At 65.6% G+C, this 56,818-nt stretch carries 51 protein-coding genes and 1 tRNA gene (1 of these 52 cut by a window edge); 35 read left to right on the top strand and 17 right to left on the bottom strand.

Annotated elements, in window-relative coordinates; genetic code table 11:
- Both phnY and AC1RP5_RS22130 read left to right on the top strand, forming a co-directional pair.
- On the top strand, positions 1-1,316 hold the 3' portion of the coding sequence (gene phnY, locus AC1RP5_RS22135) for a phosphonoacetaldehyde dehydrogenase (protein ID WP_493114314.1). 139 nt of this gene lie to the left of the window's left edge; the window shows 1,316 of its 1,455 coding nt (coding positions 140-1,455); the start codon falls outside the window, past its left edge; it ends in the stop codon at positions 1,314-1,316.
- Between the two features lie 222 nt (positions 1,317-1,538).
- Entirely contained in the window at positions 1,539-1,898 is a 360-nt protein-coding gene (locus tag AC1RP5_RS22130) for a GFA family protein (RefSeq protein ID WP_493114313.1), read from the top strand.
- Between the two features lie 9 nt (positions 1,899-1,907).
- On the opposite strand, the gene AC1RP5_RS22125 is transcribed toward AC1RP5_RS22130, so the two are convergent.
- Both AC1RP5_RS22125 and AC1RP5_RS22120 read right to left on the bottom strand, forming a co-directional pair.
- Positions 1,908-2,831: a DUF2950 domain-containing protein gene (locus AC1RP5_RS22125; protein WP_493114311.1), complete on the bottom strand. Its 924-nt coding sequence runs from the start codon at positions 2,829-2,831 to the stop codon at positions 1,908-1,910.
- Complete coding sequence (locus tag AC1RP5_RS22120) at positions 2,828-4,111, bottom strand: DUF3300 domain-containing protein (RefSeq protein ID WP_493114309.1); 1,284 nt, start codon at positions 4,109-4,111, stop codon at positions 2,828-2,830. Before AC1RP5_RS22120 ends, AC1RP5_RS22125 begins: the two co-directional genes overlap by 4 nt.
- A gap of 182 nt (positions 4,112-4,293) precedes the next feature.
- On the opposite strand from AC1RP5_RS22120, the gene AC1RP5_RS22115 reads away from it, so the two are divergent.
- The 7 genes from AC1RP5_RS22115 to AC1RP5_RS22085 all read left to right on the top strand — a co-directional run bounded on the left by AC1RP5_RS22115 (position 4,294) and on the right by AC1RP5_RS22085 (position 10,931).
- Positions 4,294-5,319 carry an amino acid ABC transporter substrate-binding protein gene (locus AC1RP5_RS22115; RefSeq protein ID WP_493114307.1) on the top strand — a complete coding sequence of 342 codons (1,026 nt, stop codon included), beginning with the start codon at positions 4,294-4,296 and terminating at the stop codon, positions 5,317-5,319.
- Positions 5,320-5,341: 22 nt separating this feature from the next.
- Entirely contained in the window at positions 5,342-6,184 is an 843-nt protein-coding gene (locus AC1RP5_RS22110; protein ID WP_493114306.1) for a bile acid:sodium symporter family protein, read from the top strand.
- A 67-nt stretch (positions 6,185-6,251) separates the two neighbouring features.
- Positions 6,252-7,076: an isocitrate lyase/PEP mutase family protein gene (locus AC1RP5_RS22105; RefSeq protein ID WP_493114304.1), complete on the top strand. Its 825-nt coding sequence runs from the start codon at positions 6,252-6,254 to the stop codon at positions 7,074-7,076.
- 9 nt (positions 7,077-7,085) lie between these two features.
- A complete protein-coding gene (locus AC1RP5_RS22100) occupies positions 7,086-7,718 on the top strand; it encodes a hypothetical protein (RefSeq protein WP_493114302.1) in 633 nt (210 codons plus the stop codon).
- A 60-nt stretch (positions 7,719-7,778) separates the two neighbouring features.
- Positions 7,779-9,014, top strand: a complete 1,236-nt coding sequence (locus AC1RP5_RS22095; protein ID WP_493114301.1) for an MFS transporter — start codon at positions 7,779-7,781, stop codon at positions 9,012-9,014.
- Complete coding sequence (locus AC1RP5_RS22090; protein ID WP_428681214.1) at positions 9,011-9,382, top strand: RidA family protein; 372 nt, start codon at positions 9,011-9,013, stop codon at positions 9,380-9,382. Before AC1RP5_RS22095 ends, AC1RP5_RS22090 begins: the two co-directional genes overlap by 4 nt.
- 64 nt (positions 9,383-9,446) lie before the next feature.
- Complete coding sequence (locus tag AC1RP5_RS22085) at positions 9,447-10,931, top strand: flavin-containing monooxygenase (protein WP_493114299.1); 1,485 nt, start codon at positions 9,447-9,449, stop codon at positions 10,929-10,931.
- 3 nt (positions 10,932-10,934) lie between these two features.
- Here the strand turns inward: AC1RP5_RS22085 and AC1RP5_RS22080 are convergent, their stop codons facing one another.
- The 3 genes from AC1RP5_RS22080 to AC1RP5_RS22070 form a co-directional block, all read right to left on the bottom strand.
- Positions 10,935-11,411, bottom strand: a complete 477-nt coding sequence (locus AC1RP5_RS22080) for an SRPBCC family protein (RefSeq protein WP_493114297.1) — start codon at positions 11,409-11,411, stop codon at positions 10,935-10,937.
- A complete protein-coding gene (locus AC1RP5_RS22075) occupies positions 11,408-11,797 on the bottom strand; it encodes an ArsR/SmtB family transcription factor (protein ID WP_493114295.1) in 390 nt (129 codons plus the stop codon). The genes AC1RP5_RS22080 and AC1RP5_RS22075 overlap by 4 nt, the downstream gene beginning before the upstream one ends.
- A gap of 68 nt (positions 11,798-11,865) precedes the next feature.
- Positions 11,866-12,645, bottom strand: a complete 780-nt coding sequence (locus AC1RP5_RS22070) for a 2-keto-4-pentenoate hydratase (RefSeq protein ID WP_493114293.1) — start codon at positions 12,643-12,645, stop codon at positions 11,866-11,868.
- Positions 12,646-12,678: 33 nt separating this feature from the next.
- Here AC1RP5_RS22070 and AC1RP5_RS22065 point away from each other — a divergent pair, with 33 nt between their 5' ends.
- From AC1RP5_RS22065 to prpF, 6 genes are all read left to right on the top strand, one after another.
- Positions 12,679-13,494, top strand: coding sequence for an isocitrate lyase/PEP mutase family protein (locus AC1RP5_RS22065; RefSeq protein WP_493114291.1), 816 nt, complete (start codon positions 12,679-12,681; stop codon positions 13,492-13,494).
- Positions 13,495-13,500: 6 nt separating this feature from the next.
- Positions 13,501-13,971 carry a MarR family winged helix-turn-helix transcriptional regulator gene (locus AC1RP5_RS22060; protein WP_493114290.1) on the top strand — a complete coding sequence of 157 codons (471 nt, stop codon included), beginning with the start codon at positions 13,501-13,503 and terminating at the stop codon, positions 13,969-13,971.
- Positions 13,972-14,072: 101 nt separating this feature from the next.
- A complete protein-coding gene (locus AC1RP5_RS22055; protein ID WP_493114288.1) occupies positions 14,073-15,119 on the top strand; it encodes a putative 2-aminoethylphosphonate ABC transporter substrate-binding protein in 1,047 nt (348 codons plus the stop codon).
- Positions 15,120-15,127: 8 nt separating this feature from the next.
- Complete coding sequence (locus AC1RP5_RS22050) at positions 15,128-16,195, top strand: putative 2-aminoethylphosphonate ABC transporter ATP-binding protein (protein WP_493114286.1); 1,068 nt, start codon at positions 15,128-15,130, stop codon at positions 16,193-16,195.
- Positions 16,192-17,880: a putative 2-aminoethylphosphonate ABC transporter permease subunit gene (locus tag AC1RP5_RS22045; RefSeq protein WP_493114285.1), complete on the top strand. Its 1,689-nt coding sequence runs from the start codon at positions 16,192-16,194 to the stop codon at positions 17,878-17,880. The genes AC1RP5_RS22050 and AC1RP5_RS22045 overlap by 4 nt, the downstream gene beginning before the upstream one ends.
- A 20-nt stretch (positions 17,881-17,900) precedes the next feature.
- Positions 17,901-19,070 (top strand): 2-methylaconitate cis-trans isomerase PrpF, encoded by a 1,170-nt coding sequence (prpF, locus tag AC1RP5_RS22040; protein WP_493114283.1) that lies wholly within the window; start codon positions 17,901-17,903, stop codon positions 19,068-19,070.
- Between the two features lie 3 nt (positions 19,071-19,073).
- On the opposite strand, the gene AC1RP5_RS22035 is transcribed toward prpF, so the two are convergent.
- Positions 19,074-19,262, bottom strand: a complete 189-nt coding sequence (locus AC1RP5_RS22035) for a hypothetical protein (RefSeq protein ID WP_493114281.1) — start codon at positions 19,260-19,262, stop codon at positions 19,074-19,076.
- Positions 19,263-19,288: 26 nt separating this feature from the next.
- On the opposite strand from AC1RP5_RS22035, the gene AC1RP5_RS22030 reads away from it, so the two are divergent.
- Positions 19,289-20,431: an NAD(P)/FAD-dependent oxidoreductase gene (locus tag AC1RP5_RS22030; RefSeq protein WP_493114280.1), complete on the top strand. Its 1,143-nt coding sequence runs from the start codon at positions 19,289-19,291 to the stop codon at positions 20,429-20,431.
- Between the two features lie 3 nt (positions 20,432-20,434).
- Here the strand turns inward: AC1RP5_RS22030 and AC1RP5_RS22025 are convergent, their stop codons facing one another.
- On the bottom strand, positions 20,435-21,295 hold the full coding sequence (locus tag AC1RP5_RS22025) for a hypothetical protein (RefSeq protein ID WP_493114278.1): 861 nt from the start codon (positions 21,293-21,295) through the stop codon (positions 20,435-20,437).
- A gap of 242 nt (positions 21,296-21,537) precedes the next feature.
- Between AC1RP5_RS22025 and AC1RP5_RS22020 the strand changes: the two genes are divergently transcribed.
- Both AC1RP5_RS22020 and speB read left to right on the top strand, forming a co-directional pair.
- Positions 21,538-22,875 (top strand): aspartate aminotransferase family protein, encoded by a 1,338-nt coding sequence (locus AC1RP5_RS22020; RefSeq protein WP_493114276.1) that lies wholly within the window; start codon positions 21,538-21,540, stop codon positions 22,873-22,875.
- Between the two features lie 17 nt (positions 22,876-22,892).
- Entirely contained in the window at positions 22,893-23,873 is a 981-nt protein-coding gene (speB, locus tag AC1RP5_RS22015) for an agmatinase (protein ID WP_493114274.1), read from the top strand.
- On the opposite strand, the gene AC1RP5_RS22010 is transcribed toward speB, so the two are convergent.
- Both AC1RP5_RS22010 and AC1RP5_RS22005 read right to left on the bottom strand, forming a co-directional pair.
- A complete protein-coding gene (locus AC1RP5_RS22010) occupies positions 23,870-28,579 on the bottom strand; it encodes a beta strand repeat-containing protein (protein WP_493114273.1) in 4,710 nt (1,569 codons plus the stop codon). The genes speB and AC1RP5_RS22010 overlap by 4 nt on opposite strands.
- Positions 28,580-28,740: 161 nt before the next feature.
- On the bottom strand, positions 28,741-29,886 hold the full coding sequence (locus AC1RP5_RS22005; protein WP_493114272.1) for an iron-containing alcohol dehydrogenase: 1,146 nt from the start codon (positions 29,884-29,886) through the stop codon (positions 28,741-28,743).
- A 54-nt stretch (positions 29,887-29,940) separates the two neighbouring features.
- Between AC1RP5_RS22005 and AC1RP5_RS22000 the strand changes: the two genes are divergently transcribed.
- The 6 genes from AC1RP5_RS22000 (at position 29,941) to AC1RP5_RS21975 (ending at position 35,895) form a co-directional block, all read left to right on the top strand.
- Positions 29,941-31,338, top strand: coding sequence for a M20 family metallopeptidase (locus tag AC1RP5_RS22000; protein ID WP_493114270.1), 1,398 nt, complete (start codon positions 29,941-29,943; stop codon positions 31,336-31,338).
- Between the two features lie 10 nt (positions 31,339-31,348).
- Positions 31,349-31,906: a sigma-70 family RNA polymerase sigma factor gene (locus AC1RP5_RS21995; RefSeq protein ID WP_493114268.1), complete on the top strand. Its 558-nt coding sequence runs from the start codon at positions 31,349-31,351 to the stop codon at positions 31,904-31,906.
- Positions 31,903-32,571: a ChrR family anti-sigma-E factor gene (locus tag AC1RP5_RS21990; protein WP_493114266.1), complete on the top strand. Its 669-nt coding sequence runs from the start codon at positions 31,903-31,905 to the stop codon at positions 32,569-32,571. Before AC1RP5_RS21995 ends, AC1RP5_RS21990 begins: the two co-directional genes overlap by 4 nt.
- A gap of 57 nt (positions 32,572-32,628) precedes the next feature.
- Positions 32,629-33,177 carry a carboxymuconolactone decarboxylase family protein gene (locus tag AC1RP5_RS21985; RefSeq protein WP_493114264.1) on the top strand — a complete coding sequence of 183 codons (549 nt, stop codon included), beginning with the start codon at positions 32,629-32,631 and terminating at the stop codon, positions 33,175-33,177.
- Between the two features lie 155 nt (positions 33,178-33,332).
- Positions 33,333-34,844 (top strand): M81 family metallopeptidase, encoded by a 1,512-nt coding sequence (locus tag AC1RP5_RS21980; protein ID WP_493114262.1) that lies wholly within the window; start codon positions 33,333-33,335, stop codon positions 34,842-34,844.
- 43 nt (positions 34,845-34,887) lie between these two features.
- Positions 34,888-35,895 carry a TauD/TfdA dioxygenase family protein gene (locus tag AC1RP5_RS21975; RefSeq protein ID WP_493114261.1) on the top strand — a complete coding sequence of 336 codons (1,008 nt, stop codon included), beginning with the start codon at positions 34,888-34,890 and terminating at the stop codon, positions 35,893-35,895.
- Here the strand turns inward: AC1RP5_RS21975 and AC1RP5_RS21970 are convergent.
- From AC1RP5_RS21970 to AC1RP5_RS21945, 6 genes are all read right to left on the bottom strand, one after another.
- A complete protein-coding gene (locus tag AC1RP5_RS21970; RefSeq protein ID WP_493114260.1) occupies positions 35,892-36,944 on the bottom strand; it encodes a prolyl hydroxylase family protein in 1,053 nt (350 codons plus the stop codon). The two genes, AC1RP5_RS21975 and AC1RP5_RS21970, sit on opposite strands and share 4 nt — an antisense overlap.
- Positions 36,945-36,977: 33 nt before the next feature.
- The gene (locus AC1RP5_RS21965; RefSeq protein ID WP_493114258.1) at positions 36,978-38,177 is read right to left on the bottom strand and encodes a multidrug effflux MFS transporter; all 1,200 of its coding nucleotides are present in this window, start codon (positions 38,175-38,177) and stop codon (positions 36,978-36,980) included.
- A 96-nt stretch (positions 38,178-38,273) separates the two neighbouring features.
- Positions 38,274-38,939 carry an ATP-dependent Clp protease proteolytic subunit gene (locus AC1RP5_RS21960; protein WP_493114257.1) on the bottom strand — a complete coding sequence of 222 codons (666 nt, stop codon included), beginning with the start codon at positions 38,937-38,939 and terminating at the stop codon, positions 38,274-38,276.
- Positions 38,939-39,742, bottom strand: coding sequence for a response regulator (locus AC1RP5_RS21955; protein WP_493114255.1), 804 nt, complete (start codon positions 39,740-39,742; stop codon positions 38,939-38,941). Before AC1RP5_RS21955 ends, AC1RP5_RS21960 begins: the two co-directional genes overlap by 1 nt.
- A gap of 534 nt (positions 39,743-40,276) precedes the next feature.
- Positions 40,277-40,351 (bottom strand) — tRNA-Val (locus tag AC1RP5_RS21950).
- Positions 40,352-40,386: 35 nt separating this feature from the next.
- Positions 40,387-41,091, bottom strand: coding sequence for an HAD-IA family hydrolase (locus tag AC1RP5_RS21945; RefSeq protein ID WP_493114254.1), 705 nt, complete (start codon positions 41,089-41,091; stop codon positions 40,387-40,389).
- Positions 41,092-41,150: 59 nt separating this feature from the next.
- Here AC1RP5_RS21945 and glmU point away from each other — a divergent pair, with 59 nt between their 5' ends.
- Both glmU and glmS read left to right on the top strand, forming a co-directional pair.
- Positions 41,151-42,527, top strand: coding sequence for a bifunctional UDP-N-acetylglucosamine diphosphorylase/glucosamine-1-phosphate N-acetyltransferase GlmU (gene glmU / locus AC1RP5_RS21940; protein ID WP_493114252.1), 1,377 nt, complete (start codon positions 41,151-41,153; stop codon positions 42,525-42,527).
- Between the two features lie 40 nt (positions 42,528-42,567).
- Positions 42,568-44,391 carry a glutamine--fructose-6-phosphate transaminase (isomerizing) gene (gene glmS / locus AC1RP5_RS21935; protein ID WP_493114251.1) on the top strand — a complete coding sequence of 608 codons (1,824 nt, stop codon included), beginning with the start codon at positions 42,568-42,570 and terminating at the stop codon, positions 44,389-44,391.
- Positions 44,392-44,487: 96 nt separating this feature from the next.
- On the opposite strand, the gene AC1RP5_RS21930 is transcribed toward glmS, so the two are convergent.
- Positions 44,488-45,579, bottom strand: a complete 1,092-nt coding sequence (locus AC1RP5_RS21930) for an EF-hand domain-containing protein (protein WP_493114249.1) — start codon at positions 45,577-45,579, stop codon at positions 44,488-44,490.
- A gap of 270 nt (positions 45,580-45,849) precedes the next feature.
- Between AC1RP5_RS21930 and AC1RP5_RS21925 the strand changes: the two genes are divergently transcribed.
- The 6 genes from AC1RP5_RS21925 to AC1RP5_RS21900 all read left to right on the top strand — a co-directional run bounded on the left by AC1RP5_RS21925 (position 45,850) and on the right by AC1RP5_RS21900 (position 51,978).
- Entirely contained in the window at positions 45,850-46,638 is a 789-nt protein-coding gene (locus AC1RP5_RS21925; RefSeq protein WP_493114247.1) for an ABC transporter ATP-binding protein, read from the top strand.
- Entirely contained in the window at positions 46,638-47,351 is a 714-nt protein-coding gene (locus AC1RP5_RS21920; protein ID WP_493114246.1) for an ABC transporter ATP-binding protein, read from the top strand. The genes AC1RP5_RS21925 and AC1RP5_RS21920 overlap by 1 nt, the downstream gene beginning before the upstream one ends.
- A gap of 7 nt (positions 47,352-47,358) precedes the next feature.
- Complete coding sequence (locus tag AC1RP5_RS21915; RefSeq protein ID WP_493114244.1) at positions 47,359-48,264, top strand: branched-chain amino acid ABC transporter permease; 906 nt, start codon at positions 47,359-47,361, stop codon at positions 48,262-48,264.
- A 2-nt stretch (positions 48,265-48,266) separates the two neighbouring features.
- Positions 48,267-49,274, top strand: coding sequence for a branched-chain amino acid ABC transporter permease (locus tag AC1RP5_RS21910; RefSeq protein WP_493114242.1), 1,008 nt, complete (start codon positions 48,267-48,269; stop codon positions 49,272-49,274).
- Between the two features lie 180 nt (positions 49,275-49,454).
- Positions 49,455-50,624, top strand: a complete 1,170-nt coding sequence (locus tag AC1RP5_RS21905; protein ID WP_493115243.1) for an ABC transporter substrate-binding protein — start codon at positions 49,455-49,457, stop codon at positions 50,622-50,624.
- Between the two features lie 133 nt (positions 50,625-50,757).
- Positions 50,758-51,978: an ABC transporter substrate-binding protein gene (locus tag AC1RP5_RS21900; protein WP_493114241.1), complete on the top strand. Its 1,221-nt coding sequence runs from the start codon at positions 50,758-50,760 to the stop codon at positions 51,976-51,978.
- A 54-nt stretch (positions 51,979-52,032) separates the two neighbouring features.
- Here the strand turns inward: AC1RP5_RS21900 and AC1RP5_RS21895 are convergent, their stop codons facing one another.
- Positions 52,033-52,548: an EF-hand domain-containing protein gene (locus AC1RP5_RS21895; protein ID WP_493114239.1), complete on the bottom strand. Its 516-nt coding sequence runs from the start codon at positions 52,546-52,548 to the stop codon at positions 52,033-52,035.
- A 138-nt stretch (positions 52,549-52,686) separates the two neighbouring features.
- Between AC1RP5_RS21895 and gor the strand changes: the two genes are divergently transcribed.
- The 3 genes from gor (at position 52,687) to AC1RP5_RS21880 (ending at position 56,816) form a co-directional block, all read left to right on the top strand.
- A complete protein-coding gene (gor, locus tag AC1RP5_RS21890) occupies positions 52,687-54,081 on the top strand; it encodes a glutathione-disulfide reductase (protein WP_493114237.1) in 1,395 nt (464 codons plus the stop codon).
- A gap of 95 nt (positions 54,082-54,176) precedes the next feature.
- A complete protein-coding gene (locus AC1RP5_RS21885; protein ID WP_493114235.1) occupies positions 54,177-55,625 on the top strand; it encodes a class II 3-deoxy-7-phosphoheptulonate synthase in 1,449 nt (482 codons plus the stop codon).
- A 42-nt stretch (positions 55,626-55,667) separates the two neighbouring features.
- Entirely contained in the window at positions 55,668-56,816 is a 1,149-nt protein-coding gene (locus AC1RP5_RS21880; protein WP_493114233.1) for a nicotinate phosphoribosyltransferase, read from the top strand.
- Positions 56,817-56,818 lie beyond the last annotated feature (2 nt).

Genomic DNA, 56,818 nt, shown 5'->3' with positions numbered 1-56,818 from the left:
CGCCCGAGCTGGTGGCCGAGGCCTTCCAGATCGCGCACGACTACAAGCCGAAGCTGACGCGCTATCAGCGCCAGCAGATCCTGCTCAAGACCGCCGATCTTCTGGTCTCGCGCAAGGAAGAGCTGTCGCGCCTGATCACGCTTGAGTCGGGCCTCTGCCTGAAAGACTCGCTCTACGAGGTCGGTCGCGCCTACGACGTGTTCACCTTCGCGGGCCAGCTCTGCATGCTGGACGACGGGCAGACCTTCTCCTGCGATCTCACCCCGCACGGCAAGTCGCGCAAGATCTTCACCCTGCGCCAGCCATTGAACGCCATCTCGGCGATCACGCCGTTCAACCATCCGCTCAACATGGTGGCGCACAAGCTGGCGCCGGCCTTCGCGACCAACAACTGCGTCGTGCTGAAGCCGACCGAGCTGACGCCGCTCACCGCGCTGTTCCTCGCCGACACGCTCTACGAGGCAGGCCTGCCGCCGGAGATGCTGTCGGTGATCACCGGCAATCCGTCCGACATCGGCGACGCGATGATCGTCGATCCGCGCGCCGATCTCGTGACTTTCACGGGCTCGGTCAGGGTCGGCAAGTACATCGCCGAGAAGGCGGGTTATAAGCGCATCGTGCTGGAGCTGGGCGGCAACGACCCGCTGATCGTCATGGAAGATGCCGACCTCGACAAGGCGGCCGAACTGGCCGTCGCCGGCGCCACCAAGAATTCGGGCCAGCGCTGCACCGCCGTGAAGCGCATCCTGATCGTCGACAAGGTGGCCGATGCCTTCGTCGAGCGCGTGCTCGCCAAGGCGAAGAAGCTTAAGGCCGGCGACCCGCTCGATCCCGAGACCGATGTCGGCACCGTGATCCACGAGCGCGCCGCCACGCTCTTCCAGAACAGGGTCAGCGAAGCCGTCGCCAATCACGGCGCGAAGCTGTTGCACGGCAACGACCGCCAGGGCGCGCTCTTCCCGCCGACGGTGGTCGACCACGTCGACCCGCGGGCCGAGCTGGTGCGCGAGGAGACGTTTGGCCCGGCGATCCCGATCATCCGCGTGAAAGACATCAACCACGCGATCCAGGTCTCGAACGGCACGGCCTACGGCCTGTCATCGGGCGTCTGCACCGATCGCCTGGACTACATCACCAAGTTCGTCGACGAGCTGCAGGTCGGCACGGTGAACATCTGGGAAGTGCCGGGTTACCGCATCGAGATGTCGCCGTTCGGCGGCATCAAGGACTCCGGCCTTGGCTACAAGGAAGGCGTGCTGGAAGCGATGAAGAGCTTCACCAACGTGAAGACCTGGTCGCTGCCCTGGCCGGGCTAGCAGAGAGTCCCGTCGTCCTGAGCGCAGCCGCCCGCAGGGCGGCGTAGTCGAAGGACCTCTTTTACTGGCGCACGGTGTGTCGAGACGAAAATAGGTCCTTCGACTGCGCGCCTGCGGCGCTCCGCTCAGGACGACGGCGTCTTTTGATTTTGACGTGCCGTGCGCCGGTCGGCATCCGTTGACCCGCTGGAGCGTTAGCTCCGGTCAGCCAGGGAGATGCGCATGTCCGAGACCAAGCACTATTTCGGAAGCTGCCACTGCGGCGCCGTTGCCTTCGATGTCGATCTCGACGTTTCAGGCGCGCTGAAGTGCAATTGCTCGATCTGCAGCCGGCTGGGGGCCGTCTGGGCCTTTGCGCCCAAGGCGAGCTTCACCCTGAAGTCGGGCGCCGACACGCAGGGCGACTACCAGTTCGGCAAGAAGTCGCTGCATCACCGCTTCTGCACCAAGTGCGGCATCGAGAGCTATGCCGAGGGATCGATGCCCGACGGCACGCCGACCGTCGGCATCAATCTCCGCTGCGTCGAGGGTCTCGACGTCGACAAGCTGAAGCCGCAGCCGTGGGACGGCCGCAGCAAATAGCCGTCACCCTCACGGCGGGGTCGTGTCGGCTTTCTCCCAGGTCTTGTCCGGATTGTAGGCGGTGATCGCCGCCTGCTTGGTCGCGGTGTCCGGGCCGAGATCCTGCTCGTAGACGACGCCGTCCTGGTTGACCATGAAGGTCATCACGCCGGTGTCGCCGTAGCGGACCGGCCAGGCGAGGATGGCAAACCCGCCGATCATGCGGTCCTTCACCAGATAGTCGTAGGCGCCGCCGGGCGCGTCGGGACCCTGCGAATAGAGCAGGCGGAAGCGGTAGCCGTAATAGCCGTCCTCGGTGCCGCCCTGGCCATGGGCCTGCGCGGTCGCAAGGGCGGGGCCGATCGGGCTCTCCGGTTCGCCGGGCGCGACATCCCAGTAGAGACCGTCCTTCTTGCCCGGCGAGCTGAGCAGCCGCCGTGCATAGACCGGCGAGCCGATCTTCATCGGATCGAGAGCGGCGTATTCATGCTCGGCATCGACCAGCGCCAGCAGGCTCTGGATGACCGACAGTTCGTTGCGGCCGATGCGGCGCGCCGTGATTTCCTTGCGGCCGGCCTCGGTGTCGAAGCGCCACTGGTCGCCGTCCTTCACGATGGGGATCGGGCCGGTCCAGCCGGTGGTGCCGGCCTCGATGGTCGCCTTGTTGCCGTCGACCACGACCTTGTGGCTTGCGTCCCAGGCCTGCAGGAACTTCGCGCGCAGCTCTTCCTCGTCCGCGGGGCGGCCCAGCACGAAGTCGCGCCAGCCGGCGCCCAGTATGGCGGTCACGGCATTGGTGTCGTCGCGCCGGATCGCGTCGGTGAGTGCATCCGCCGCTGCCTCGGCTGTCGCGAAGCCTTGTTGCTTTGCGGGCTGCTGGGCAGACGCTCCCGCGGCAAGGCCGGCGACAAGGGCGAGGGCGAGGAACGCCTTCCGGAACATTGAAGCGCTCATCGCCGACCTCCCACGTGCCCGCCACCGCCACCGACATGCCCGCCGCCACCGCCCGCGCGTGCACCGCCGCCGCCGCCACGTGCGCCGCCCCCGCCGCTTGGATGTGTGGCGGCGCGGGATTGCTGGGCGCGGCCGCGCGCGGCCTCGCGATTGGCGCGTTGACCGTTATCGACACCGCGAATGGCGCCACCGCCGCGCGGGGCGCCGGCATGGTTCTGGAAGTTGGGATGCTGGCCGCCAGCGGCGCGGTTGGTGATGTTGGGCCGCTGGGCCGCACCGCCGCCCGCGCGGTTGGGCAGGTTCGGATGCTGACCGCCGGCGTTCGGCAGGTTGGGTCGCGCATTGGCCTGTCCGCCGGCCGGGCGGTTCTCGAGCCGGCCGCGGAATTCCTGGCGCTGGTCGACGCCCGGCCGTGCCTGATTGAACTTCTGGCGGGTCGCCGGATCGCGATAGGCGACACCCTTGCGGTGGATCGGCTCGTGCTGCCAGCGGCCGTTGTTGATGTTGTTGACGTTGAAGTTGCGGTCGATGTTGACGGCGCGATTGACGTTCACGTTCACATAACTGTTGCCGCGACCCCAGTTCCAGCCGCCGAAGATAGCGCCCGCCGCGGCGATGCCGACGCCGAACATCAGGCCGCGCAGCAACGCCGAGCCGTAACCGTAGTTCGGCGGCGGCGGATAGTAGGTCGGCGGATAGGCGGGGTAGGGCCAGGTGCCGTAAACTGTGTTGGGATTGTAGGCCGGCACGTAGATCACTTCGGGATTGGTCGGCGCGATCACGATCGTGCGATCCGTGCCCGATCCCTGCGAGGTGACGGTCTGCTCCTTGCCGCTCTGCAGGTTACCTGCGGCGTCGGCCTTGGCGCGCAGTCGCTGGATCGAATCGGCGACGTCCTGCTCCTGGCCGATCATCGCGTCGCCGACTTTCTGCATCCAGTCGAGATTGTCGCTGAGCTGCGTCAGTATCTGCGGGAAGGCGACCAGCGACTTCACGCTGACGTCCCAGCTCTTGTCCGCCACCGCCTTGACGGCGGCATCGCCCTTGATCGTCGGATTGGCCTTGGACCAGCGCGCCGCCTCGACCACCTCCAGTGGATAGCTGGCCGCCATCAGCGTCTGCGCCAGCACGGCATCGGGATAGAGCGCGATCGGCGCCAGCATCTGGTCGAGCTGTTCGGGCGTGAAGGCCGGCTTGGTGGTGTCCTGCGCCCAGGCTCCCCGCGCGGCGCTTGCCGCCAGCACGGCAGCGAGGGCGGTCATCAGGCTGCGACGCTGCATGGAATTCTCCTCGTGGTCGCCCACTCTACCTGTTCGGCAGACCATTACGAGATCATGATGGTTTTGAGTGGGCGGGCAATGCCGAGCGCCATCCAAATTTGCACTCCTGTCACTGCAAACTGTGCTTGAAGCCACGCCGCCGTTTGTATGTTAGCCCAAGGCACGTAACTCGGGGGAGTTCCATGAAGGTTGGACACATCATTCGCGCACTCGGCCTCGCCGGCCTGGCGCTGACGCTCTGCGGACTGCCCGCCGCCGCCCAGTCGACGCTCGAACTGGTCAAGAAGCGTGGCCAGCTCAACTGCGGCATCAATGGCGAGCTGCCGGGCTTCTCGGCCAAGGCGCCGCAGGGCTGGGCGGGCCTCGACGTCGACATGTGCCGGGCGGTCGCCGCCGCCGTGCTGGGTGACGCGGCGAAGGTCAACTTCGTGCCGCTGACGGCCCAGCAGCGTTTTGCCGAGCTGCAGGCCGGCAAGGTCGACATGCTCGCGCGCAATTCTACGATCACGTTGCAGCGTGACGTCGGGACCGAGGTCGATTTCGCGGCGATCAATTTCTACGACGGCCAGTCCTTCGCCGTGTCGAAGAAGATCGGCGTGACCGCGCCGTCGGGCCTCGGCTCGTCCAAGATCTGTGTCGTGAAGGGCACCACGCACGAAGCCAACATGACCAACTGGTTCAAGGCCCGCCGCTACGTGATCCAGCCCGTGCAGTTCGACACCGCCGACGCCATGTACGAGGCCTTCTTCGCCAGCCGGTGCACGGCCATGACCCAGGACGCGACGGCGCTCGCGGCCGTGCTGGCGGCCCGCAACAAGCAGGCCGACTACATGGTCCTGCCGCAGTTGATCTCGCGTGAGCCGCTCGGCCCCTATGTGCGCCGCAACGACGATGCGTGGGTCGACATCGTGCGCTGGTCGTTCCAGGCGATGATCCTGGCCGAGGACCTGAACCTCACCCGGGATTCGGTCGCCGGCGAGCGCCAGTCGACCGACGCCGACGTCCGTCAGTTGCTCGGCACCATCCCGGGCAACGGCAAGGCGCTCGGCCTCGAGGAGGAGTGGGCCTACGACATCATCCGCCAGGTCGGGAATTACGGCGAGAGCTTCGACCGCAATCTCGGCGCCCGTTCAGCCCTCAAGCTTGAGCGCGGGGCAAACGCGCTGTGGAACAAGGGCGGACTGATGTATCCGCTGCCGATGCGATGAACGACGGACCTCGCGTCGATCCGTGACCGTCGCGCTTCTTCTCCTTCTCAAGATCACCGTCACGCTCATCATCTTCGGCATCGGGCTCGACTCGACGCCGCACGATGCGATCCGGTTGTTCCGGCATCCCGCGTTGCTGCTGCGCTCGCTGCTGGCGATGTACGTGCTGGTGCCGCTGGCGGCGGTCATCCTGGTCTGGGTGCTGCCGTTACCGGCCGGCGTCGAGGCCGGCCTGCTGGTGCTGGCGGTCTCGGCCGGGGCGCCGCTGTTGCCGCGCAAGCTGCTGGGCATCGGTGACGGCGCATACATCTTCAGTCTGGTCGTCGTTTCGTCGGTGCTGGCCGTGATCTTCGTGCCGGTCTGGCTCAATTTGCTGGTCCCGCTTTTTCCCCGGCTGCCGCACCTCGAACCGGAGCGGGCGGCGCTGATCCTGGGCGAGTCCTTCTTCCTGCCGCTGCTGGCGGGGATGGCCGTACGCTGGGTATTCCCGACGTTCGCGGCAAAAATCGGCTCCCGCGTGGTCGGCCTGGCCGGCCTCGTCCTGACGCTTTCCGCCGTCGCCCTGCTGGCCGTGAACTGGCATGTCGCGGTCGAGGTCAAATGGCAGGGCGTCGTGGCGCTCGCGGTCTTGATCCTGATGGCGCTGGTCATCGGCCATCTGGTCGGCGGACCTGACGAGGAGAACCGCACGGCGCTCGCCATCGCCTGCGCAACGCGGCACATTGGAGTTGCGGTGTTCGTCGCCTCGGCATCGCCCGGCGGCCGCGTTGCCGTGGTGATGTCGGTCTATATCGCGATCTCGGTGGCGGTCACGCTGCCCTATCTGCGCTGGCGTCGGAATGTGAAAGCGGCGCGGTTGAAATAATCTCGATTGCCCTGCAGAGAGCGGCCGGGACAAACTGCGCCGCGCATTTTCGAGTAGGGGAATATTCATGAGCGTCAGCCAGGCCGAGAAGGCCCGTAAATTCCGTGCGTTACATGACGCGAAGGGCGCTTTCATCATCGCCAATCCGTGGGACGCTGGCTCGGCGCGGGTGCTGGCGGGGCTCGGCTTCGAGGCACTGGCGAGTTCGAGCGGCGCCAAGGCCGGCGTGCTAGGCAAGCGCGACGGTCGCGTGACACGCGAGGAGGCTCTGGCCAACGCGCGGCTGATCGTGAACGCCACCGACCTGCCGGTGGCGGCTGACCTCGAGAAGGGCTTCGGCGATTCGCCGAACGACGCGGCCGAGACGATCCGCATGGCCGCTGGCGTCGGCCTGGTCGGTGGCTCGATCGAGGATGCGACCGGCAATCCCGACCAGCCGCTGTTCGACATCGACACGGCGACGACGCGCATCAAGGCGGCGGTCGAGGCCGCGCGCTCGCTGCCGGTGCCGTTCATCCTGGCCGCGCGCGCCGAGGGCTTCCTGCGCGGCAAGCCCGACCTCGGCGACGTGATCAAGCGCCTGCAAGCCTTCGAGGCTGCCGGCGCCGACGTGCTGTTCGCGCCGGGCCTGCCCGATCTCGCTTCGGTGAAGAAGGTCTGTAGCTCGCTGCGCAAGCCGTTCAACTTCATGGTCGGCATCAAGGGAAAGTCGTTCACCAAGGCCGAGCTGGAAGCCGCCGGCGTGAAGCGCATCAGCCTCGCCACTTCGCTCTATCGCGCGGCCATGACCGGGCTGGTGGATGCGGCCAAGGAAGTGCAGGAGAAGGGCACCTTCACCTATCTCGACCGGTCGATTCCGACACCCGACCTCAACGCGTTCATGAAGGAGTAGAGACCGGAGATGCTGACCGAAGACGAGATGAAGCGCATCGCCGCCGAAGAGCGCTATCGCCATTCGATCCGCAAGTCACTGGAAGAGGAAGCCGCGGCGCCCGCGCCCGAGCCGGCACCGCCGGCGCCTCCCGAGAAGAAGAGCTTCGGCTCGAAACTCTACGAGTTCCTGAACAGCTCCGTCGGCATGTGGCTCCTGTCCTCGGTCGTGCTGACCGGAGGGGCCGCCTTCCTGCAGCAGGTCCAGCACGATCACGAGATCTCGCAGAAGAACCGGACCGACCTGGTCACGCACCGGTTCGAGATCGAGCACCGGCTGGACGGAATGGGCTTCCTGCTGAAGCGCGCCAAGACGGTGGGCGATGCCAAGGCAGCCCTGAACGGCATCTACAAGAGCGCGATCCCTCTGACGCCGGAGCTGCAGAACCGCAGCCTCGCTTCGCTCTATCTCACGGTCTATCCGATGCTGGCCGGCACCGAGAAGGAGCGGACCAACAAGGCCTACAATCTCGTGAAGCAGTTGGAGGAGGTCGAGTTGCTGCTGGCGCCGCAGCCCGACAACACGCCGCTCAGCGACGCGCAGCGCAATCACATCAACAAGCTGATGGCTGCGATCCAGCAGCTCAAGTTCGAACAGTCATAGGACGTCGACCCCGTTTCTTCGTGTAAGCTGTCTCCAAAGAGAAAGTAGCGGGGAAACGGGATGTTCTACGGCTGGCGCGTCGTCGCCGCCTGCTTCGTCATTGCAGCCGTAGCCTGGTCGCTCGGCCTGTTCGGATCGAGCGTCTACCTGCAGGCCGTGACCTCAGCGCACGGCTGGCCGATCGCCGAAGTGGCGTCGGCCATCACGGTGTTCTTCCTCGTGAGCGCCGCCATCCAGCGCGTCGTCGGGCGCAGCATCGACCGCTGGGGACCGCGCCCGGTCCTGCTGCTGGGGCTCGCCTGCATGGCGACGGGCGTGTCGCTGATCGGCCAGGTCGCCGCGCCGTGGCAGCTCTATCCCTGTTTCGTCCTGCTGGGCTTCGGCTGGTCGACGCTCTCGATGACCGGCATCACCACGACGGTGGCGCCCTGGTTCGAGCGTCATCAGGGCCGCTCGATGACGCTCGCGATCATGGGCGCGAGTGTCGGCGCCATCGCGGGCGTGCCGTTGCTGCTGCTGGCCATCGGAGAACTCGGCCTCGGGCGCGGCCTGGTCGTCGCCGGGATCGTCGCGCTGCTCCTGCTCGGACCGCTGATCGTGATCGTGCTGCGCTATCGCGGCCCGGCCGATCTCGGCCTGCATCGCGACGGTGAAGCCTTGGACAGGGGCGCAAAGCCCGTGGTGCATTTTCCCGTGATCGCGACGCCCGCCAACCGCGGCTGGTTGCTCTGGAGCGCGACCGTCGCCTTTGCCCTGGGTCTCACCATCCAGATCGGCTTCATCACTCACCATGTCGCCCTGGCCGAGCCGCTGTTTGGACGGGCAGGGGCGGGCATGCTGGTCAGCGCCGCGGGCCTGTCGGCGTTCATTGGCCGCCTGATCCTGGCGCGTATCGTCGACCGCGTGAATGCGCGACGGCTGGGCTGTCTTGTCATGATCGCGCAGGCCGCATCGCTTCTCGCCATCGCGCTCTGGCCGACCGTGCCTGTGCTGATCGTGGCGAGCCTCGTCTATGGCTACGGCATCGGCCATGTGACGACCCTGGGCCCAGTCGTGGTACGGCGCGAGTTCGGTGCCGCCGCGTTCGGCACGACCTACGGCACGGCTGCGACCGCGATCCAGCTGACCTCGGCCTTTGGACCGGCACTGTTCGGCTTCCTGCGCGACGGATTCGGCGGCTATGGGCCGGGGTTCGTCATCGCCGCCGCCATCACCCTGATCGGCTGCGCATCCCTGTTCATCGGCGGCCGCGTTGGAGGCATAGTGCCGACCGATTCGTCAGGAGTGAAAACATGAGTACCAGCGACATCACCCGCGTTCCCAATCCCCGCGTGCCGGCCAAGTCCTCGGTCGCCGTCTACCGCCTGCCGGGTGGCGGCGGCTTCCTGTGGGGCGTGGCGACGTCGCCCGATCGCACGCAGGACATCCGCGTCCAGACGCTGGGCGCGCTGGGCGTGATCGACGGCTACCTGAAGGACGCCGGCCTCGACCGCACGCGTATCGTAAAGGCCGAGATCGTCGTCACCGACCACGACAACAAGCCGGCCTTCGACGAAGCCTGGGCCACATGGATGCCGGCCAACCACGGCCCGGTCCGTTCCTTCGTGCAGTCGGTCATGCCGGAGGGCGACCTGATCGAGATCATCATCACGGCGGCGTTGTAACGGCGCGCGGAGCCTTGCGGAAAGGCGAGTTGCCAGTCGGAATACTTTCCGCAATGAAGTCGGGATGGACACGATCATCTCCCCGGCGCCGCAGAACCGCACGACCTCTGAACATTTCGACGTGCTGATCGTCGGCGCCGGCCTCTCGGGCATCGGCGCCGCCTGGCATCTGCAGAAGAATTGCCCGGGCAAGAGCTACGCGATCCTCGAGGGGCGGGCGGCGAGCGGCGGTACCTGGGATCTGTTCCGCTATCCCGGCGTGCGCTCCGATTCCGACATGTACACGCTCGGCTACCGCTTCCGGCCATGGAAGGATCCCAAGGCGATCGCCGACGGTCCGTCGATCCTGAGCTACATCCGCGAGGTCGCGAGCGACAACGACATCGACCGTCATATCCGCTACGGCCATCGCGTCGTCGGCGCCTCGTGGTCGACACCGGACGGGAAGTGGACGGTCGAGATCGAGCGGGGCGCGGAGCGCGTATCGATCTCCTGCAACTTCCTCTGGATGTGCAGCGGCTACTATCGCTACGAGGCGGGCTACCTGCCGGAGTTCCCGGGCATCGATGGCTTCAAGGGCCGGGTCGTGCATCCGCAGCACTGGCCGCAGGATCTCGACTATGCCGGCAAGAAGGTCGTGGTGATCGGCAGCGGCGCGACCGCGGTGACGGTGGTGCCGGCGATGGCCGAGACCGCGAGCCACGTCACCATGCTGCAGCGCTCGCCCACATACGTGGTCGCGCGTCCGGCGCAGGATCCGATCGCCAACAAGCTGCGTCGCCGCCTGCCGCTGAAGATGGCCTACATGCTGACGCGCTGGAAGAACGTCCTGCTCGGCATGTATTTCTACCAGATGTGCAAGCGCAAGCCGGAGAAGGTGAAGAGCCTCATCCTGGGTGGCGTGCGCCAGATGCTGGGGCCGGACTACGATGTCGGCACGCACTTCACGCCGAAATACAATCCCTGGGATCAGCGTCTCTGCCTGGTGCCCGACGCCGATCTGTTCCGGGCGTTGCGCAAGAAGAAGGCCTCCGTCGTCACCGATACGATCGAGACCTTCACGGAAACCGGAATCAAGCTGAAGTCGGGCGCCGAGCTGGAAGCCGACGTGGTGGTGACCGCGACCGGTCTGGTCGTGCAGCCGCTGGGTGGCGCGAAGCTCGTGGTCGACGGCAAGCCGGTGAAGCCGTCGGATACGATGATCTACAAGGGCATGATGTATTCCGACGTGCCGAACCTTGCGGCGGTCTTCGGCTACACCAACGCCTCGTGGACGCTGAAGGCCGACCTCGTCTGCGAATATGTCTGCCGCCTGCTGAACTACATGGACCGCAAGGGCTTCAGGCAGGCCACGCCGCACAACAGCGACCCGACCCTCACCGAGGAGCCGTGGGTCAACTTCTCCTCGGGCTACATCCAGCGCGCCCTGCCGCACCAGCCCAAGCAGGGCAGCAAGCGGCCATGGAAGCTCTACCAGAACTACGTGCTCGACCTGCTGACCCTTCGCCACGGCTCGGTGAAGGACAAGGCGATGGTGTTCTCGAAGTAGTCGCTACTTCGACAGCAGCTCGTCGAGGCGTTCGTAGCCGCGCGCCATGCCCTGTTCCATGCCCGACTTCAGGACCATGTCGCGGGTCTCGGGCGAGGCATAGACGATCGTCATAGTGATCGTCGTCTTGCCGGCCTTTTCGGTGAAGACGGTGGTGATGGTGGTCTCGCCCTGGGTCCAGTCCTCGTCGAACTTCTCGGTGTGGACGATGCGCTCGGGCGGCGAGATTTCCTTGAAGGTGGCGGTGAGGCCCATGCCGGCGTCGCGCTGGCTGTTCTTCCATTCGTAGCGGCTCTTGCCGCCGGGGCGCAGGTCGATGGTGCAGACCGGCATCGACCAGCCGTCGGGACCGAGCATCCAGCGCTTGACCAGTTCGGGCTTCGTGAAGGCCTCGAAGACGAGGTCGCGCGGCGCGTCGAAGGTGCGGACGACCACGATCTCGCGATCGCCCTGTGGTTCGAGCTTCATGACGTTCTTCATTTGCGGGCTCCCTTGGTCCTGGCGGTGCGTGGTGCGGGTTTGCGCTTGGCGATGCCGCGCTCGGCCTTCATCTCCTCGAGCAGGTCGTCGAGGCGGGCGAAGCGGGCTTCGAAGAGTTCGCGGTGATATTCGAGCCACGTCGTGGCGGCCGCGAGCGGCTTGGTCTCCAGCCGGCAGGGGCGGCGCTGCGCGTCCTGTCCGCGCGAGACGAGGCCTGCCTGTTCCAGCACCTTGATGTGCTTGGAGATGGCGGGCTGGCTCATGTCGAACGGCCGGGCCAGTTCCATGACCGAGGCCTCGCCCTGGGCGAGGCGGGCGACGATGGCTCGCCGCGTCGGATCGGCGAGGGCTGCGAAGGTGGCGTCGAGATACGAGGCGGTCTGCATGACATAACCAATTAGTTATACAACAAGATGGTTATGGTCTGCCGGCCGCCCGCCGTCAAGCGTCGTTTTCAGGTGAAGGAAACGCTTACCGAGCCGAACGGGCCGAAGTCGGCCACATGGGTTTCGCCGGGCTTGGGCGCGAGCATGCCGGTGAGGGTGCCGGTGCTCACCATCTGGCCTTGCTTCATGCCGACGCCGGTGCGCGACAGCTCGTTGGCGAGCCAGGTGAGCGGCACCATCGGATGGTCGAGCGCCGCCGCCGCCGTCCCCTTGCGGCGCAGGCGGCCATTGGACGACAGCGTCGCTTCCCGGCTGGCGATATCGACCGTCTTCCAGTCGTTGATGGCGGGACCATAGACGATCGTGCCGGAGCCCGCGCCGTCGGCAAGGATCGCGGGGAGGGGCGGGAACGAGGCGTCGTGAATGAAGCGGCACTCCGCCAGTTCGAGGCCGGGATGCAGGGAGGCCACGGCGTCGGTCACTTCCTCGATCGTGTACGGCTTCTCACGCGGCGGCAGATCGCGGCCGAGCTTCGCCTGGTACTCGACCTCGGGGATGGGGCTTGCAAGCGTTGCATGCACGGCGCTGTGGGGCGTCTCCGCCATGAAGTAGACGCGACCATAGATCGGCGAATCGGTGCGCAGCGCCTGCTGCATCTCCTCCTTCATTGCCGCGATTTTCCAGCCCAGCACCGGCCAGCCCAGCTCCTCGGCGACCATGCCGGCGATCCGGTAGGCCGTTGCTTTATCCGGCGGCACGAGATGCGGGGCGAGCCCGCTCTGGCCGCGATGCTCGCGGCGCAGGGTGGCGAGGAGACGGGCGAGTTCCCGTTGCGCTGTCAGGTCCATGGGTGTTCCTTAGCAGAAACCGGAGGAGACGAGATGCGGACGCAGGCGGAAAAGGGACGGGTGTTTCGCGAGTTGCACGAGCGGCCTGGCCTGCTGCTGTTGCCCAATCCCTGGGACGCCGGCACGGCCAAGCTGCTGCAGTCGCTGGGCTTCGAGGCGCTCGCCACGACCAGCCTCGGCATGTCGAACGCACTGGGCCGCGTCGACGGCGACAATGCCGTGAGCCGCGACGAGCTTCTGGAGAACTGCCGCGTGATCGCCGGCGCGACCGACCTGCCGGTGAATGCCGATCTCGAGAACGGCTATGCCGACGATCCGAAGGAAGCCGCCACCATCCTGCGCGACGCGGCGGCGGTCGGCATCGTCGGCGGCTCGATCGAGGATTGGAGCGGCGAGAAGATCTACGACTTTAACCATGCCGTCGAACGCGTGGCGGCGGGCGCGGAGATGGCGCGCTCGCTCGACGTGCCTTTCACCTTCACCGCGCGGGCCGAGAACCTGATCCGCGGCGTAAAGGATCTCGACGACACGATCCGCCGGCTGCAGGCCTTCGAGAAGGCCGGCGCCGACGTGCTCTACGCGCCGGGCCTCCACGATCTCTCGACCATGCGCACCGTGGCCTCGGAAGTGACGAAGCCGCTGAACGTCGTGATGAGCGCGGGCGATCCCGATCTCACGGCCGAGCAGATCGCGGCGACGGGCGTGAAGCGCATCAGCGTCGGCGGCGCGCTCTCCCGGCTGGCCCTCGCGGCCTTCATGAAGGGCGCGAACGACATGAAGGCCGGCAGCTTCCTGTGGATGCGCGACACGATGGCGACCAGCGACCTCAAGAAGGTGTTCGGTGGCTGACGCGGCATGAAGCGCAAGATGGAGGTCCCCGCGGCGGGCGAGGGCAAGCGCGGGCCGGAGGGGCATCTCGGCTATCTGGTGCGGCAGGCCCATGCGGCGGTGCGCGGGGCGATGGAGAAGGCGCTGGCCGACCTCGACGTCACGCCGCCCCAGTTCGCCGTGCTGACCATGGTGGTGAACTATCCCGGCATCTCTGGCGCGGAGCTTGCTAGGCTTACGTTTCTGACACCGCAGACGATCAACGTGATCGTCCGCAACCTGGTCAGGGCGGGGCTGGTCGAGAAGTCGGCCGATGCCGCGCACGGCCGCATCCTGCGGCTCCACGCGACGGCCCGGGGCGAGGCGCTGCTGAAGCGCTGCCGGGTCCGGGTCATGGAGATCGAGGGGCGGCTTTCGGAACTGCTGGGACGGGACGAGGAGCGGGTGGTCCGGCGATGGCTCGCTGCAGTTGGCGAGAAATTGACGGGCGAACTTTGAGAACGCCGCGTGCACCTATTCCCCAGTGCTGTAACATAAAGGTCATGAACGGCCTGTAGCTGCAGGCGTTCGACAGGGGCGAACAAAGAGGGGCACTAACAATGATCGATCGGACCATTTTCAGGCGCGCGACCTTGGCGGGTGCCGCCGCGCTCGCGATGTTCGGCCTGGCGTCGCCGGCCTTCGCGCAGAAGACCAAGCTCACCGTCTACACCGCGCTGGAGAACGACCAGCTCGACCCGTTCAAGAAGGCCTTCGAGGCGGACAACCCCACGATCGAGATCGCCTGGGTGCGCGATTCGACGGGCGTCGTCGCGGCCAAGCTGATGGCCGAGAAGGACAATCCCCGCGCCGACATCATCTGGGGTCTCGCCGCCTCGAACGTCGGCCTGATGGCCTCGATGGGCATGCTGGAGCCCTACACGCCGGCCGGCGCGACCGCGCTCAACCCGATGTTCCTGAGCGGCAAGTCGCCCCAGACCTGGGTCGGCATGGACGCCTATCTCTCGCTGGTCTGCTTCAACACCGCGGAAGGCAAGAAGGGCAACAAGCCGGTCCCGACGAGCTGGGCCGACCTGATCAAGCCGGAATACAAGGACTCGATCGTGATGCCGAACCCGGCTTCGTCGGGCACCGGCTATCTCACCATCGCGGCCTGGCTGCAGATCATGGGCGAGGAAGCGGGCTGGAAGTACATGGACGCGCTCCACCAGAACATCGCGCAGTACATCCACTCGGGCTCGGCGCCCTGCGTGCAGGCCGCCAAGGGCGAGCGCCTGATCGGCATCGGTCTCGACACCCGCGGCGCCTCGGAGAAGACCAAGGGCGCGCCGCTCGAGCTGGTGATCCCGAAGGAAGGCCTGGGCTGGGAGCTCGAGGCCACGGCGATCGTCAAGGGCACCAAGAACCTCGACGCCGCCAAGAAGCTCGCCGACTGGGCCGCGACCAAGAAGGCCAACGAGCTCTACGCCAAGACCTATCCGATCGTCGCCTATCCGGGCGTCGCGATCACGCCGCCGAACTATCCGCCGAACCTCGAGAAGGTGATGGTGAAGAACGACGTCGAGTGGATGGCCAAGAACCGCGACCGCATCCTGGCGGAGTGGACCAAGCGCTACGACGGCAAGTCGGCACCGAAGGCCAAGTGACGGCCTAGGTGGCGAATTACCTCGAAGTCCGTAACCTTTCGAAGCGGTTCGGCGACTTCTCGGCTCTCGGCGACGTCTCGCTCGATGTCGTCGAGGGCGAATTCGTCTGCTTCCTCGGCCCCTCGGGCTGCGGAAAGACCACTCTTTTGCGGGCTATTGCCGGTCTCGATCCGCAGAGTTCCGGCACGATCCGGCAGAAGGGGCGGGACGTCTCGGCGTTGCCGCCGGCGCAGCGCGACTTCGGCATCGTCTTCCAGTCCTACGCGCTGTTTCCCAATCTCAGCGTGACCGACAATGTCGGCTACGGGCTGGTGAACCGTCGCCAGAACAAGGGCGCGATCGGCAAGCGCGTGGCCGAATTGCTGGCGCTGGTCGGCCTGCCTGACGCCGGCCCGAAATATCCCGCGCAGCTCTCGGGCGGCCAGCAGCAGCGCGTGGCGCTGGCGCGCGCGCTCGCGACCTCGCCCGGTCTGCTGCTGCTCGACGAGCCGCTGTCGGCGCTCGACGCGCGCGTACGCCTGCGACTGCGCCACGAGATCAAGGCGCTGCAGCGAACCTTGGGCGTCACCACCATCATGGTGACTCACGACCAGGAAGAGGCGCTGACCATGGCCGACCGCATCGTGGTCATGAACCACGGCGCCATCGAGCAGGTCGGCACGCCACAGGAGATCTACCGTCGGCCGGCGACGGCCTTCGTGGCCGACTTCGTGGGCTCGATGAACTTCCTTTCCGGCACCCTGATGGCCGCCGACAAGGTGCGGGTGGCCGGCGTCGATTTCGCCTGCCCGGTCCAGGACGGGCTGGCGCCCGGCCAGAAGGTGAGCCTTTGCATCCGGCCCGAGGACGTGCGCGTCCGCGACCTGCCGGCCGACATCGCCAACCGCGTGCCGGTCGAGGTGGCGGAGCTGGACTTCGTCGGCGCCTTCTGCCGCGCGACCCTGAAGGCGCGGGCGGCGGGCGAGGTGGCCGTGACGGCCGACTTCTCCAGCAACCTGATCCGCGATCTCGGCGTCGAGATCGGCACCAAGCTCGACATCGCCCTGCCGCCGGACCGGCTCAGGGTCTTCGCGTGAGTCTCGTTGCTCCGGCTGTAAAGCCCGGCATGTCGCGCGACGACCTGATGATGCGCGCAGGCGTCGTCGTGCTGGCGGGCGTACTGCTGGTCATGCTCGGCCTGCCGCTCTGGGCACTGCTGGCCAAGGGCTTCGAGGACCGCGACGGCAAGTTCATCGGGCTGGCCAACTACGTTTCCTACTTCTCGACTCCGGCGCTCTTCCAGTCGGCGTTGAACAGCCTGCAGGTCGCGTCGATCACCACTGTGATCGTGGTGCCGCTCGCTTTCATGTACGCCTATGCGCTGACACGCACCGTGCTGCCGATGCGCTGGCTATTTCAGGGCATCTCCCTGATTCCGATCTTCGCGCCTTCGCTGCTGCCGGGCCTGGCGCTGATCTACCTGTTCGGCACCCAGGGCTTCTTCAAGGCGCTGCTGGGCGGCGGGTCGATCTACGGTGTCGATGGGATCGTGATCGCGCAGGTCTTTTACTGTTTTCCGCACGCGACGCTTATCCTGACGACCGCGCTCGCCACGGCCGATGCGCGCCTCTATGAGGCAGCGGACGTGCTGGGCACCTCGAAGCGCCGCGTCTTCTTCACCGTGACCCTGCCGGGTGCGAAGTACGGCCTGATCAGCGCCGCGCTGGTGGTGTTCACGCTGGTGATGACCGACTTCGGCATCGCCAAGGTGATCGGCGGCAACTTCAATGTGCTGGCGACCGACGTCTACAAGAAGGTGATCGGCCAGCAGGATTTCTCGATGGGCGCGGTCGTCGGCATGGTGCTGCTGGCGCCGGCGGCACTCGCCTTCCTGGTCGACCGTCTGGTCCAGCGCAAGCAGGTGGCGCTGCTGACGGCGCGCGCCGTGCCGCTGGTGCCGCGACCCAAGTTCGCCCGCGATCTGTTCTTCACCCTGTTCTGCCTGCTGGTCTCGGCGGCCATCCTCGCCATCCTCGGCATGGCGATCTGGGGCTCGCTGATCAAGTACTGGCCGTACAATCTCAGCCTCACGCTCGACAATTACGACTTCGCCAAGTTCGACGCCAACGGCTGGGATTCCTACTGGAACTCGGTGCGGATGGCGCTGGGCGCGGCGGTGTTTGGCACGGTACTGATGTTCACCGGCGCCTGGCTGAACGAGAAGACCCGCGGCTTCGGAGTGATGCGCGGTGTCGTGCAGTTCCTGGCCTTCCTGCCGATGGCGGTGCCGGGCCTCGTGCTGGGCCTGGGCTACATCTTCTTCTTCAACGCCCCGAACAATCCGCTCAACTTCCTCTATGCCACCATGGGCATCCTGGTGCTGAACACGGTGGCGCATTTTTATACGGTGGGGCATCTCACCGCGACGACGGCCTTGAAGCAGATCGACCCTGAATTCGAGGCGGTGTCGGCCTCGCTCAAGGTGCCGATCTGGAAGACTTTCGTGAGGGTGACGGCGCCGATCTGCCTGCCGGCCATCCTCGATATCGCGATCTACCTGTTCGTCAACGCCATGACGACCGTGTCGTCGGTGATCTTCCTCTACGCGCCCGACACCAAGCTCGCCTCGGTGGCGGCCGTGAACATCGAGGAGGCGGGCACGACGGCCGCCGCCGCCGCGCTCTGCGTCGTGATCGTGCTCACCTCGGCCGCCGTGAAGGCCGCCCACTTGATCGCCGACCGGTTCCTGTTCGCCCGCCTGCAGGTCTGGCGGCGGCGCTGATTTCGCGCGAACATCGCGCGATGAAACAGCTCAAGATTCCTGCCGTCTACATGCGCGGCGGCACCAGCAAGGGTGTGTTCTTCCAGTCCCACGACCTGCCCGCCGACCCGGCGGTGCGCGACCGGCTGCTGCTGCGGGTGATCGGCAGCCCGGACCGCTATGGCAAGCACACCGACGGGATGGGCGGGGCGACCTCGAGCACCAGCAAGGTCGTGATCCTGTCGAAGTCCGACCGCGAGGGCTGCGATGTCGACTATCGCTTCGGCCAGGTGGCGATCGACGCGCCGGTCATCGACTGGTCGGGCAATTGCGGCAACCTGAGCGCCGCGGTCGGCGCTTGCGCGCTGGGCATGGGCCTGGTCGAGGGGCCGGCCGACGGTATTGCGACGGTGCGGATCTGGCAGGCCAATATCGAGAAGGTGATCGTGAATCACGTGCCCATGCAGGGCGGCGAAGTCCAGGAGCTGGGCGAGTTTGAGCTGGATGGCGTGGCCTTCCCGGCGGCCGAGGTGAAAGTCGAGTTTCTCGACCCCGCCGCCGACGAGGAGGGCGGCGACGGCGCGGGCAGTGGCGCCATGTTCCCGACCGGCAACCGGATCGATACGCTCGACGTGCCGGGTGTCGGCAAGATCGAGGCGACGCTGATCAATGCCGGCAATCCGACCATCTTCGTCGACGCCGCAAGCCTTGGTCTCAAGGGCACGGAGCTGCAGGGAGACGTGAACGGCGACAAGGAGCTGCTGAAGCGCGCCGAGGCTCTGCGTGCGCTGGGCGCGGTCGCGATGGGGCTCGTCGCCACGACGCAGGAGGCAACGGAGAAGCGGCCGCACACCCCCAAGCTCGCATTCGTCGCGAAGCCGGCCGCCTACAAGGCCTCCGACGGCAAGCAGATCGAGGCAACCTCCATCGACCTGCTGGCCCGCATCTTCTCGATGGGCGTTCTGCACCACGCCATGACCGGCACCGGCGCGGTGGCGATCGCCGCGGCCGCCGCGATCCCCGGTACGATCGTGAGCCGCGTGGCGCCCGCCGGCGCCGACGGCCGTGTGCGCTTCGGCCATCCCTCGGGGAGCCTCAACGTCGGCGCCGAGGCCCGCGAGGAGGCTGGTCAGTGGATTGTGGCCAAGGTCATGATGAGCCGGTCCGCCCGCCGTCTGATGGAAGGCTGGGTGCGCGTTCCCGTTGAGTGAACGTCAGCCCTCGTTGCGCCAGAAGCCCAGCAGGAAGCGGCGGCCCTTGCCGGCGCTTGCACCGGCCTGATCGTTGACTTCGGATAGCGTGGCGCCGTGGCGGGACATCCAGCGATCGAGTGCGAGCTTCCCCAGCCAGCCGATCACGATGAAGGTGCCGAAGTAGATGATGGCGGTATAAAGCGCTCTCACGGGGTTCAGCTTAGACCGGGCGGGCGATGAAGTCAGATGTCGTGGTGATCGGGGGCGGGGCGATGGGATCGTCCATCGCCTACCATCTGAAGTCCGATCCTGCTTTTGCGGGAACCGTCACCGTGGTCGAGCGCGATCCGGCCTATACCCGGGCTTCGTCGGCCCTGTCGGCGAGTTCGATCCGCCAGCAATTCTCGACGCCGCTCAACGTCCACCTGTCGCGCTTCGGCATCGGCTTCCTGCGGCGCGCGAAGGAACTGCTGGGCGTCGATCTCGGCCTCAGGGAGCCGGGCTATCTCTTCCTGGCGAGCCCGGCCGGCGAGGCAGTGCTTCGCGCCAACCACGCCATCCAGAAGGCCGAGGCCTGTTCGGTCGAGCTGCTCGATCCGGCCGCGCTGAAGGATCGCTTCCCGTGGATATCGGACGAGGGGCTGGCGCTGGCATCACACGGAACGGCGAACGAAGGCTGGTTCGACGGGCCGTCGCTGATGCAGGGGTTCCGGCGCACGGCGCGTGACCTTGGCGCGACCTACATTGCCGACGAGGTCGTCTCGTTCGATGCGGGTGGTGTCATCTTGAAGGAAGGCGGCCGGCTGGAGGCCCGCACCGTCGTGCTGGCGGCAGGGCCGTGGTCGGGCGAGGTGGCGGGGAGGTCAGGTATCGAGCTGCCGGTGGAGCCACGCCGGCGGTCGGTGTTCGTGTTCGACGTGCGCGAGGCACCGGGTATTACGCCACTCACCATCGATCCGTCGGGCACTTGGTTCCGCCCCGAGGGCCGCTTCTATATCGCGGGCACGACACCTGCCGAGGGCAACGACGCTCCCGGCGCGCCGCTGGAGGTTCAGCACCAGGAATGGGACGAGATGGTCTGGCCGACGCTCGCCGCGCGCGTGCCGGCCTTCGAGGCGGCCAAGGTCGTGAACTCCTGGGCGGGCTACTACGAGTACAACACGTTCGACCAGAACGGCATCGTCGGCCGCCATCCGGAGATCGAGAACCTGATCTTTGCCACCGGCTTCTCCGGCCACGGCATCCAGCAATCGCCGGCCGTCGGCCGCGCCGTCGCCGAACTGATCGTGCACGGCGACTACAGGACGCTCGACGTCAGTCCTTTCGGATTCGAGCGGATAGGCTCTGGCAAGCCTATCCGCGAGCTGAATGTCGTCTAAGTATCAGACGAAGTCGTTGCTGGCTGCGTCATATTTGAGGGTGCCGAAAGTACCACCTGCTTTCAGGGCTTTGATTTCCTTGGCAAGCGTGGCAATGCGCGAGCCGTATTGCCCCACACCGATCTTGAGCAATGCAGCTAGCGGGTCTGCATCTTGGAGGGCCAATCGGACCGTTCCTGCATTTGCTCGCCCCTGGTGATGGATGTCTGCAACCATAAGGCAGATCTCAGGTATCGCGCCGTGAAGACTCGGGTACCATTTGGCATAGGTCTTCATCTTCGATTTGAAGTGATCGATGCCGACCTTGATCTGCACATCACGATGGTCCTGGTCGTGAGACCAGTTGACCAGCTTTGCAGCTTGGATGACTTCGGTATCTTCGACTTCCGCTTCCGATGGATTGAAGTAATCCATTAACAACTCGGTGGACGCATCGGTTTCAAGGGGAGTCGATCCGCCGGTGTCGATTTTGCACACGCGGCCCCCTTCCAGCGCCAGATCCGGGAAGTAATCCTTCGCCGCTGGCAACTCCAGCAACGCGCGAAGAAAGACGACGAAGTCGCCGTTGGGTACGTGCGCAGCGTACTGCAGGAAGGTGAAAGTAAACCGCGCGCGATCATAGGTGTTCAGGGTGTGATAGAGAGCGCCTTCCGCCATGGCGGTAGGGTGTATGAAGTCAGCCCAAAAGCCAAAGGCGGGGCGGTAGGCGGCTCTGTCATATCTATCAGAAGCAGGTCCGACGGTGTTCATCAGTCCCTTATTTCCCAAGTAGGAAACCCGCGAACCAATGAAGAACTTCGGGCCTTGGTCGATCCTGCCGAAATACTTGTTTCCCTGTTCGAGCGCGAACGTGACGACCTTCATTGCAATCCCCCATCAATTGCAAATCATGAAATTAATAAACGCAACTGATGCTAGTATAAATATGGTGAAATGATCAATTGCTTCTCGGGCGGGCATTCTGAGCTGAATTCATGTTTGCAGGTGCTGGACACCGGCGCTGTCCTCGATCTCAATACTTTTGGTTATGACCGCCTTGAATCGGGGCGGCCTATCCGCGAGCTGAACGTCGTGTGATACTTGGGGCCTCATGCGAGGAGAGTGACGTGCCCGATCAAGCGCTGGTGAATTCGGATCTGCAATCTGCCCTGGCGGAAGCCAAGCAGGCCTATGTCGACCGCAATCCGAAGAGCTTCAGCCGCCACCAGGATGCCTGTGTCGCCATGCCGGGCGGCAACACTCGCACGACGCTGCACAATTCGCCATTCCCGCTCACGGTGGTGCGCGGCGCGGGCTGCAAGCTGTGGGACGCGGACGGCCACGAATATATCGATGTGCTGGGTGAATATACCGCCGGCATCTACGGCCACTCCCATCCCGTGATCCGCAAAGCGATCGACAAGGCGCTCGACAATGGCTGGAACTTCGCCGGCCGCAACGAGAGCGAAGCCAAGCTCGCCAAGCTCGTGGTCGACCGCATGCCGTCGATCGACCTGGTGCGCTTCACCAACTCCGGCACCGAGGGCAACGTGATGGCGTTGGCCGGCGCCCGTGTCTTCGCCCAGCGCAAGGGCCGCACCAGGGCAACCAAGGTGATGGTGTTCCACGGTGGCTATCACGGCGGCGTGCTCTACTTCGTGAGCGGCGGTTCGCCGGTCAACATGCCCTACGAATACGTGGTGGCGCCCTACAATGACGTCGAAGGAACCCGCGCGCTGCTCGCCAAGCATGGCGAGGAGCTGTTCGCCGTCCTGCTCGAGCCGATGCAGGGCAGCGGTGGCTGCCTGCCCGGCAATCTCGACTTCCTGCAGATGGTTCGCAGCGAGACCAAGGCGCGCGGCATCACCATGATCTTCGACGAGGTCATGACTTCGCGCCTGTCGCCGGGCGGCCTGCAGGAGAAGACGGGCGTGATTCCCGACATGACGACGCTCGGCAAATATATTGGCGGCGGCATGTCGTTCGGCGCCTTCGGCGGCCGGCGCGACATCATGGAGCTGTTCGATCCGACCAAGCCCGATTCGCTGCCGCATGCCGGCACGTTCAACAACAACGTGCTCACCATGGCCGCGGGTGTCGCGGGCTATGGCGAGGTCTATACGCCCGAGGCGGCGCGCGAGCTCAATGGACGCGGCGACAAGATCCGCGAGCGGTTGAACGCGATCTGCCGCTCGGCGGGTGTCGAGTTCCAGTTTTCGGGTATCGGCTCGATGATGACGGCGCATGCCACGACGCGGCCCATCAAGAACGCGGCCGACCTGGCGTCGAGCAACCAGGACGCCAAGGAGCTGTTCTATTTCGACATGGTAGCGGCCGGCATCTGGATCGCCCGCCGCGGCTTCGTGGCCCTGAACATCATGATCGGCGATGCCGAGGGTGACCGTTTCGTGGCAGCCGTCGAGGAATTCGTCGCGGCCAGAAAGGCCCTTTTGAAAGCAGCGTAAGGGCTTACATTGGGGGAATGACCAAGAGCCAGGAATTCCCCCAGCCGGTCGCCGGCACCGTGGTGCCCCGCTTCGGCGATGTCGCCACCTTCATGCGCCTGCCGCTGTTCCGCGATCCCGCGGAGATCGAGATCGGCATGGTCGGCGTGCCGTGGGATGGCGGCACGACCAACCGTCCGGGTGCGCGCCACGGTCCACGCCAGATGCGCGACCTCTCGACGATGATGCGGCGCATTCACCACGTGACCGGGGTGGCGCCGTATGAGATGGCCCGGTGCGGAGATCTCGGTGACGCGCCGGTCAATCCCGCCAGCCTCGACGATTCGCTCGGCCGTATCGAGAAGCACTACGCCAAGCTCCACGCTGCCGGCGTGATCCCGCTGTCGGCGGGCGGCGACCACCTGATCACCCTGCCGATCATGCGCGGCATCCGCAAAGGCCTGCCGCCGCTCGGCATGGTCCACTTCGATGCCCACAGCGACACCTGGGACACCTATTTCGGCGGCTTCAAATACACGCACGGCACGCCGTTCCGCCGCGCCGTGGAGGAGGGGCTGCTCGACCCCAAGCGCGTGGTGCAGATCGGCATTCGCGGTTCGCTCTACAAAGCCGACGACAACCAGTGGGCCATCGACCAGGGCATGCGGGTCATCACCATCGAGGAGTATTTCGACCTGGGCGTCGAGAAGGTGATAGCCGAGGCGCGCCGCGTCGTCGGGACCGGCCCGACCTATGTGAGCTTCGACGTCGACGGGCTTGATCCAGCCTATGCGCCGGGTACCGGCACGCCCGAGATCGGCGGCTACACCCCGCACGAGGCGCAGCGCATGCTGCGCGGCTTGCGGGGGCTCGATCTGGTCGGCGGCGACGTCGTGGAAGTCTCGCCGCCGTTCGACATGAGCGGCAACACCGCGCTCGTCGGTGTCACCATGATGTGGGAGATCCTCTGCCTGCTGGCCGAAGCGGTGGCCAGGCGGAAGGGGCGTCTGAAAGCCTAGGCGAACAGGAAATCCGACTGGTTGGGCAGCGTGTGCACGCCGAGCAAGGTCAGGGTGTCGCCGTTGGTGCCGGTGATCACTGTGTTGCCGCCGACCACGGTGCTGTTGGCCTGAACGTACGCATAGTTCGCGAACTCCGACGTCGGCAGTGAGATCTTGTCGTCTCCCGAGGCGAAGTCCGTGATCGTCGCCTGGCCGAAATACGGCGTGTAGACGAAGGTGTCGGCGCCGCCGCCGCCGGTCGTATAGTCGTTGTAGATGCTGTCGATGGTCTGGCTGACCGTCGTGCCGTTCAGCACATGGCTGCCGTCGTTCATGTTGTAGATCGAGAGAGCCAGCTCGGATGCCGTCGTCTGCCCGGAGGGCACGACATAGTCGTACTCGTAAGACGAGTAGCCCTGGTTGACCACGTTCGTGAAATAGAGCGTCTGGCCGGTCAGTACGCCGTTGCCGTTGGCGTACTCGAACTCATAGGACGTGCTCGTTTGATCGGTGACGCCGGTGAACAGCTGGCCGATGAGCGCGCCCGACGCGTTGTATTCGTGCACTTCGCCGGTCCAGGTCTGGCCCGCGATGTTCGTGACATAGCCCTTCGAGCCGGTCTGGACGCCGTTCGAGTAGTCGTACTCGAAGGATGAATAGGGCTGCGTGTTACTGACAGTGTAGCCGCTGTAGATGATTTTCGTCGTCTGGCCCGACGCGTCGAGGTCGACCTCGCGCGCGGTGTAGTCCTGCCCCTCGATGTTCGTGAAGTAGTACTTCTGGCCGACCACCGCGCCGCCCCCGAAGGCGCCGTTGGAATAGGCATAGTCGTATTCGTAGGACGAGTAGGCCTCGCTGGTGATCCCGGTGACGACGATCTTGGAGAGGTTGTTGTCGCCGTCGAGATGGATCGATCCGCCGGTGTAGAGCTCACCCGTCACCGGCGCCAGGACGTACTTGCTGCCGCTCAGGACGCCGCTCAGGTAGTCGTACTCATAGGAAGAGAAGTTGGCGCTCTCCGGGCCCGACAGGCCGGAGAAGACCTGCTTCAGGAGCTGCGGCGTGGTCGAGGTGTCCCAGGTGTCGACCAGGTTCGTGTAGTTCGTGCCCGCTTGCGGCGTGGTGTACTGGTAATAGGTGCCGGTGGCGATGACGGTCTGCTCGTCGTTGACCATCTGGAAGAAGGTCTCGACGGCGGCCCTTCCGTTGTCGGTCGAAGGGTTGAAGCCGCTGAACATCTGGCTCAGCTGGTGATTGTTGATGTCGAACGTGTCGACTTCCGTGACCGAGCCGGAGGGGCCCGAGACGTTGGCGTAGGTATAGGTCGACAGATAGGGATTGGTCCCGCCGTTGGCGTAGTCGTATTCGACCGACGTGAACGTCAGGTTCGTCGGACCGGCCGACGGGTATGACGCGCCGTCGACCATCGCGACCGGATACGGCGCCGGCAGCGCCGAAAACACGGCATTGGTGTAGACGTCACGCACCCAGTTGCCCGATTGCTCGAAATCGTGCTCCCAGGTGTCCGCGCTGGTGATTGGGCCGCCACTCGTGAAGTTGGACGTGAACTGCTGCGTCAGCGCGAGGACGCCGGAGCTGTTGGCGCCGCTGGACAGCACGCCGTGCAGGTAGTTGAGGTTGAACGACTGGTAGGCCTGGCCGGTGACGCCGCTGACGGAGATCGTCCGCTCGCCGATGAACTCGCTGATCGCCGTGCTGTAGGTCGTCGTGTACTCGGTGTCGGTGAAGGTGAGAACCGGGATGCCGGGATCGGTGAAGGCGATGGTCTTCACATGGGTGTTGCTGTTCAGGCTGGCCAGGTTTGCGCGGTTCGTGACCAGGGTCGCAGCTGTGTCGCTGATGGCGAGGCCATAGGCCGTCATGTTGACATTGGTGGTCTGCGACAGCACGGCCGCGTAATCCGTGATGCCCGCGAAGTTCATCGCAATCAGGCCGTTGTCCGAGACCGTCACCGGGAAATGAGCGGTGATCTGGGTCTCGAGGACCTGCAGGGCAACCAGCGCATTGGAGATGTGCGCGGCGGTGGCGGTGAAGCTGCTGGTGGACGAAACGAGGATGTAGAGCGGCGCACTTTGGGTGCCGGTCGAACTGCCGAACGGCGTGGTCCCGTCGGGCAGCATCTCCGTCATGGTCGCGGCGTAAACGCCCTCGGTCAGCGTGACGGTCGAGGTGCCCGTACCGCCCCAGGTCTGCCACTGGCCGTCGAGGTCGGCCGTGGCGTTCAGCGTCGTGGGCTGGACGACATTCGTGGCAGCGTTGAGGATGCTGATCTGCGCGACGTCGCCGGCGTTGATCTTGTTGGTGAAATTCGAAATGAGGCCGTTGGCCGGGTTGCCGGTCGTGATGACGCCCGTGGGTGTTCCCGTATGGGTTCCGTTGTTCGTGCCGGTCCAGCCGAAAGCCAGGGTTGCCGAGGCGGTTGCGATCAGGATTCCCGGCGTGACAGTGTTTTTGGCGATCGGGTCGTAGATGCCGGTACCGTTCTGATCGTCGATGGCCGTGAACACCCCACCAACCAGCGTGCCGGCGATCGGCGCAGCGGGCATCGGCGAGAACTGGCTGTTGTAGACGAAATCGAGCAGGCCGCTCGGCAGCGAACTGGCCGGGTTGAGCGCCAGCTGGATCAGGCTGGAGGTCAGGGTGCCGGGCGGGAAGGTGGCGCCACCGTCGGCGGCCACGCTGACGTCCGTCGTCGCAATGACGCCCGGGGTTGTCGATGCCGCCGTGGCATAGAAATCATAGACCTTCTGGTCGCCGGAATCGTCGGAGAGGACGAGTTGGTACCAGTAGACTCCGCCGACGGCCGGCGCGGCGGGCGACGGCAGGTTCTTGATGACGAAGGTGCCGATGGCCGGCGGATTGGGATCGTCGGGATTGGCCGTCGCCGTCCATGAACCGGCCGATCCGGTGACGGTGAAGTTCTGCCACAGGTTGCCGTTGGTCTGGACGGTCACGTACTCGAACGTGCCGTGGCCGCTTCCATCCTTGCCGGTGTAGATGCCGATCTGGAGAACGGCATCCGACTTGATGAGCATGCCGGCGGACTGGCCATTCACCTGCAGCGACAGTCCGGACGTCGTCGTGGGGATCAGGTAGTCGCTGCCGTTCACCGGCAGGTAGTTGGCGCCGACGGGAGCCGTATAGTTGCCGGTTTGGGTGGAGCTGTAGGCGTAGAGGTCGATGTTGGTGACGTTGTTCGCCGGGTTGGTGCTGCTGCTGGAGCCGGGCTGGGACAGCGCGATCAGCGGTCCGGGTGTGAGGCCGCTGGACAGGTTGTCCGAGAAGGCCGAGCCGTAGATGTTCGTGTTCTGGAAGAAGATCTTGCTGTACGGATCGTAGTGCTGATAGTCGGGCGTCGGCGACACGCTGGTGTCGCGGTTGCCGTCGAATGCATAGGCCGACGCCCAGTTACGCGAATCGTCGAGGTTTACCGAACCCGCACCCAGGTTCTGCGGCCCGGCCGTGCCCTGGTTGAACGGATTGGCCTCATTCGCGGTTGTACCCCAGTAACCGGCGGTGAAGCCCGTGAACAGGTTCGTGAAGATGGTGCCGTACTGGTTGTTGGCCGACGGATTGAACGAGTTATTGGTCGCGACCGTGCCGGCCGGCTGTCCGCTGCCGGGAATGATGTAGGCAACGGAATTCGTCGGGGTCGTGGAATCCCAGCTGCTCCACATCGTCGCCGTGCCCTGGCCCGCCGCGTAGAGATTCTCCTGCAGCGTGGCCTGGCTGATCAGCATGTAGCCCTTGGTCTGGCTCGCCGAAGTGGGGCTGAACAGGAAGTAGGTGCCGGCCGCGCCCCAGCCGTTGGTTCCCGTGTTGGCGGCAAGGGTCACGGCGGAAACGGTGTATTCGTAATACTGGGCGTTGTGCCAGATGCCGTTGGCGTCGGGCTCGCCGTTGCTGACGCCCGCCAGCTTGACGTCGGTGAGCTGGGAGAAGGCGGTGAGATAGCCCGTGCCGGTGCCGTCCGACCCGGTATCCCAGGCGCTGGTCGACCAGAGGGGCGTGCTCGTCTTGTTGAAGGTGCCGTTGGACGGCGAAACGAAGAGTGCAGGCTCGTTGTTGAGCGGACTGCCGGGGGCGCTGTAGGTGTGGTTCGCGGCGTTGTTGAGCGGATTGAGCAGCGCCAGCAGGTCCGTGGTGCTGAGATTGGAGCCGCGCGACTCCGAACTGCCGTTGGAATAGGAAACATTGACGCCGAGATTGGGGCCGAGACCATCGATCGCCGTCAGGTCGCCCTGGTCAGAACCCTGGCCCAGCAGGGAGTATTCGAAAGCCGCGTACCCGAAGCCCCATGCTTCAGAGTTTGGCTGGATCATCCCTTCGTTGGCGCCAATGGCGGTCGGCAGATCCGTGTGACCGGCCAGCGGCTGGCTTTGCACCAGAAGGTAGATGACGCCGCCGTTCACGTACTGGTAGGCCGAGTCGGTCAAATTGACCGTGACATTGTAGTTGCCGTCGCCGCCGAGCGTGACGTTCGGGGTGAGCGATCCCTCGATGACCAACGGCGTGGTGTTGTTCGTGGCGCCCGGATTCACATAGGCGCCGCTCGTGAAGACATCGGAGATCGGGGTGTCCGCCGGCGGCTTGTTGACCCAGAGGTAGGCCCACACCGGCCCGGTGCCGTCCGTTCCGCCCGCGACACCCGTGATCTCCTGAACGAATTCAGGGGTCATGTGGAAGGTCAGAGTCGTTGCCAAGGAGGCCTCCATCGAATTCAGGAGGCTTCAGCGCGGCGCACCGTAAGTTCCCCCGCTATGAAAATCTCGCCTATCGTGAAGGCAGTCAACGACTAGATCGGACTTTCGACATTGAGAGTATTCAATGTCGCGAGACGGTCGCGTGCCGAGCGGAAGAAGAGTTACGCCGCGATCTCCAGGATCTCTTTGACTTCGGCGGGCGTCGGGATCGGGCGCGGATTGCGGGGCACCCAGGGCGTACCCATCGCCTGCTGGGCGATGCGATCGAAATGCTCACGGCCGATCTGCACGTCGGAGAGACTACGCGGCATGTCGAGGCCGCGGATGAACTGATCGAGCACGTCACCGGCGTCCTTGCCGGGATGGCCCATGGCATTGGCGATCAGCGTCTGGCGGTCGGCGTTGGCCGGCTTGTTCCAGCGCATCACCGAAGGCAGCATGATGCAGGACGTATGGCCGTGCGGGACGTCGAACACGGCGCCCAGCACGTAGCCGATGCCGTGGCTCGCGCCCATCGGCACACCGGCGGCGATGCCCGCCATCGAGAGCCATGAGCCAGTCTGGCAGTCGAGGCGCGCCGCCATGTCGGTAGGATCGGCCTTCACGCGGGGCAGGCCGCGCGCCAGCAGCGACAGGCCATGCAGCGACGAAGCATTGCTGAACTCGGTCGATTCGAGGGAGCACACGCCCTCGACGCAGTGATCGACGGCGCGGATGCCGGTCGAGAGCAGGAGCCACATCGGCGTATGGCGCGTCACTTCGGGATCGAGGATGACGGCCTGCGGAATGGTGAGGGGATGGCGGAACATCTCCTTCACCTTCGTCTCTTCGTTGGTGACCCCGGCGATGGCTGAGAATTCGCCGGCCGAGAGGGTCGTGGGGATCGAGATCTGCCGCACCGTCGGCGGCTTCACGTCCGACTGGCCGCGAATCCGGTCCATGTCCGCGGGCGTGCGGACGTCGTTGGCGAGGCAGAGCTGGACGGCCTTGGCGGCATCGGTGATCGAGCCGCCGCCCAGGGTCACGATGAGATCGGCCTTGGCCTCGCGGGCCTGCTCGGCGGCGGCCACCACGGCGGCACGCGGCGAATGGGCGGGCATTCTGTCGAAGGTGCCGACGCATTTGTTGCCTAGCGCCCGGCGCAGCTTCTCGATTTCGTCGGTCTCGCGGTTCAAGGTGCCGCTCACCATCAGGAAGACGCGGGAGGCGCCCTGGCGCTCGACCAGCTCCGCCACGGCCCGGGCGGCGGGCCGGCCGAAGATTACTTCTTCCATCCTGCTGAAAACGACGCGGCCCGAGGCGGTCATGCTCTTTCTCCCGTAATTTTGCTATCGTGACGGCATAACCAGGCAAGGAAAAGCATGACCGGCACACGGGATGGCGCGATCGCCCGCGCAGAGAAATATTTCGACGATGGCGGCTTCCTCGAGGAGCTGCAGCGCCGCGTCGCCATCCCCACGACCAGCCAGGAGCAGGGCTCGATGCCCGCCCTGCAGCAATACGTCTCCGGCGAGATGACCGAGTCGCTGCAGAAGCTGGGCTACGAGTGCACCGTGCTGCCCAACCCGCGCAGCGAATACGGCCCGTTCCTGATCGCCCGCCGGGTCGAGGACCCGTCCAAGCCGACCGTGCTGACCTACGGCCATGGCGACGTGATCCGCGGCCAGGAGGAGCAGTGGCGTTCGGGCCTATCGCCCTGGAAGATCGTGATCGAGGGCGAGAAGATGTACGGCCGCGGCACGGCCGACAACAAAGGCCAGCACACGATCAACATTGCGGCCCTCGCCTGCGTGATGCAGGAGCGCGGCGGCTCGCTGGGCTTCAACTCGACGATCCTGATCGAGACCGGCGAGGAGACGGGCTCGCCCGGCCTCGGCGATTTCTGCAAGGCCAACAAGGACGCTCTGAAGGCCGATGCGCTGATCGGCTCCGATGGGCCGCGGCTCGACCATCGCCGGCCGACCATCTTCGGCGGCACGCGGGGCACGCTGAACTTCAACCTCTCGCTCACCATGCGCGAGGGCGGCCATCACTCGGGCAACTGGGGCGGCCTGCTGGCCAACCCGGGCATCATCATGGCCCATGCGCTGGCGACCATCACCGACGAGCGCGGCCAGATCAAAGTGCCGGAGTGGCGTCCCAAGACTCTCACCAATTCGATCCGCGCGGCGCTGGCCGATGCGCATGTCGATGCCGGCGAGGGCGCGCCCGAGATCAATGAGGATTGGGGCGAGAAGTCGCTGACGCCGGTCGAGCGCGTGTTCGGCTGGAACAGCTTCGAGGTGCTGGCCTTCAAGACCGGCAACCCCGACCGGCCGGTCAACGCCATCCCGCCCAGCGCCATCGCCTACTGCCAGCTGCGCTTCGTCGTCGGCACCGATCCGCACGACATCATCCCGGCGCTGCGCCGCCATCTCGAGAAGCATGGGTTCGGCATGATCGAGATCACCCAGGCGCGCGATGTCATCATGAACGCCACGCGCCTCGACCCGGAGAACCCGTGGGCGAAATTTGCATCGAACTCGATCGAGAAGACGGCGGGGCAGAAGCCCAACATGCTGCCCAATCTCGGTGGTTCGCTGCCGAACGAAGTCTTCACCGACATTCTCGGCCTGCCGACCGTCTGGGTGCCGCACTCCTACGCGGCGTGCTCGCAGCACGCACCGGACGAGCACCTGCTGGCGCCGGTCGCCCGCGACGGGCTCCGGCTCATGACCGGCCTGTTCTGGGATTTGGGGTCGCAGGGTCGACCGGGGTAAGCTGCCCTCAATGCTGTCAGCCGACGAGGCCGCGGACCTGATCGAAGCCATCGCGACCCGTCAGGATCGCGCCGCTTTTGCGAGCCTTTTTCGCCATTATGCGCCGCGAGTGAAGGCTTTCATCATGCGCAGCGGGGCGGACGCCGAAGCTGCGCAGGAAGTCGCTCAGGAAGCTCTCATCATGGTGTGGCGGAAAGCCGCCAGCTTCGATCGGACGCGGGCGTCGGCCGCCACGTGGCTGTATACGATCGCCCGCAACAAACGAATCGACCATCTGCGGCGCAACAACCGGCCGGCGATCGATACGGAAGATTGGCTCACGGTATTTGCACCCGAAGACGACGATGCCGACAAATCCGTTCTCGCGGGGCAGACGTATACGAGGGTGAAAGAGCTGCTTGCGGGATTGTCAGCCGATCAACTCGTAGTGATCGAAAAGGCATTCTTCGAAGACAAGACGCACACGGTCATCGCCGAGGAGCTGAAGCTGCCTCTCGGCACAGTAAAGTCGCGCATTCGCCTGGCGTTGGCACGCCTGCGGGATGCGCTGGAGAAAGACGAGCCATGAGCCGCCATCCGGCGCCCGAGGAACTGCTGCTGGACTACGCCGCGGGCACGCTGCCTGCCGGTCCGGGGCTCGCCGTGGCGTTGCATGTTGCACTTGATCCGCAATCCAGGCGGACGGTCGATCGGCTGAATGCCATGGGTGGAGCGCTCATCGAGCGGGAGCCCGATTCCAAATTTGCAGTCGACCTCGACGATGACGCTCTCGAACGCGCGCTGGCTCGCTTGGACGAGACTCCGGTGGAGCCGCGACCGTCATCTGCCGTACGCCGCGATCCGCGTTTCGACTGGGCGCCGGCGCCGCTGATGCCGCATCTGCGGCCCGGCATGGATTGGCGTCGCGTGATCGGCGACTTCGAGGAGATTCGGCTCGATCTGCCGGGCGACTTCCATCGCGTTTCGCTGTTGAGACTGGAAGCGGGCAAGGGACTGCCGCAGCACAAGCACAAGGGCTACGAGTACACCGTCGTCCTCCAGGGCGGCTACACCGACGAAACCGGCAACTACGGCGTCGGCGACTTCGCGGTTGGACCGGGCGACGAACGGCACGAGCCGATCGCCGATCCTGGCGAACCCTGCATCGCGATGATCGTGGTCGAGAAGCCCATCGTGCTGACCGGTCCGTGGGGCCGCTGGCTCAATCCGCTGGTCAGTCGCGGGTGGATCTGAGCGGCGTTGACCCGCTAAGGGCTTCCCTTCAGGTTTGAGGTCTCAAAAGGGGATCTCATGCCGCGCATTCCGTACTACGAAGTCGAAAACGCCACCGGTAAGCACGCCGAACTTCTCGGCAAGCTCAATCCGATGCTCAACATCTACAAGATGCTGGCGAACTCCGAGCAGGGCGCGAAGGGCTTCCTGCGCATGGGCAACGGGCTGCTCTATCGCTGCGAATTGAATCCGGTGCTGCGCGAACTAGCCATCATCCGGGTCGGGCGCCTCAGCCGCACCGCCTACGAGGTGTTCCAGCACGAGCGCATCGGCCGCGAAGTCGGCGTGACCGAGGACAAGATTGCCGCCCTGCGCGACGCCACCATCGAGGCGCCGGCCTTCGACGACAACGAAAAATCCGTGCTGCGCTTTACCGACGACGTCGTGCGCAACGTCAAGGCATCCGACAAGACTCTGAAGGCGGTGCAGGCCTTCCTGACGCCAGGCGCGCTGGTCGAGCTCACCCTGACCATCGGTTACTACATGATGGTCTGCCGCTTCCTCGAAACCACGGGCGTCGAGGGCGAAGAAGGCCAGGCCGAGTGGCTCAAGACCGCCAAGCTGTAGCTATCAAATTCCTCCCCCGTCATCGGGGGAGGTGTCGTCGTCTTGCGACGACGGAGGGGTCAGGAAGTGCACAAAGAGCATGACCCCTCCGCCCCGATGACGGGGCACCTCCCCATTTGAATGGGGAGGAGGGATGGAAGACTAGGAGTAAAGAGATGGCGTACCGCGTCCTGATCGCGCAGTTCATGCACGAGACCAATACCTTCAGCAAACTCAAGACCACGCTGGAGGATTACCGCAAGCGCTGGCTGATCGAGGGCGAGGAGATGGTGCCGCGCTTCACCGGCACAAAGAACGAAGTCGGCGGCTATATCGACTCTGTGAAGAAGTACGGCTGGGAGCCGGTCTGGGCGGCGGCGGCCAATGCGACGCCGTCGGGCAAGCTCACCAAGGAGACCTGGGAGCACATCCGCGACCTGATCCTCAATGCCGCGAAGAAGGCGGGCAAGCTCGACGCGATTTGCCTCTCGCTGCATGGTGCTGCGGTCACCGACACCGAGGACGATGCCGAGGGCGCGCTGCTCGAGGCGCTGCGGGCCATCGTTGGGCCTGAGATTCCTGTTGTCGCCACGCTCGATCTGCACGCCAACGCGACGATCAAGATGGCGCGCAACGCCAACGCACTGGTGAGCTACCGCACCTATCCGCACATCGACGGCTACGAGCGCGCGGTGCAGGCCGCGGCGCTGGTCCAGGAGGCGCTGGAGGGCAAGAAGACCCCGAAGTGCCTGCTGATCCAGCCGGCGATGCTGGACGGCGCCGATCACGGCAAGACCACTCAGCCCGGCCTGATGCGCGACCTGCTGGCCAAGGCCGATGCCTTCGAGAAGGAGCCCGGCATCAATGTCGTGAGCATCCAGGCAGGCTTCACCTGGGCCGACATTCCCTATACCGGCCCGTCGATCGCGGTGAGCCACGAGCCGGCGGCCGAGAAGCGCGCCAAGGAAGTGGCGGCGGCGATCCTCGACGAGATCTGGAAGCGACGCGACGAGAACTCGTCGGCCTTCAAGCCGGTCTCCGACGCGATCGCCGCGGCCAAGGCCGGCGTCGGCAAGGAAGGCCCGCTGGTCGTAGCCGACGGCACCGACAATCCGGGAGGTGGCGGCTACAACGACACGACGCCGGTGCTGCAGGCGCTGATCGACGCCGACGTCCAGAACGTCGCCTTCGGCACGATCTTCGATCCGGGCACGGTGCAACAGGCCATCGAGGCCGGCGTCGGCGCGGAGATCGACGTCGTGCTGGGCGGCCATACCGATCCGTCGATGGGCGGACCGGTGAAGGCGAAAGCCCTCGTCAAGATGCTGTCCGACGGTTCGTTCAAGAACGACGGGCCGATGAATGCCGGCGTCGAGACCTCGATGGGCCCGACCGCTGTGCTGCGCCTCGGCGGCATCGACGTCGTCACCATCTCCAACCGCATCCAGACGATCGACCTGCAGGTCTTCCTGAGCCAGGGCATCGATCCGCGTACCAAGAGCGTGGTGGTGGTGAAGAGCGTGCAGCACTTCCGCGCGGCCTATGCGCCGATCGCCCGCGAGATCATTCTCGTGGATTCGGGCGGCATCTGCTCGCCGGACATCTCGCGGCTCAAGTTCACCAAGCTGCGGCGGCCGATCTGGCCGTTCGACGGCATCAACGATCCCTATGCGGGGCAGCGGGCGTGAGCCTAGGCCTGAATCTTGGCATGACACTGGCATGAGGATGGGCATGAACATCACACGCGAAGCGCCGTTTCCCGGCGCGTCCTTTGGCGCAACGCTGCGGCTCGACGGCGATGCCGCCAGGATCGTCGCCGCGGCCGAGGCCGATCCCAAGGCTCTCCCGGCCGCACTGGCCGAGGCGAAGGGGCTGCTGCTGATCCAGGGGATGCACGGCATCACGGACGATCCCGATCTGCTGATCCGCTTGAGCCGCGTCTTCGGTCCCGAGGTCGAGGACTATCGCCATACGCTCACGAACCTGTCGTCGGTGCATGTGTCGGTGCCCGAGATTCTGCTGGTGTCGAATATGGCGCCGGTCAGCAAGGCGCCGCCCAAGCGGCCCGACCCGCCGCTTGCGGCCGACGGGCTCATTCCGACGCAGTATCCCCATCGCAAGGGTTGGCACACCGACCAGAGCTATCGCCGGCCGCCGCCGGACATCTCGCTCTTCTATGCGGTGACGCCGGCCGAGAAGGACACCGGCCAGACCCTGTTCGCCAACGGCATCCTGGCCTACGCAGCGCTGCCGCCGGCGCTCAAGGCCAAGGTCGACACGCTGGTCGGCCTGCACGCCCAGCCGGGCAGCGGCCGTTCGCGCGACGCAGCGCTCTCGGGGCGCACGCCGCGCGCCTTCGCCGTCCACGAGCGCTCGCAGCCGCAGCCGGTCGTGCGCACCCATCCGGTGACGGGTGAGAAGTCGCTGTTCCTGTGTGAGTGGGGCCAGATGGACTGGTTCGAGGGCCCGTTCGTCGGCATGGAACCCGGTCCGCACGGCGAGGGCGCCAAGCTGCTCGACGAGATCATGGCCCACTTCACCGAGCGTCGCTTCTGCTACGCCCATGAATGGACCGACGGCGATCTCCTGATCTGGGACAATCGCTGCCTCGTCCATGCTGCCACGTGGTTCGATGGCGATCGCGAAGGCCGCCTGATGTGGCGCACGACGGTGCACGGCAATCCCGGCGCCTATTACGCCGGCGAGAAGAAGAGCTGGATTCCGGCGACGGCTGCCTAGCGCTTCTGACGGAAGAAGGTCGTCAGCACATAGCGGCGGCCCCGGGTCACGGGGCCGACCTTGTGGAGCAGGGCGCAGGAGAAGACCGCCGCCGCGCCCGCCGGCGGGCTGACCCTCACCCCGGCATATTCCGGAAACACCAGCTCGCCGCCCTCGAAATCGTCGTTGAGGTTCAGCGACACGGCGAAGGCGCGGTCGGCCGTGGTCGGCGCGCCGTTGTCGCGGTGCGCGGAGAAGAAATGCTGTCCCTCGGCGCTGTAGGACAGCACGACATGCGCATCGAAGGTGAACTCGCGATCGAAGGCGAAGACCTTGGTGAGCTCCGGTCCGATGCGATAGGCGAGGCGATCGGACACCGCCTTCATCATCATCGGCTCGACGATGGTGTAATCCTCGGTCTGCTTCAGCTTCGACATGTCGACATTGCCGTAGCGGCTCGAGACGCCACCGTCCTTGTGGTCGCCCTTGCCCCACAGCCGGATGAGCTGGGTGCAGAAGTCCGGCTCGAAGACGCGCGGCAGGACCAGCACGGGCGCCATGGCGGTGTTGAGAAGCGTGCCCGCGCCACCGTCGGACCGTACCGACTGGGCCACTCCGCCGATCGTTTCGGTGGCCGCGAGCAGGGCGCGCGTGTCGAAGGTGGTCGCGACCCGCTGGTTGGCGTCGAGCACGACGACCCTCTGGCGCATGCCCATGCCCTGGCCGAACGACACCGCGCCGGAAGGAGAGAGAAGCGCCGGCAGGAACTGGCCCTTGTCGTCGCACAGCAGCAGCGGTTCTTCGGGCAGGAGGCCGAGCTTCTTCCAGAGAGGCCCGGCCGCCGCGACGGGATTGCCGGCAATGACGACGATCTTCGTCGACGCGGCACTACAGGCCACGCGCAGGCCCGCGAACTGCTCGACATCGAGTGCGGCGAGATCCGCCACGACGAGCAGCGCGACGGGATCGCCACCGAACGACCAGATGAACTTCCGGAGCTTTCCGTCGAGCCCCGGCAGTACGAAGTCGGGAAGACGGTCACCGGGTCGGAGGGACAGCGTGTTTGTCATCTCTCGAATGTACAGGATACCGGATCGTCGCGCCTAACCGGCCGCCTGCGCAGGCGACCGCCGCACCAGCGTCCACCAGCCGACTAGGCCGACGATGCCGGTAACGGCGACGCCGATGCCGATGTTCATCTGCGTGTCGTGCGGCACGTAGCCGACCAGCAGGGTCAGTACCGCGGCGGTGATCATCTGCACGAAGCCCATCAGCGCCGAGGCCGCGCCGACCCGGTTGGCGGGCACCGAGATCAGCGCGTTCGCCATCGCATTCGGCATGTTGAGGCCGTTGCCCCAGCCCATCAGGATCAGCGGCACGATCAGCACCATCGGCGTGACGTAGCCAAGGGCGGCCGTCACGATCATCGCCGTCGCCCCCAGGGTGAGCACGCCCTGTCCCAGCGGGATCAGGAGCAGGCTGCTCACCCGCCCCTGCAGGCGGCTTGAGACCAGGCTGCCGACCACGAAGTTGCCCGCCCAGGCGAGCGTGAACCAGCCGAACAGTTCGGCGGCGACGCCCATGACCTGGATCAGCAGGATGGGGCCGCCTGAGAAGAAGACATTGAAGCCGGCCGACGCGCAGGTCGCCGCGATCATGAGGCCGATGAACCGGCGCTCGCGCAGCACCGCGCGGAAGCCGTCGACATAGTCGCGCACCACGCCCGTCGTGCGAGGCGCCGCCTTCGGCGCGGTCTCACCGAGTATGCGCCAGACCAGGACCAATACCGCGAACCCGAACATGGCGGTGAACCAGAAATTGCTGCGCCAGCCGAAGAAGCTGAGCAGCTGGCCGCCCAGAAGCGGTGAGAGCGCCGGTGCGAGCGCCATGGACGAGGCCATGTAGCCCATCGCGCGCGGAGCTTCGGGACCGGTCCGGCTGTCGCGCACGATGGCGCGGCCCAGCACCACGCTGCCGCAGGCGCCGCAGGCCTGGACCAGCCGAGATGCGATGAGGGTTTCGATCGTCGGGCTCAGCGCGCAGCAGACGCAGCCGATCGTGAAGATGGCGAGGCTGACCAGCAGCACCGGACGACGGCCCAGCCTGTCCGAGAGCGGCCCGACGGCCAATTGGGCGAAGGCGAACGCGAACAGGTAGATCGACAGCGTCAGCTGCGCGGTGCCGTAGGAGACGTTCAGGTCTCGCGCGATGGTCGGCAGGGACGGCAGGTAGATGGTCAGCGCGATCTGCGAGGAGACGGTGGCGCTCATCAGCAGCCAGATCGGCGGTTTGGTCGTACGCATGCGCGGCAATTTCACGTGTCCGCGAAAGGCGGAATGGCAGGCTCAATAGCAGCCTTTAGCCGCGCGGGGCAGTGTCCGCTGCCGGGTCGCCGCCGATCAGAAGCACGCCTTCACCCGGATGGGCTTGACCGCGCCCTTCGAGTCGGCGGGCGCTCTGGTGAAGCCCCAGCAATCGGCCTCGGGCGCGGTGAGCCAGCGCATTTGCGTGGCCGGCGTGAGGTGCATGAAGGCCATGATCGCGTCGTACGGCGTGCCGCGTGCCAACGCGTTCTGCGCGATCAGCTCATTGCAGACCATGACTCGGCTGCGGTCGCCAGCGATGTGGCAGGTGTGCAGTCCGATCCGGCCGTCCCCTTCGAGCGTGCGATGGCGGCCCGACAGGAACAGGACCTGGGCGCAGGCCGAGGCGCAGCTGGCGCCAGGCCGCACCACGGTTGCGACTCTTTCCTTGTCCATGACATCGACCATTGCGAAGGCCTCGATGACCTGGCCGCCGGGGCTATCGAGCGCCAGCACCTTGTGTCCCGACGCATCGCGATCGGCGGCTTGAAGCGCGATGCGCAACCGGCCGGCGTCGCCCTCGGTGATCGGCCCTTGGGCCAGCACGATCCGCTGCCCATCGGGCAGGTTCAGCGTTGAGAATGTCATGGCCATGGCGGGCGCGGCGGCCCACGCAAGGAGGGTCGTGGCCACCAAAGCCGCGATGAGCGCAGAGAGAGGGGCCGCCGCCCAAAAGCGGCGCACCGAACCGGGCGTATTCATCACTCGCCCGCCAGGAGAATGTCGTCGGCCCCGCGGATCTCGTCCGCCAGGATCTTCCCAAGCGCCTTGGCGAGATCCCGCCGGCGATAGGGCTTCACCAGCAGCTGGGTGTTCGCCGTGATGCTGCCCTTGCGGACAAGGGCCTCCTGGAAATAGCCAGAGGTGAACAGGATCTTGATGCCGGGCCGGATCTGTCTCGCCTGTTCGGCGAGTTCGCCGCCGCCGATCCCGCCGGGCATCATGACGTCCGTGAAGATCACGTCGATACCCTCGTCGCGCGCCAGCAAGCCGAGCGCCTCTCCGCCGCTGGCCGCTTCGAGAACCTCGTAGCCGAGATCATCCAGCAGGTTCGCCGCCGTGGCCCGGACGAAATCGTCGTCATCGACCAGCAGAACCTTCTTGGTCTTCTTCGCCGGCACCGTCGCCGACCGTCCCATGCCCGCTCCCGCGTTGCCCAAAGCGCTCCACGGGGTGCCGGGGGACTGCATCATGAGGCCGAAGGCCACCAGGGTATGCTTGCGGTCGCGCAGCGGGATCACGACTTCCCGGACCTCGAAATCGGTGCCGTCGCTGTGCGTTCGCTGGCAGATCTCCTCGTGCCGGCCGTTCTTTCTCGCGATGGCCAGAGAAGGCGGCGCGCCGTTCCGATCGAGAGTCTCCGACGGAACGATCCGGGAGAAAGGCTGGCCGACCGCTTCGTCCGCGGTATAGCCCAGCAACCCCTGCGCCCCCTTGTTCCAGCTCAACACCTTGCCGTCGGTGTCGAGCACGACCAAACCGAAATCCGGCAGGCTGTCGACCATGAGCTGCTTCAGATGCCCATCAACAGAAGAATTATCCATGTCCCCCGCGCCCCTAAGCTAAGCAACGCCACGAAAAACTTCCGCGGTGACAACGAACAAAGCTGTGAGAAGTTGCGTACGTGGCAACCATCTATTGATGAGTCCGTTTTGGCGCCCTTCGCTCGAAGACACTCATGCCAGGATGCAGCGCTGCCTTCCTCAGATTGGATGGAAGAGCCGGATGAGTTGGAAGAAATAAGACCCTGCGCCAAATACAGCCGTCAGTTCCAGATACAGCAACCCGACGACGATCGAGACCGGCAGGGCAGCGAGCGGCCACCATTTGTCTATGGGGATCAACCTCCATGCTCCCCACAGCAGCAGGCCTCACACCGGCCCGAGGCGGAAACCTAAGTTCAGTACCCGGCATTTCGGAGACCAATAGCGGAACATTTACCCCGCTCTTGCCCCGTGTTCCGCGCACGTTCACGCCCTCTCATGCAAGGTCGGCATGAGGGGCGAGAACAAATTGTTCAGTAATTTCCGGAGGGTAGATGGTGGGCGCTGTAGGGATTGAACCTACGACCCCACCCGTGTGAAGGGTGTGCTCTCCCGCTGAGCTAAGCGCCCGGAAGGCGTGCGTATAGGGATAACCGAGCGAATCGTCAACGCCCTGCAGCGAGCCTCGCCAGCGCCTCGGGAAGGGCGTCGAAACGGTCGATCACGGCGTCGGCGCCCAGTTCGCTGGCGGGCTTCGCCGTATAGCCCCAGCTCACCAGAACCGCCGGAATGCCGGCGCCGCGGGCGGCTTCGGCATCGTGCGTCGAATCGCCGATCATGACGGCGCGTTTCGGGTCGCCGCCCATGCGCTCCAGCAGCATCAGGATGTGGCGCGGGTCGGGCTTGCGCACCGGGAAGCTGTCGGCGCCGGCCACGTCGCTGATCGGCGGCATCAGCTTCAGGTGTTCGAGGATCATGCGCGAGGGCTTCTCGAACTTGTTGGTGCAGACGCCCTGCTTCATGCCGAGGCGGGCGAAGGCGGTGACCACGTCGGCCACGCCGGCGAAGGCCGTCGTGTGGCTGATCGGATCGGCCTCGTAATAGCGCACGAACTCCCGCGTCACGGCGGTCAACGCCTCGTCGTCCAGCGACCGGCCGTGCTTGGTGAAGGCCTTGTTCATCGTGACCTTGCTGCCCTGGCCCATGAAAATCCGGACGTCGTCCTCGGTCACGGGGGGCAGGCCATGGTCGGCCAGCACGTTGCTGACGGCGAGCTGCATGTCCTTGGCGCTGTCGATCAGGGTGCCGTCGAGGTCGTAGAGGACGGTGTCGAAGCGGGCGGTGATGAGTTTTTCGGCATCGGTCTGCATGCCGTTTTCTCTAGCACATCCGTCTTGCCCGTCCGCCAGCCCCGTGGCATCGGACGGGCATGAAATCACCCATTGCCGTGGTCGTTCTCGCAGCCGGCGCCGGAACCCGCATGAAGTCGGCCCTGCCGAAGGTCCTGCATCCCCTGGCCAACCGGCCCATGGTGGCCCACGTGCTGGCCAATGCAGCCGCGCTGAAGCCGTCCCGGATCGTGGGCGTGATCGCGCCCGGCGCGACCGAGGTGGCCAAGGCCTTCGCGCCGCATCCGACGGCTGTCCAGGACAAGCCGCTGGGCACCGGGCATGCTGCAAAGGCGGCCCTCGGCGCGCTGAAGGGACATGACGGGCCGGTGCTGGTCGTGTTCGGCGACGCGCCGCTGGTGACGACGGCCAGCCTGCAGAAGCTGGTGGCGGCCTGCCGCAAGGCGAAGGCGGCGGTGGGCGTACTGGGTTTCATCGCCCGCGATCCCACGCCCTACGGCCGGCTGATCGTGGAAGACGGCGAGCTGGTGAAGATCGTCGAGAGCAAGGATGCCGACGCCAAGGAGCGGGCGGTCGCCTTCTCCAATTCCGGCGTGATGTGCATCGACGGCAAGCTGATCGCCTCGTTGCTGGGCGCGATCCGCGACGACAATGTGAAGCGCGAATTCTACCTCACCGACGCGGTGCGCCTGGCGCGCGCCGCCGGCCACAAGGCGATCGCCGTGGCGGGCGAGGAGGCGGAGTTCCAGGGCATCAATTCCCGCGCCGAGCTGGCGGTGGCCGAGCAGGCGCTGCAGCAGCGCCTGCGCCACGCGGCCATGATGGGTGGCGTCACCATGACCGATCCCGGCACGGTCTGGCTGTCGGCCGATACGAAGTTCGGCACCGACGTCACGATCGGTCCCAACGTGCGCTTCGGCCTGGGCGTCAGCGTCGGCGCGAACACGGTGATCAAGGCGTTTTGCGACATCGAGGGCGTGCGTATCGGCAAGGGCGCGATCATCGGGCCGTTTGCGCGCATTCGGCCGGGCTCCGAGGTCGCCGACGACGTCCATATCGGCAACTTCGTGGAGCTCAAGGCCACGCGCATGGGCCAGGGCGCCAAGGCCAATCACCTGGCCTATCTTGGCGATGCCGACATCGGCGCGGGGAGCAACATCGGGGCCGGCACGATCGCGGTGAACTACGATGGCTACGGCAAGCACCGCACGGTGATCGGCGCCGACGTGTTCATCGGCTCCAACAGTTCGCTGGTGGCGCCGCTCAAGGTCGGCAAGGGCGCCAACGTGACCGCGGGCAGCGTGGTGACGGAAGACATTCCCGCAGACGCAGTGGCTTTTGGCCGGGCCCGCCAGGTCACAAAGAAGGGGCGGGCAACAGCGCTTCGTGCGAAACTGCGCGACCGTTCGGTCGCCGCCAAAAAGGCAGCTGCCGAGCGGGCCAACAAGAAGAAATAGCCACCCTCTATTTGCCACCTTCTCAGTCGAGACTGACCCCATGTGCGGCATCATCGGTATCATCGGAAAAGCGCCCGTCACGCCCCTGCTGGTCGACGCGCTGAAGCGGCTCGAATATCGCGGCTACGACTCGGCGGGTGTCGCCACATTGGTGAACGGCCATATCGATCGCCGCCGGGCCGAGGGCAAGCTGGTGAACCTCGAGGCGCGGCTCGCCGCCGAGCCGCTGGCCGGCACGATCGGCATCGGCCACACCCGCTGGGCCACCCACGGCAAGCCCTCGGAGCGCAATGCCCATCCGATCGCCACCGACCGGGTCGCGATCGTGCACAACGGCATCATCGAGAACTTCCAGGAGCTGAAGGCCGAGATGGAGGCCGAGGGCCGCCGTTTCGACAGCGACACCGACACCGAGGTGGTGGCGCAGCTCATCACCTCTTACCTCGAGAAGCAGATGTCGCCGGAGCAGGCGATGGCTAAGGCGATGGAGCGGCTGCGCGGCGCCTTCGCGCTGGCCGTGCTGTTCAGCGGCCGCCACGACCTGCTGATGGGCGCCCGTCGCGGCAGCTCGCTCGCCGTGGGCTACGGCGACGGCGAGATGTACATCGGCACCGACGCGCTGGCGCTGGCGCCCTTCACCAAGCGGGTCAGCTACCTCGAGGACGAGGATTGGGTGGTGGTGCACGCCGACGGCTGCACGGTCTACCAGGGCACCACCGAGGTGAAGCGCGAGATCCGGCAGACCGGGCTCAGCGGCGCGATGATGGGCAAGGGCAACCATCGCCACTTCATGCTGAAGGAGATCCACGAGCAGCCGGCGGTGATCGGCGACACGCTGCACAGCTACATCGATCCGGCGACCCGGACGGTCGCCCTGCCGGCGCTGCCGTTCGACTGGAACAAGGTAAGCCGCATCACCATGACGGGCTGCGGCGGCGCCTTCTATGTTTGCATGGTCGCCAAGTACTGGTTCGAGCAGATCGCGCGCCTGCCGGTCGAGGTCGAGCTGGGCTCGGAGTTCCGCTACCGCGCGCCGCCGCTGCCCGAGGGCGGCGTCTGCATCGCGGTGTCCCAGTCGGGCGAGACGGCCGACACGCTGGCTGCGGTGCGTTACGCCAAGTCCCAGAAGCAGACGATCCTGTCGGTGGTGAACGTGCCGGAGAGCGCGATTGCCCGCGAGGCGAACGTCGTGCTGCATACTCTGGCCGGCCCCGAGATCAGCGTCTGCTCGACCAAGGCCACGACCACGCAGCAGACCGTCCTGCTGGCCACGGCGATCGCCGCCGGCCGCGCGCGCGGCACGCTGTCGCCGGAAGACGAGGCTCGTTACGTGGCGGCGCTGATCGAGCTGCCGGCGCTCATCAACGAGGCGATGAACATGGAGGCGCAGTACCGCGCCATCGCCGACAACGTGCTCGCCGAAGCGCGCGACGTTCTCTATCTCGGCCGCGGCACATCCTTCCCGGTGGCGCTCGAGGGCGCGCTGAAGCTGAAGGAAATCTCCTACATCCACGCCGAGGGCTATGCCGCCGGCGAGATGAAGCACGGACCGATCGCGCTGATCGACGAGCTGGTCCCGGTCGTGGTGGTCGCGCCCAACGATTCGCTGTTCGACAAGACCGCCTCGAACTTCGAGCAAGTGAAGGCGCGCGGCGGCAAGCTTGTGTTGCTGAGCGACGCCGACGGCGTGAAGCGCCTCGGACCGCACTCGGTCGCCACGCTCACGATGCCGACGGTCGATCCGGTCGTTGCGCCGATCCTCTACACGATCCCGGTGCAGTTGCTGGCGTATTACACCGCCATCGCCAAGGGCACCGACGTCGACCAGCCGCGCAATCTCGCCAAGAGCGTGACCGTCGAATAGACGGTGGGCGAATAGGCGAGGATCCGCCGAAGCCGGCGCATTAAAAAAGCCGTGGGACCTTTCGGTTCCGCGGCTTTCTGATTCTTGGAGAGCGCCTTAGCGCGTGCCCTGGGGCAGGCCGGGCGGCGGGCCCGACGGCTGCGCCGGGGCGGGCTGACCGCCGCGCGGCTGGGGCTGGGCGGGACGCGGCTGCGCGGGCTGGGCCGGCATCAGCGTCTGCACGATGGCGCGGATCTTGGCGGCTTCCGCCTCCTGCGCCTTCTTGAACTCTTCCTCGCTGAGGAAGCGGTCCTTGTTCAGGTCCATCTCGCCGAACTGCTTGAGGGCGTGGGCCGTGAGCTCGACCCGGTCGATCTGGCCGTCCTTGTTGGTGTCGATCTCGGCGAACTTGCGCATGGCGATCTGCTTGCGCATGTCGAACGGCAGCAGGTTCTTGGCCTGCGGACCGTCGGCGGGGCCGGCCAGGACCAGATATTCCTGGCTGCTGATCTTGGCGTCCTTGTTCTTGTCGAGCTCGTCGCCCTGGCGGAGCTGCATGTCGATGAACTCGTTCAGGGTCATCATGCCCTGGCGACGACGCTGCTCGGCCTGCTGGCGCTCGGCGGCCTCGCGCTGCAGCGAACGCTGGACGATCAGGCGAACCTCGGGTTCGGTGACCTTGTTGTCGCGGTCGGTGTCGTAGTTGTTGAACTCCGAATGGACCAGCGCCTCGGCCTCGCCGCGCTCCACGAAGCCGTCGCGGTTGGTGTCGAGGTTCTGGAACTCCGCTTTGGCGCGGGTGCGGCGCTCCTCGAGCGGGGGCAGTCCGGGTGCATCGGCCGGCGTCACCGGCGGCTCGACGACCTTGATGAACTCCTCGACCGACAGCTTGTTGTCCTTGTTGACGTCGAGAGTCTCGAACGACTTCATCCGGTACTTCAGGAAGTCGGCGCGGGTGACCTCGCCCTTCTTGTCGACGTCGATGTCGATGAACCACTGCGGCAGCGGAATCGGCGGCGCGGCGCCCAGCGGGACATTGGGAACCGTCGCGGCGGCGGCCGGCGGCGGCGCTGCCGGCGGGGTGGCTGCGGCCGGCGGCGCGGCCTGGGCCGGCGGCCGGTTCTGCGGCCAGGCCTGGGTCGGGGGAGTCTGGGCCGCCGCCGGGAGGGCGAGGCAGGCTACAGTCAGGAAAAGGGTCGGGCGAATCATTCGGTTCATTTGCGGTGAGCCCGCTTTTGGAAGGGGAGTTTTCGTATCAGTTGCAAAGCGCGGCGTGTCAATGTCCGCAAAGCTTAGCCAACCTGCGGCGCAATCGCGCCGAAAGCATGGCGTTCTTCCATTTGAGTTGCACGCCCGCGCGGGATGCGCCATCGTAATTGAAATGCAGACCTCGAAGAAGGGTCGCAAGTACTTGGGAGGACAGGGTAATTTCGCCACGTTGGTGCGTGTAATGCACCAGCCGGCGGAACCAGCACGCACATGGCAGGACCATCTTCATCCCACGGCTCGCCGCTGCTGAGCGTGCGCGACGTCTCCGTCCGGTTCGGCGGCATCATTGCCCTCGATGGCGTGACATTCGATGTCTTTGCCGGCCAGATCGCCGGCCTGATCGGCCCCAACGGCGCCGGCAAGACGACCCTCTTCAACTGCCTCAGCCGGCTCTACACGCCCAATAGCGGCGATGTTCAGTTCGAGGGCCGCACCATCCTCGACCGGCCCCGGCACGCCATTCCCCAGATCGGCATCGGCCGCACGTTCCAGAACGTGGCCCTGTTCGACAAGATGTCGGTCCTCGACAACGTCAAGGTCGGTTGCCACAGCGTCAGCTCGACCAGCTTCTTCGAGAACGCGCTCAGGCTCCCCAAGGTCAAGGTCGAGGAGCAGGCGATCACCCGGCGCGCCGAGGAACTGATCGCCTTCATGGACCTCGCACCCTTCGCCCATGCCATGGCGGGCCCGCTGCCGTTCCCGATCCGCAAGCGGGTTGAACTGGCCCGCGCGCTGGCGTCGAGCCCCAAGCTGCTGCTGCTCGACGAGCCGGCGGCCGGCCTGAACCACGACGAGATCGAGGTCCTGAAAGGCCAGATCAAGCGCGTCCGCGACCTGCAGAACGTCACGGTGCTGCTGGTCGAGCATCACATGAGCCTCGTGATGTCGGTGTCGGACAAGGTGGTCGCGATCGATTTCGGCAAGAAGATCGCCGACGGCACGCCCGCCGAAGTGCAGCGCGATCCGGAAGTGATCCGCGCCTACCTGGGGACCGCGTAATGGCTGCGCTGCTTGAGGTGAGCGGACTGAAGGCCTTCTACGGCCAGACCCAGTCGCTCTACGATGTCGGCTTCGAGATTCCCGCGGGCGGCATCACGACCCTGCTGGGCGCCAACGGCGCCGGCAAGACGACCACGCTCCGCGCGATCTGCAACATGGTCCGGACCGACGGCACGATCCGCTTCGACGGCAAGAACATCCGCGGCATGGCGACGGAAGAGATCGTCCGCCAGCGCATCGCCCACGTGCCGGAGGGTCGCGGCACCTTCACGACGCTGACCGTCGACGAGAACCTGCGCATCGCGGCCTACACCCGCAAGGACAAGCAGGCGGTGAAGGACGAGCTGGAGCGCGTGTTCGTCTACTTCCCGCGCCTCAAGGAGCGCATCCAGCAGCAGGCCGGCACCCTGTCGGGCGGCGAGCAGCAGATGCTGGCGATCGCCCGCGCGCTGATGCTGAACCCGCGGCTGATGCTGCTCGACGAACCCTCGTTCGGCCTCGCGCCGCTGATCGTGCTGGAGATCTTCCGCATCCTGCGGCGCATCAACGAGGAAGAGAAGGTGAGCATCCTGCTGGTCGAGCAGAACGCCGCCCTCGCGCTCGACCTCGCCACCCACGCCTACGTGCTCGAAACCGGCAAGGTCGTGATGTCGGGTCCCTCGGACGTCGTGAAGAACGACGAGAACGTCCGCAAATCCTACCTCGGGTACTGAGGCCGCAATGGAACAGTTTCTCCAGCAGATCGCCTCGGGCCTCGCCAACGGCGCCATCTATGCCTGCGTGGCCCTCGCGCTGGTCATGATCTACGTCTCGACCGACCACATCAATTTCGCCCAGGGCGAGATGGCGATGTTCAGCACCTACATCGCCTGGCAACTGATGAGCTGGGGGATGAGCTACTGGGTCGCCTTCATCCTGACGGTGATCATTTCCTTCGCCATGGGCGTGCTGATCGAACGGCTGATCCTGAGACCGCTGCACAACGCTCCGGTGCTGTCGATCATCGTCGTGTTCATCGGCCTGTTGGCGATCTTCAACTCGATGGCCGGTGCCTTCTGGAGCTACCTGATCAAGGAGTTTCCGTCGCCGTTCCCCAAGAGCAGCTTCGGCATCGCCGGCGTGATCGGGCCGCATCAGCTCGGCGTGGTCATGGTCACGCTGATCGTGCTGGGGCTGCTGTTCGTGTTCTTCCGCTACACGCCGCTTGGCCTCGCCATGCGCGCGGCGGCGCAGAACCCGCAGATGGCCCGTCTGGTCGGCGTCCGCGTCGACTGGATGCTGGCGCTGGGGTGGGGGCTCGCGGCCTCGGTCGGCGCGGTGGCCGGCATCATGGTCGCCCACATCGTCTATCTCGAGCCCAACATGATGGGCGGCATCCTGCTCTATGCCTTCGCCAGCGCCCTGGTCGGCGGCATCTCCAACCCGGCGGGCGCGGTGCTGGGCGGCTTCATCGTCGGCATCCTCGAGAACATGGTGGCCTATGCCGGCAACCAGATCGAGAAGGCGACCGGCATCTACATCATCGGCAACGGCGAGAAGCTCACGGTGGCGCTGATCATCGTCATCTTCGTCCTGACGGTTAAACCCGCCGGCCTGTTCGGCCGGGTCGTCGTGAGGAGGGTCTGATCATGGCCGCCTCGTCGAACCGCTGGGTCTACGGCATCGTCGCGCTGGCGATCCTGGTGCCGCTGCTGCAGCCGGTGCTCCCCGATGTCGTCTCCGACTACCGCCTGTTCCTGGTCAGCACCATGATCATCGCCTCGATCGCGGTGCTGGGCCTCAACCTGCTCACCGGCTTCAACGGCCAGTTCTCGCTGGGCCATGGCGCCTTCTACGCGGTCGGCGCCTATACGGCGGCGATCCTGATGGACAAGCTGAACGTGCCCTACTGGGCCACGATCCCGGCAGCGGCCATCGTCTGCTTCATCGTCGGTTACCTGTTCGGCCTGCCGGCGCTGAAGCTCGAAGGGCATTACCTCGCGCTCGCGACCTTCGCGCTGGCGCTCGCGGTGCCGCAGATCCTGAAATACAAGTGGCTCGAAGGTCTCACCGGCGGCGTGCAGGGCATCGTGCTGATGAAGCCCGAGGTGCCGTTCGGCCTGCCGCTCAGCGAAGACCAGTGGCTCTATTATTTCTGCCTCGTGGTCATGATCGTGCTGTTCTGGGCGGCGGCCAACATGCTGAACAGCCGCAGTGGCCGCGCCATGATGGCGATCCGCGATCAATACCTGGCGGCCGACACGATGGGCATCGACACGTCGCTCTACAAGACGGTGACCTTCGGCATCAGCGCGGCGTACACCGGCATCGCTGGCGCCCTGTCGGCCTCAGCCATCGCTTTCGTGGCGCCCGACAGCTTCGGCATCTTCCTGTCCATCAAGTTCCTGATCGGTCTGGTCGTCGGCGGCATCGGCTCGCTGGCCGGCTCGGTGGTCGGTGGCATCTTCTACGTGCTGGTCGACAACTCGGCGCAGTCGCTGACGCAGTTCGTGAAGAACGATCTCGGCCTGCCGTTCGACCTGTCGGCCTATACGGTCTTCGGCGTCCTGCTGATCGTGATCATCTACCTGATGCCGATGGGCGTCGTGGGCGGCGTCTACATGGCCTACCGCAAGTTCAAGGCGGCGCGGGGCTGAGATCCGGGTCGGAATGCGGAAAGCCGCCTTGGGGCGGCCTTCATTCCGGCCGGAATCCGGTTAAACATCCAGTGGGTGAAGATCCGGAAAGTCTTTCAACGGGCATAGGTTCAACAAGGGAGGTTTAACGTGGGTACGAGCAGGCGTGGTTTCGTGGGCGGTGCGTCCGCCCTGGCACTGATGGGCGGCGCGAAGGTCGCCTCGGCGCAGAAGAAGTATTCCGACGGCGCGACCGACACCGAGATCAAGATCGGCCATACCGGCCCCTATAGCGGTCCGGCTTCGTCCTACGGCCAGATCGGCAAGACGCTCGAGGCCTACTGGAAGAGCGTCAACGACGCCGGCGGCGTCAAGGGCCGCAAGATCAAGTTCATCACCCTCGACGACGGCTACAACCCGGCCAAGATCGTCGAGCTGGTGCGCCAGCTCGTCGAGCAGGACAAGGTGCTCTGCACCTTCAACACGCTGGGCACGGCCACCAACACCGCCATCCACAAGTACATGAACCAGAAGAAGGTGCCGATGCTCTACGTCGCCACCGGCGCGTCGAAGTGGGGCAAGCCCAAGGAATTCCCGTGGACGATGGGCTTCCAGCCCGACTACCACACCGAAGGCGCGATCTACGCCAAGCACATCCTGGCCAACATCAAGGACGCCAAGATCGCCGTCCTCATGCAGAACGACGACTACGGCAAGGACTACTGGGAAGGCTTCAAGGAAGGCCTCGGCAAGGAGACCGGCAAGGTCGTCAAGCACGTGACCTATGAGGCCACCGACCCGACGGTCGACAGCCAGATCATCCAGCTGAAGGACTCCGGCGCCAACGTCTTCTTCAACATCGCGACGCCGAAGGCCGCCGCCCAGGCGATCCGCAAGGTCGCCGATCTCGGCTGGAAGCCGGCGCAGTATCTCAACAACGTGTCCGCCTCGGTGGGCTCGGTGATGAAGCCGGCCGGCTTCGAGAACTGCCAGGGCATCATCACGGCGCAGTACCTGATGGACCCGACCGACAAGCAGTGGGACAGCCACGAGGACATGAAGGCCTGGGTCGCCTGGATGGACAAGTGGATGCCCGGCGCCAACAAGGCCGACGCCAATCACGTGTTCGGCTACTCGGTCGCCAACCTCATGCACGAGACGCTGAAGAAGTGCGGCGACGACCTGACGCGCGACAACGTCATGAAGCAGGCGGCGAACTACCAAAAGTACAAGCTGCCGATGCTGATCCCGGGCATCACCATCAACACCAGCCCGACCGACTACTATCCGATCCAGTCGGTCAAGCTTGCCCAGTTCAAGGGCGATAGCTGGGATCTGTTCGGCGAAGTCATGTCGGCCGAAGGTTCCTGATCCCCGGTTCGTTGCATTGAGAATGAAGGCCGCCGGTAACCCCGGCGGCCTTTTTCTTTGGGCGAAATTGCCCTTTTCAAGCCGCCTCTTTGGCGAGAGGCTTCTCCCATTAATTCTAACAAGGGAGGAAGCGTTGATTACCAACAGGCGTGGTTTCATCGGCGGCGCGTCGGCCGCGGTTCTGCTTTCCGGTTCCCGTTCAGCGTCAGCGCAGAAGAAGTACGACGACGGCGCGACCGACAAGGAGATCAAGGTCGGTCACTTCTGTCCCTATAGCGGCCCGGCCTCCGCCTACGGCGTCATCGGCAAGGCGCACGAGGCCTACTGGAAGAGCGTCAACGACGCCGGCGGCATCAACGGCCGCAAGGTCGTCTTCGTCACTCGCGACGACGGCTACAATCCCTCGAAGTCGGTCGAGGTGACACGCGAGCTGGTCGAGCAGGAGAAGGTGCTCTGCCTGTTCAACACGCTGGGCACGCCGACCAACACGGCGATCCACAAGTACGTGAACCAGAAGAAAGTGCCGCATCTCTACGTGTCGACCGGCGCTTCGAAGTGGGGCAAGCCCAAGGAGTTCCCGTGGACGATGGGCTTCCAACCCGACTACCACACCGAGGGCGTGATCTATGCCAAGCACATCCTGTCCAATGTGAAGGACCCGAAGATCGGCGTGCTGATGCAGAACGACGATTACGGCAAGGATTACTGGGAGGGCTTCAAGGAAGGCCTCGGCAAGGACGCCAACAGGGTGGTGAAGCACGTGACTTACGAGGTCACCGACCCGACGGTCGACAGCCAGGTCATCCAGCTCAAGGACTCCGGCGCCAACGTCTTCTTCAACATCTCCACCCCCAAGTTCGCCGCGCAGGCGATCCGCAAGGTGGCCGATGTCGGCTGGAAGCCGGCGCAGTACCTCAACAACGTCTCCTCGTCCGTCGCTTCGGTCATGAAGCCGGCCGGCTTCGAGAACAGCCAGGGCGTCATCACCGCGGCCTACCTCAAGGATCCCACTGACAAGCAGTGGGACGCAGACGAGGAGATGAAGCTCTGGCGCGAATGGATGACCAAGTACATGCCGGGTGCCAACCAAGGCGACGGCAATTACGTCTTCGCGTTCGCCGTCTCGACGATGTTGCGGGAGACGCTGAAGAAGTGCGGCGACAACCTCACGCGCGAGAATGTCATGCGCCAGGCGGCCAACTTCCAGAAAACTCGCATCCCGCTGCTGCTGCCCGGCATCCTGGTCAGCACCAGCCCGACCGACTTCTATCCGATCCAGGCCGTCCAGCTCTCGCGCTTCAAGGACGATAGCTGGGAGCTGTTCGGCGACGTCATGGCGGCCGAGAGTACCTGACGGCTCGTCGCCCACAAAACCTCCCCCGCCAATGCGGGGGAGGAGATGCGTAGACTAGCGCGCGGCCGACTTGCGCTGCAGGGCCTGGCGGCACTCGGCGGTGTCGATGCGGCCGTTCTTGTCGACGTCGCAGCGCGCGAAGTTGCGGTCGGCCCCGGCCATGAATTCCGCCAGGGTGACGAACCCGTCCTTGTCGGTGTCGAGGAGCACGAAGTAGCTGGACTGGCTGCGCGCCTGGCGATCGGTCGGCAGGACGCTGTCGCCGATGGCGGGCGTGCGGGCGAACAGCTCGTCCTGGCTGAGCTTGCCGTCGCCGCTGGTGTCGAGGCTCTTGAATCGGGCCTGCTGGCCGGTCTTCCATTCCTCGGCCGTGACCGCGCCATCCTTGTTGGTGTCGTAACGCATGACGCCGCTGTCGGTCCGCGCGGCCCGGGCCCTGGGGGCGGGCGTTGCCGCCGGAGCTGACGTCGTGGCTGAGGTCGGGGGCGCTGTCTGGGTATCGCCGGGGGCGGCGAGGGCGGGGCCGGCCAGCATCAGGAAGGCTGTCGCAATCAGGGCAAATCTCTGCATGGGAATATCCTTAAAGTTGTGTCGGAAGACAGCAATACACGCGCCATTTCCCTTACCGGCCCGTCTAGGCCCCGATATAGTCTGCCCCGCGACCGAATTATGGCCGCGTTGAGGTTTTGTTCTCACTGGGGATAACCCATGGCCTACGACTACGATCTGTTCGTCATCGGCGCTGGTTCGGGCGGCGTGCGCGCCTCGCGCATCGCGGCGACCCACGGGGCGCGCGTCGGCATCTGCGAGGATTACCGCGTCGGCGGGACCTGCGTGATCCGCGGCTGCGTGCCGAAGAAGCTGCTGATGTACGGCTCCAAGTTCGCGCACGAATTCGAGGACGCCGAGGCCTTTGGCTGGACGGTCGCCCCGCCGACCCATTCCTGGGCGACCCTGCGCGACAACGTGAACAAGGAAGTCGACCGGCTGAACGCGGTCTATCTGCGCCTGCTCGACGGCGCGGGCGTGAAGCTGCACATGGGCCGCGGCCGTCTGATGGACCGCCACACGATCCAGGTCGGCGAGGAGACGATCACCGCCGAGAAGATCCTGATCGCGACCGGCGGCCATCCGGTGATCCCCTCGATCCCCGGCTGCGAACTGGCGATCACCTCGAGCGATGCCTTCCATCTGCCGGAGCTGCCCAAGCACATCACCATCGTCGGCGCGGGCTACATCGCCGTCGAGTTCGCCGGCATCTTCAACGGGCTCGGCGCCAAGGTCGATCTCGTGCTGCGGCGCGATCGCGTGCTGCGCGGCTTCGACGAGGAATGCCGTACCTTCGTGCACGAGGCCCTGAAGGACAGCGGCATCCGCATGCGCACCGAAATGGAAATCGGCCGCATCGTCGCCAAGGGCGCGGACGGCAAGAGCGGCCCGTTCGAGGTCCACACGCCGATGGGCGGCATGATCGAGACCGACTGCGTGATGTACGCGACCGGCCGTGCGCCCAACACCAAGGGCATCGGCCTGGAGAAGGTGGGCGTCCAACTCAACAAGGCGGGCGCCATCGCCGTCGACGAATGGTCGAAGACCACCGCCGACAACATCTGGGCGGTGGGCGACGTCACCGACCGCATCAACCTGACGCCGGTCGCATTGATGGAAGGCCACTGCTTCGCCGACACCGAGTTCGGCAAGAAGCCGCGCAAGGCCAACCACCACGACGTCCCGTCGGCCGTGTTCTGCCAGCCCGAGATGGCCAATGTCGGCCTGACCGAGGAGCAGGCCAGGCAGCAGCTCGGCGACCTGCGCATCTACACCGCGGCCTTCCGGCCGATGAAGTACACGATCTCGGGCCGCCACCAGCGCACCTTCATGAAGATGATCGTCGAGGCGGCGACCGACCGGGTGGTCGGCATCCACATGGTGGGCGACGACGCGGCCGAGCTGATCCAGGGCCTGGCGGTGGCCATGAAGGCGGGGGCCACCAAGGCCCATTTCGATGCCACCGTGGGTATCCACCCGACCGCCGGTGAGGAGTTCGTAACCATGCGCACGGCGCGGGCGGATTCGGCCCCGACCCGGGCAGCCGCGGAGTAGAACGGGGCCAGCCTCCCGGCTGGCCTTTTATCCACAGCACGTATAGTTTCACCCACCCCGCCGGCCCCTTTGGCCCGCGGGTCGAGGAGGAATCGATGACCGCGATCCAGGGCCAGTCCAGGGCCGATTCGCGCAACCCCGCAAAGGGCCAGTCCCGCAGCTCGAGCGCGGCCGATTGGTCGCTGACCAGCTGGCGTAGCCGGCCGGCCCTGCAGATGCCGGTCTATCCGGATGCCGCCACCTTGGCGGGCGCCGAGGCCCGCCTGCGCCGTTATCCGCCGCTGGTGTTTGCCGGCGAGGCGCGCAAGCTCAAGGCGTCGCTGGCCAAGGTCGCCAATGGCGAGGCCTTCCTGCTGCAGGGCGGCGACTGCGCCGAGAGCTTCGCCGACTTCACCGCCAACAACATCCGGGACACGTTCCGCGTGCTGCTGCAGATGGCCGTCGTCCTGACCTACGGCGCCGGCGTGCCGGTGGTGAAGGTCGGCCGCATGGCCGGCCAGTTCGCCAAGCCGCGCTCGTCCAACGTCGAGAAGATCGGCGACGTCGAGCTGCCGTCCTACCGTGGCGACAACGTCAACGGCTTCGAGTTCACCGCCGCCGCGCGCCTGCCCGATCCCGAACGCATGGTGCAGGCCTACAACCAGTCGGCCGCGACGCTGAACCTGCTGCGCGCCTTCGCCCAGGGCGGCTATGCCGACCTGCACGAGGTCAACCGCTGGAACCTCGACTTCGTGCGCAGCTCGCCGGCTTCGGCGCGCTACGAGGATCTGGCCGCGCGCCTCGACGAGACGCTGAACTTCATGGCCGCCTGCGGCCTCAGCTCCGCGACGACGCCGCAGATCGCCGAGACCGACTTCTTCACCAGTCACGAGGCGCTGCTGCTGCAGTACGAAGAGGCGCTGACCCGCGTCGATTCCACCTCGGGCGACTGGTACGACTGCTCGGCCCACATGCTGTGGATCGGCGATCGCACGCGCCAGCCCGACGGCGCGCATGTCGAGTTCCTGCGCGGCGTCCGCAACCCGATCGGCTTCAAGTGCGGCCCGTCGCTCTCGACCGACGACACGTTGCGCCTGATCGATACGCTGAACCCGACCAACGAGGCGGGCCGCATCGTCCTGATCGTGCGCATGGGCGCGGAGAAGGTGGCCGAAAAGCTGCCGCCGCTGGTGCGTGCGGTCGAGCGTGCCGGCAAGTCCGTGGTCTGGTCGTGCGATCCGATGCACGGCAACACCATCACGGCAAACAACGGCCGCAAGACCCGCCACTTCGATTCGATCCTGAACGAGGTGAAGGCGTTCTTCGCGGTGCACCGCGCCGAAGGCACCCATCCGGGTGGCGTGCATTTCGAGATGACCGGCCAGGAAGTCACGGAGTGCATCGGCGGCTCGACCGACATCACCGTCGACAACCTGAACGAACGCTACGAGACGCAGTGCGACCCGCGGCTCAATGCCAGCCAGGTGCTGGAACTCGCCTTCCTGCTCGCCGAGCAGCTCAAGGCCGAGCGCCTGTCGGTCGCGAGGGCGCGCCCGGCCGTCTGACCCACGTCAGCGGCTGAGCGCGTGAGAGCCCGGGGAGGGCCGATGACGCATCCTGAGAATGGCGAGATCGAACGCTATACCGACCACTACTTCAATCGCTCGAAGCAGGTGGTCGGCAAGTTCGGCGACTGCAAGGTCACCTATGCGATCTTCATGCGCCGGCCCGTGGTGTTCGCGCCGCGGCTCGCGCTGGAATGGCTGCAGGAAACCTGCCGCGCGCGCAACGCGACGGTAGATCTCGACCTGCGCTACCGCGAGGGCAAGTGGGTCGGCGCCGGCGAGCCGATGATGTACATCACTGGCTCGTTCTTCCACCTGGTCGATCTCGAGACGATCTTCCTGCAGAAGCTCGGCCCCGCCTGCGTGGCGGCCTACAATGCCTGGACCATGTGCGCGGACATGCCGAAGTCGGCCTTCCTCGCGATGGATGCGCGTCACTGCGCGGGCCAGGAGATGGCCGAGATGATGGCCTACGCGGCCTCGGTCGGCTCGGCCCGTGCCAAGCGCAAGGTCGGCGCCATCGGCTTCATCGGCAATGCGACGCACGCCACCGCGCACTATTTCGGGCGCGAGTTCGGCCTCGGCACCATGCCGCACGCCCTGATCGGCTATGCCGGTTCGACCCTACGCGCCGCCGAGATGTTCCACGAGACCTTCCCGACGGAAGGCATGACGGTGCTGGTCGACTACTTCGCGCGCGAGATTTCCGACTCGCTCGAAGTCTGCCGGCGCTTTCCCGAGCTGGCCGCGCAGGGAAACCTGTCGCTTCGTCTCGACACGACCGGCGGCCGCTACATCGAAGGGCTCGATCCCGCATCGTCCTATGCCGTGCTGGAGCGTTTCTCGCCGGAATCGATCCGCGGCTACCGGAGCGAGGAGGAGCTGCGCTATCTCGTCGGCACCGGCGTGTCGGCGGCGGCGATCTTCCATCTGCGCGCCGAACTCGACCGCAACGGCTTCGACAAGGTGAAGATCGTGGCGTCCTCGGGCTTCGGTCCGGCCAAGTGCCGCATCATGGCCGAGGCCAAGGCGCCGATCGACGTGGTGGGCTCGGGCTCGTTCCTGCCGTCCAACTGGTCGGAGACCTATGCCACCGCCGACATCGTCGAATATGACGGCGAGAAGCGTGTGAAGATCGGCCGCGAATTCCTGCATCGCAACAGGCCGGCCGGCGCGACCAAACCGCTTTGATC

This window comes from Reyranella sp. GW821-FHT12G01 (assembly GCF_058806575.1).
This window is presented reverse-complemented; position numbering and strand designations above follow the sequence as displayed.

Bases quoted from the DNA above. Each gene is read 5' to 3' on its own strand.
- AC1RP5_RS21960 (WP_493114257.1), bottom strand. From the start codon at position 38,939: ATGAATACGCCCGGTTCGGTGCGCCGCTTTTGGGCGGCGGCCCCTCTC.
- AC1RP5_RS22055 (WP_493114288.1), top strand. From the start codon at position 14,073: ATGATCGATCGGACCATTTTCAGGCGCGCGACCTTGGCGGGTGCCGCC.
- AC1RP5_RS22100 (WP_493114302.1), top strand. From the start codon at position 7,086: ATGCTGACCGAAGACGAGATGAAGCGCATCGCCGCCGAAGAGCGCTAT.
- AC1RP5_RS21970 (WP_493114260.1), bottom strand. From the start codon at position 36,944: ATGACAAACACGCTGTCCCTCCGACCCGGTGACCGTCTTCCCGACTTC.
- AC1RP5_RS22075 (WP_493114295.1), bottom strand. From the start codon at position 11,797: ATGCAGACCGCCTCGTATCTCGACGCCACCTTCGCAGCCCTCGCCGAT.
- AC1RP5_RS21885 (WP_493114235.1), top strand. From the start codon at position 54,177: ATGACCGCGATCCAGGGCCAGTCCAGGGCCGATTCGCGCAACCCCGCA.
- AC1RP5_RS22125 (WP_493114311.1), bottom strand. From the start codon at position 2,831: ATGAGCGCTTCAATGTTCCGGAAGGCGTTCCTCGCCCTCGCCCTTGTC.
- glmU (WP_493114252.1), top strand. From the start codon at position 41,151: ATGAAATCACCCATTGCCGTGGTCGTTCTCGCAGCCGGCGCCGGAACC.
- AC1RP5_RS21975 (WP_493114261.1), top strand. From the start codon at position 34,888: ATGAACATCACACGCGAAGCGCCGTTTCCCGGCGCGTCCTTTGGCGCA.
- AC1RP5_RS21920 (WP_493114246.1), top strand. From the start codon at position 46,638: ATGGCTGCGCTGCTTGAGGTGAGCGGACTGAAGGCCTTCTACGGCCAG.
- AC1RP5_RS21895 (WP_493114239.1), bottom strand. From the start codon at position 52,548: ATGCAGAGATTTGCCCTGATTGCGACAGCCTTCCTGATGCTGGCCGGC.
- AC1RP5_RS22025 (WP_493114278.1), bottom strand. From the start codon at position 21,295: ATGAAGGTCGTCACGTTCGCGCTCGAACAGGGAAACAAGTATTTCGGC.
- speB (WP_493114274.1), top strand. From the start codon at position 22,893: ATGACCAAGAGCCAGGAATTCCCCCAGCCGGTCGCCGGCACCGTGGTG.
- AC1RP5_RS21910 (WP_493114242.1), top strand. From the start codon at position 48,267: ATGGCCGCCTCGTCGAACCGCTGGGTCTACGGCATCGTCGCGCTGGCG.
- AC1RP5_RS21995 (WP_493114268.1), top strand. From the start codon at position 31,349: ATGCTGTCAGCCGACGAGGCCGCGGACCTGATCGAAGCCATCGCGACC.
- AC1RP5_RS22090 (WP_428681214.1), top strand. From the start codon at position 9,011: ATGAGTACCAGCGACATCACCCGCGTTCCCAATCCCCGCGTGCCGGCC.
- AC1RP5_RS22130 (WP_493114313.1), top strand. From the start codon at position 1,539: ATGTCCGAGACCAAGCACTATTTCGGAAGCTGCCACTGCGGCGCCGTT.
- AC1RP5_RS21990 (WP_493114266.1), top strand. From the start codon at position 31,903: ATGAGCCGCCATCCGGCGCCCGAGGAACTGCTGCTGGACTACGCCGCG.
- AC1RP5_RS22070 (WP_493114293.1), bottom strand. From the start codon at position 12,645: ATGGACCTGACAGCGCAACGGGAACTCGCCCGTCTCCTCGCCACCCTG.
- AC1RP5_RS22085 (WP_493114299.1), top strand. From the start codon at position 9,447: ATGGACACGATCATCTCCCCGGCGCCGCAGAACCGCACGACCTCTGAA.
- AC1RP5_RS22065 (WP_493114291.1), top strand. From the start codon at position 12,679: ATGCGGACGCAGGCGGAAAAGGGACGGGTGTTTCGCGAGTTGCACGAG.
- AC1RP5_RS22095 (WP_493114301.1), top strand. From the start codon at position 7,779: ATGTTCTACGGCTGGCGCGTCGTCGCCGCCTGCTTCGTCATTGCAGCC.
- AC1RP5_RS22120 (WP_493114309.1), bottom strand. From the start codon at position 4,111: ATGCAGCGTCGCAGCCTGATGACCGCCCTCGCTGCCGTGCTGGCGGCA.
- AC1RP5_RS21985 (WP_493114264.1), top strand. From the start codon at position 32,629: ATGCCGCGCATTCCGTACTACGAAGTCGAAAACGCCACCGGTAAGCAC.
- AC1RP5_RS21925 (WP_493114247.1), top strand. From the start codon at position 45,850: ATGGCAGGACCATCTTCATCCCACGGCTCGCCGCTGCTGAGCGTGCGC.
- AC1RP5_RS21965 (WP_493114258.1), bottom strand. From the start codon at position 38,177: ATGCGTACGACCAAACCGCCGATCTGGCTGCTGATGAGCGCCACCGTC.
- AC1RP5_RS22005 (WP_493114272.1), bottom strand. From the start codon at position 29,886: ATGACCGCCTCGGGCCGCGTCGTTTTCAGCAGGATGGAAGAAGTAATC.
- AC1RP5_RS22060 (WP_493114290.1), top strand. From the start codon at position 13,501: ATGAAGCGCAAGATGGAGGTCCCCGCGGCGGGCGAGGGCAAGCGCGGG.
- AC1RP5_RS22000 (WP_493114270.1), top strand. From the start codon at position 29,941: ATGACCGGCACACGGGATGGCGCGATCGCCCGCGCAGAGAAATATTTC.
- AC1RP5_RS21915 (WP_493114244.1), top strand. From the start codon at position 47,359: ATGGAACAGTTTCTCCAGCAGATCGCCTCGGGCCTCGCCAACGGCGCC.
- AC1RP5_RS21880 (WP_493114233.1), top strand. From the start codon at position 55,668: ATGACGCATCCTGAGAATGGCGAGATCGAACGCTATACCGACCACTAC.
- gor (WP_493114237.1), top strand. From the start codon at position 52,687: ATGGCCTACGACTACGATCTGTTCGTCATCGGCGCTGGTTCGGGCGGC.
- AC1RP5_RS22080 (WP_493114297.1), bottom strand. From the start codon at position 11,411: ATGAAGAACGTCATGAAGCTCGAACCACAGGGCGATCGCGAGATCGTG.
- AC1RP5_RS21930 (WP_493114249.1), bottom strand. From the start codon at position 45,579: ATGATTCGCCCGACCCTTTTCCTGACTGTAGCCTGCCTCGCCCTCCCG.
- AC1RP5_RS22030 (WP_493114280.1), top strand. From the start codon at position 19,289: ATGAAGTCAGATGTCGTGGTGATCGGGGGCGGGGCGATGGGATCGTCC.
- AC1RP5_RS21945 (WP_493114254.1), bottom strand. From the start codon at position 41,091: ATGCAGACCGATGCCGAAAAACTCATCACCGCCCGCTTCGACACCGTC.
- prpF (WP_493114283.1), top strand. From the start codon at position 17,901: ATGAAACAGCTCAAGATTCCTGCCGTCTACATGCGCGGCGGCACCAGC.
- AC1RP5_RS22115 (WP_493114307.1), top strand. From the start codon at position 4,294: ATGAAGGTTGGACACATCATTCGCGCACTCGGCCTCGCCGGCCTGGCG.
- glmS (WP_493114251.1), top strand. From the start codon at position 42,568: ATGTGCGGCATCATCGGTATCATCGGAAAAGCGCCCGTCACGCCCCTG.
- AC1RP5_RS21955 (WP_493114255.1), bottom strand. From the start codon at position 39,742: ATGGTCGACAGCCTGCCGGATTTCGGTTTGGTCGTGCTCGACACCGAC.
- AC1RP5_RS22105 (WP_493114304.1), top strand. From the start codon at position 6,252: ATGAGCGTCAGCCAGGCCGAGAAGGCCCGTAAATTCCGTGCGTTACAT.
- AC1RP5_RS21980 (WP_493114262.1), top strand. From the start codon at position 33,333: ATGGCGTACCGCGTCCTGATCGCGCAGTTCATGCACGAGACCAATACC.
- AC1RP5_RS21905 (WP_493115243.1), top strand. From the start codon at position 49,455: ATGGGCGGCGCGAAGGTCGCCTCGGCGCAGAAGAAGTATTCCGACGGC.